Raw genomic sequence first — 55,577 nt, 5'->3', positions numbered from 1 at the left:
AGCGTGGCCGCGGCCCACGTCGTCGTCGTGGTGCCCGCGCTGCGGTCACGGCTGGCGTCCGGCAGGCCCTGCTCCCAGGCGAACACACCCTTGCCGAGCGTACGGGTGGAAAAACCGATTCCCGGCCGGTCGAACGCGGGCACCTCGTCGGCGTGCGCACGTGGTGCGACCAGCAGGGACAGGACAAGCAGCGCAAGGAGGGTCTTCATGCCGGCATGGTCCCTGCCCGGCCGGCGTGAGGGCGTGAACGCCCGTGGGCCCACGCCGCCACATGGACGCCCGCCGCCGGGCATGCCGGGCGGCAGGCGCCCGGTGCGGATCAGCGATGCGCCAGCGCGTAGTCCAGCGCGCCGACCACGGCTGCGACCTGCGCATCGTTGCACTGCTGCGGGGTTGCCTTCGGGCTGTCCGGGTAGACCTCGGTGGTGGTCGTGTAGCGCGCGCCACTGACGCTGGCGCACAGGCCCAGCGCCTTGAGCGGATATTCGATCACGCCATGCGCCACCACCGGCGAGCCGATGATCTGTCCGTGCGCGTCGGCCGGCGCGATATGGGTGACCTTCTCCACCTCGGCGATCACCGCCTGCTGGAATGCCGGCTGCCGGTTCTCGCTGTCGTCGACCAGATAGAAGCCATCGGGGATTTCGCCAGGTTCGAACGGCTTGCCGTCGCGCGCCGCCAGCGCCGGACGGAACTCGGACTCATCGGTGTCGGTGGTCTCGTGCAGGTCGATGTGCATCAGCACGCGTCCCTTCAGCGGTGCCACCAGCGCCATCAACGCCGCCGACTCCGGCGCCGGGCTGTTCGGCACGAACGAACGGTTCGGGTCCAGCGCCAGTGCGTTCCAGCGCTGGATGCGCTCGTAGCCCCAGGGGCTGACGCAGGGCACGACCAGCAGGTTGCACTTGTCGGCGTAGTCGGCGGCACGCTGGTCCAGGAACTGCAGCGCGCCCTGCACGCCACTGGTTTCATAGCCATGGATGCCGCCGGTCACCAGCATCACCGGCAAGGCGTCGTCCCAATCCGGACTGCGCACGGCCAGCAGCGGATAGCGCGCGCCGGGGTAATCCAGTTCGCCGTACTGCGAGACATCGAAGCGATCACGCAAGGCATCCACCTTGGCCACCACTTCCTCGGCATGGCTGCGCTGCACCTTCTGCCGCGCCAGCCACTGCGCGCGCTCGGCCGCGCCCCACGGCTGCCCGGGCGTACCCACCGGATAGAAAGCGGTATCAGTGCTCATGCGTGACCTCATCAAATGTTGCGGACAGGCGCGCACTGTACACCCGCCGCCGACCGGCGCAGGAACGCACGCAGCAAAAAGGCCCCCGCAGGGGCCTTGATGCTGGGCGGTCCGGGCTCAGCCGCGGCTCTCGAGCAGGCGGCTGATGTCGGCGTCCTTCTGTTCCCACAGACCATTCATCCACTGCTGGAATTGGGCGCGGAAGGTACGGTCATCCTGGTAGTTGCCGTTGATCAACTCGGCGGGAATCGGCAGTTTGCGCACCAATACCTTCACCTCCGGCAGACGGTTGGCCATCAGGTCGATCATCGACGGGATGCCCTTGGGATAGACGATGGTCACGTCCAGCAACGCATGCAGGCCCTTGCCCATCGCGTCGAGCACGAACGCCACGCCGCCGGACTTGGGCTTGAGCAGATGCCGGAACGGCGAGCCCTGGCTGTCATGCTTGGCCGGGGTGAAACGCGTGCCCTCGACGAAGTTCATCACCGCCACCGGGATGGCGTTGAACTTCTCGCAGGCCTTGCGCGTGACCTCCATGTCGCGCCGGCCGAGCTCCGGGTTCCTGGCGATCTGCTTGCGCGTGTAGCGGCCCATGAACGGGAAATCCAATGCCCACCACGCCAGGCCCAGCACCGGCACCCAGAACAGCGAGCGTTTCAGGAAGAAGCGCAGCAGCGGGATGCGCCGGTTGAACACCTTCTGCAGCACCAGGATGTCGACCCAGCTCTGGTGGTTGGCCAGCACCAGATAATGTCCATCGCGCTCCAGGTCGGCATCGCCGCTGACCTGGAAGCGGGTGCGGGTGAACAGGCCCATCATCGCGCTGTTGACCCCGATCCAGCTCTCGGCCAATCCGGTCAGCATCGGATTGCAGGCCAGGCGCACCTTCTTGAACGGCAGGATCGCCTTGACCAGCGCGACCACGAACAACGGCAGGCAATGCGCCAGCGTGTTGAGGGCCACCAGCAGCAGGATCGGAAAAACGCGTAACCACACCATGGGAGTACCGGGGCGCCCCTGAGCCATAAAGGCGGACAGGGTAGCAAACCCGATCATGGCTGGTTGGCGTCGAATGAACGGTTTCGTCAGCTTCCGTTGCCCCGCCTCCGGACGGTGGCGGCACGTGCCGGCCGTGCCCAAAAGGAAAGGCCGCCCCGAAGGACGGCCTTTCCCGGATGCTCAGGCGGTCAACCCGCTCAATGCATCATGTGGTGGTTCATGTTCCACATCACCCACAGCGTGCCGACCACGATGATGCCGATCACCACCAGGGTGAACAGGCCGGCATTGACGTTCCAGCGGGCGGCCGAGGAACGGTCCAGGTGCAGGAAGAACACCAGGTGCACCAGCAGCTGCAGGATGCCGGCGACCACGATCACCGCACCGGTGGCCAGGCCGGAGGACAGGCCGCCGCTCATCACCACCCAGAACGGGATGATGGTCAGCACCGCAGCCAGCACGAAACCGATCAGATAGGACTTCACGCTGCCGTGGCTTTCGCCGCCGGTACCGTGTGCATGATTGTCATGTGCGGACATTACATAGCTCCCGACAGGTAGACGACAGAGAACACGCCGATCCAGACCAGATCCAGGAAGTGCCAGAACAGGCTCAGGCACGCCATGCGGGTCTTGTTGCGCGGGGTCAGGCCATCGCGCTTGAGCTGGATGAACATCACCAGCAGCCACAGCAGGCCGGCGGTCACGTGCAGGCCGTGGGTGCCGACCAAGGCGAAGAACGCCGACAGGAAGGCACTGGAGTCCGGACCGTTGCCGTTATGGATCAGGTGGTTGAACTCCCAGAGTTCCATGCCCATGAAGCCGGCGCCCAGCAGCCAGGTGATGGCCAGCCAGAAGAACATCAGGCCCTGCCTGGACTGGTGCATGGCGATCATGCCCAGGCCGAAGGTCAGCGAGGACACCAGCAGCAGCGCGGTTTCCCAGGCCACGAACGGCAGCTCGAACAGCTCCTTCGGGCCCGGACCACCATTGGTGCCGCCGGACAGCACCACGTAGGTCACGAACAGCGAGGCGAAGATGAGCAGATCGCTCATCAGGTACACCCAGAAACCGAAGACGGTGTTCTCGCCCGAATCGTGGTGCTCGTGGTCATGGGCGGCTGCATCTGCAGCCGAACCGTGGTTCAACGTGTGGGCGTTCGTGCTCATGCCTTCACCTCGGTCTTCACCAGCCCCTGTGCTTCCAGGTGGCGGCGGTGTTCGTTCTCGATACGTTCCACTTCAGCGGCCGGCACCCAGTAGTCCACGTCCTTGTCGAAGGTACGGACGATGAAGGTACCAATCATGCCGACCAGGCCGATGATGGCCAGCCACCAGATGTGCCAGACCATCGCAAAGCCCAGCACCAGGCTGAACGCGCCGATCACCACGCCGGCACCGGTGTTGCGCGGCATGTGGATGTCGGTGTACTTGGCCGGCTTCGGCCAGGCTTCACCACGCTGCTTGCGCTGCCAGAAGTCGTCGTGCTCCTCGCCCTTGGGCAGGGTCGCGAAGTTGTAGAACTGCACCGGGGAAGCGGTTTCCCACTCCAAGGTACGGGCATCCCACGGGTCGCCGGTCAGGTCCATGTTCTTCTTGCGGTCGCGGATGGACACGTAGATCTGGATCACCTGGCACAGGATGCCCAGGGCGATGATCGCGGCGCCGACGGCGGCGACGACGAAGAACGGCTGGTACTCCATGTTCGGGTAGCTCTGCATGCGGCGGGTAGCGCCCATGAAGCCCAGGGCGTACAGCGGCATGAAGGCCACGTAGAAGCCGATGAACCAGCCCCAGAACGCACGCTTGCCCCAGGTCTCGTCCAGCTTGAAGCCGAACATCTTCGGCCACCAGTAGGTGATGCCGGCGAACATGCCGAACACCACGCCGCCGATGATGACGTTGTGGAAGTGGGCGATCAGGAACAGCGAGTTGTGCAGCACGAAGTCGATGGCCGGGATCGCCAGCATCACGCCGGTCATGCCGCCGATGGTGAAGGTGACCATGAAGCCGATCGTCCACAGCACCGGCGAGGTGAAGTGCACGCGACCGCGGTACATCGTGAACAGCCAGTTGAAGATCTTCACGCCGGTCGGGATCGAGATGATCATCGTCGTGATGCCGAAGAAGGCATTGACGTTGGCACCCGAGCCCATGGTGAAGAAGTGGTGCAGCCACACGATGAAGGACAGCACGCCGATGCAGGCCGTCGCGTACACCATGCCCTTGTAGCCGAACAGGGTCTTGCGCGAGAAGGTCGCGATCACTTCGGAGAACACACCGAATGCCGGCAGCACCAGGATGTAGACCTCCGGGTGGCCCCAGATCCAGATCAGGTTGATGTACAGCATGGCGTTGCCGCCACCGTCGTTGGTGAAGAAGTGCGTCCCCAGGTAGCGGTCCAGGGTCAGCAGCACCAGGGTGACGGTCAGCACCGGGAAGGCGGCGATGATCAGCACGTTGGTCACCAGCGCGGTCCAGCTGAAGACCGGCATGGTCATCAGCTTCATACCCGGGGTGCGCATCTTGAGGATGGTGATGAAGAAGTTGATGCCGCTCAGCGTGGTACCCAGGCCTGACACCTGCAGCGCCCAGATGTAGTAATCCATGCCCACGCTTGGACTGTATTCCAGCCCCGACAGCGGCGGGAACGCCAGCCAACCGGTCGCGGCGAACTCACCGATCCACAGCGAGATCATCATCAGGCCGCAGCCTGCGACGAACAGCCAGAAGCTCAGCGAGTTCAGGAACGGATAGGCAACGTCGCGCGCACCGATCTGCAGCGGCACCACCAGGTTCATCAGGCCGGTGATCAGCGGCATGGCCACGAAGAAGATCATGATCACGCCGTGGGCGGTGAAGATCTGGTCGTAGTGGTGCGGCGGCAGGTAGCCCTCGGCGCCGCCGGCAGCGACGGCCTGCTGGGCACGCATCATGATCGCGTCGGAGAAGCCGCGCAGCAGCATCACGAACGCCACGATCAGGTACATCGCGCCGATCTTCTTGTGGTCCACCGAGGTGAACCACTCCTTCCACAGGTAGCCCCACAGCTTGAACTTGGTGATGGCACCCACGACTGCCAGGCCACCGATGATCGCGCCGATCAGGGTGGTCAGCACGATCGGATCGTGCGGCAGTGAATCAAATGAGAGTTTTCCGAGCATCATCATTCTCCCGAGCCACCGTGGCCAGCGTGAGCGGCCCCGGCGTTCGCGTCTGCATTGTGACCGTCGTGGCCGTCAGCCTCGCCTGCGGCGGGGGCCGCTGCGGCGTCGTGACCTTCGTGGCCCATGGCTTCATGGTTCATCGCCTCGTGGCCCGCGCCCTCGTGCGACATCGCCTTGCCGTCATGCTTCATGCCGAAGTGGTGGTTGTCGCCCACGTGCTTGGCGATGATCCAGTCGAACAGGCCCTTCTCGGTGCTGCCGTAGTAGGTCACCGGGTGCCAGTCGTGGTTGCGCTCGGCGCTCAGCTCGGCGAAGGACGCCTGGTCCATCACCTTGGCATCGGCGCGCACCTTGGCCAACCAGGCCTGGTACTCGTCGTTGCTGACCGCGTGCGCGTCGAAATGCATCTTGCTGAAGCCCGCGCCGCTGTAGTGCGAGGAGCGGCCGTGGTAGGTACCGGCTTCGTCCGCGATCAGGTGCAGCTTGGTCTCCATGCCGGCCATCGAGTAGATCATGCTGCCCAGATGCGGAATGAAGAACGCGTTCATCACCGTGTCGGCGGTGATCTTCAGGTTCAGCGGGGTGTGCACCGGGAAGGTCAGTTCATTGACCACGGCGACGTTTTCTTCCGGATAGACGAACAGCCACTTCCAGTCCAGCGAGATGGCCTCGACCACGACCGGCTTGGCGTCCGATTCCAGCGGCTTGTACGGGTCCAGGGCGTGCGAGGAGCGCCAGGTCAGCACGGCCAGCACCAGCACGATCATGCAGGGGATCGACCAGACCACCACTTCGATGGCGGTGGAGTGATGCCAGGTCGGCTCGTAGCGGGCCTTGGTGTTGGAAGCGCGGTACTTCCACGCGAACACCAACGTCAGCACGATCACCGGGATGACGACCAGCAGCATCAGCACCGTGCAGGTGATCAGCAGCGTGAGTTCGTCCCGGGCGATCTGGCCCTTCGGGTCAAACAAGGCCCAGTCGCAGCCCGTCATCAAGACGGCCATCGCGACAATCAGGCCCGGACGCAACAAGCGTCCAAGAGATTTCAACGGAATCATCGGTCGATCCAATTGCGGTGGAGGTACTGGCCCCCACGCCCCATGCCACAAGCGCGAACAGCCGCCCGGGGATTGCCCGCCGGGACGACGCTGAACAGAGAACGTGAGTCAGTGCCGCAATTTTAGGCTTTCACGCAACACTTAGGATAGGCATTGACAATGATTTCACGCAGGAAACAGGCACCTGGACGTGCGACACGTTGTCGCACCAGCGGCGCACGCGCGCAGGCCGGAAAGCAAAAAAGCCGACTTGGCAAAGTCGGCTTTCTGCTTTGGTGCCGGAAACAGGAGTCGAACCTGCGACCTACGCATTACGAATGCGCCGCTCTACCAACTGAGCTATTCCGGCGTGGCCGCGAAGTTTAATGAATGCCGGCGGCGTGGTCAATCGACCAGGCGCAGCCGCAGTTCCTTCGGCAGCGCGAACACCATCGATTCCGGTTCACCATCCAGCTCGGCCACGCCGCTGGCGCCGAGCTCGCGCAGGCGGGCGATCACGCCATCCACCAGCACCTGCGGTGCCGAGGCACCGGCGGTCAGGCCGATGCGCTGCTTGCCGGCCACCCAGGCCGGATCGATCTCCTGTGCACCGTCGATCAGGTAGGACTCCACGCCTTCACGGCGGGCCAGCTCACTGAGGCGGTTGGAGTTGGAGCTGTTCGGCGAACCGACCACCAGCACCAGGTCACACTGCTTGGCCAGGTCACGCACCGCATCCTGGCGGTTCTGCGTGGCGTAGCAGATGTCGTCGTTCTTCGGGCCCTGGATGGCCGGGAAATGGGTGCGCAGGGCTTCGATCACCGCGCGGGTGTCATCCACCGACAGCGTGGTCTGGGTGGTGTAGGCGAAGTTCTCCGGCTGGCTGACCTGCAGCGCCTCAACGTCCTCCACGCTCTCCACCAGGTAGATGTGGCCCTTGCCCTTCTCGCGGTTCCACTGGCCCATGGTGCCTTCCACTTCCGGATGGCCTTCGTGGCCGATCAGCACTACGTCGCGGCCGGCGCGGCAGTGCCGCGCCACTTCCAGGTGGACCTTGGTCACCAGCGGACAGGTGGCGTCGAACACCTTCAGGCAGCGGCGCTCGGCTTCGCCGCGCACCGCCTGCGACACGCCATGCGCGCTGAAGATCACCGTGTTGCCGTCCGGCACCTCGTCCAGTTCCTCGACGAAGATCGCCCCGCGTGCCTTCAGGTCATCGACCACGAAGCGGTTGTGCACCACCTCGTGGCGCACGTAGATCGGCGCCCCCAGCGTCTCGATCGCACGCTTGACGATCTCGATGGCGCGGTCGACGCCGGCGCAGAAACCACGGGGATTGGCGAGCAGAACGTCCATCTTTCAGATACTCCGGCCGGCAATGGCCGGTTTCGGTGAAACAGGTGGGAATTATCCGGCTTTTTTTCCGGACTTGCCTTCAAACAGGCCCGACAGGGCGATGCCGACGGCACCGGCCACGATCGCCGAATCGGCGATGTTGAACGAGGGCCAGTAATGGTTGCCCACGTACCACTGGATGAAGTCCACCACGTGACCGTGGATCTGCCGGTCGATCACGTTGCCGATCGCGCCGCCGATCACCAGCGCATACGGCAATGCGCTGCGCCAGTTGGCACGCGGCGTGCGCGACAGCCAGAACGCCATCAGGCCGCTGATCGCCACCGCCAGGAAGGTGAAGAACCACAACTGCCAGCCACCGGCGTCACTGAGGAAGCTGAACGCCGCGCCGGTGTTGTAGGTGCGATACCAGTTCCAGAAACCGTCGATCACCGGCACCGGCGTGAACTCGGGCAGGCTCGACAGCACCCACGCCTTGCTCCACTGGTCCAGCCCGATCACCGCCACCGACAGCAGCAGCCAGATCAACGCATTGGGTTTAACCGCTTTCGACTGCATGTGTGCATCCGTAGAAATTCTTAAGGGAAGACGCGGGCGCCCGGCCATGGCCGTCGGCGCCCCCGCCCCTTCAACCGCCGCGGCTGGTCAGAACCAGCGGCGGTCCTCGCCCGCACCTTCGATGTTGCTGACGCAGCGGCCGCACAGCTCCGGGTGCGCGGCCACCGCGCCGACGTCGGCGCGGTAATGCCAGCAGCGCACGCACTTGGCCTTCTCGGTCGGCTGCGCGCTGACGAACACCTCGTCGGTGGTCGCCGGGCGCACGCTCACGTCGCCGCTGATGAACAGGAAACGCATTTCATCGGCCAGCGGCTGCCAGCGTGCGGCCTGCTCCTCGTTGGCGGCGACGGTGATCTCCGCTTCCAGCGCCGCGCCGATGGCACCGTTGGCGCGCATCGGCTCCAGCACCTTGGCCACCTGCTCGCGCAGCGCCAGCAACTGGTCGAAGTCGGCCGCCGACAGCTGTGCATCGGCCGGCAACGGGGCCAGGCCGTCGTACCAGGTGGTGAACAGCACGTTGCCGGCGCGTTCGCCCGGCAGGTAGCACCACAGCTCCTCGGCGGTGAAGGTCAGGATCGGCGCCACCCAGCGCACGAACGCCTCGGCGATGCGGTACATCGCGCTCTGCGCCGAACGGCGGCCGCGCGAATCCTCCTGCATCGTGTACAGGCGGTCCTTGGTCACGTCCAGGTACAACGAGCCCAGGTCCACGCTGCAGAAGTTCAGCAGCAACTGGACGATCTCGGCCATGTTGTAGCTGGCGTAGGCGAGCTTGATCTTCTCCTGCAGCTCGAACGCGCGGTGCACGATCCAGCGGTCCAGCGCGACCATGTCTTCCAGCGGGCGCAGGTCCCGGGCCGGGTCGAAGCCGTCCAGGTTGCCGAGCAGGAAGCGCGCGGTGTTGCGCAGGCGGCGATAGGCATCGGCGTTGCGCTTGAGGATCTCCTGCGACAGCGACATCTCGTTGCTGTAGTCGGCCGAGGCGATCCACAGGCGCAGGATGTCCGCGCCCAGCTTGTTCATGATGTCCTGCGGCTCGATGCCGTTGCCCAGCGACTTGGACATCTTGCGGCCGTGCTCGTCCACGGTGAAACCGTGGGTCAGGCACTGCCTGTACGGCGCCGCCTTGTCGATGGCCACGCCGGTCAGCAGCGAGGACTGGAACCAGCCGCGGTGCTGGTCCGAGCCTTCCAGGTACAGGTCGGCCGGCTTGCCGAAGCCACGCGCCAGCAGCACGCCTTCGTGGGTGACGCCCGAGTCGAACCAGACATCGAGGATATCGGTGACCTTCTCGTACTGCGCGGCCTCATCGCCGAGCAGTTCGCTGGCATCCAGCGAATACCACACGTCGATGCCCTCGACCTGCACGCGGTCGGCCACCTGCTGCATCAGCTCGACGGTGCGCGGGTGCGGCTCGCCGGTCTCGCGGTGCATGAACAGCGCGATCGGCACGCCCCAGGTACGCTGGCGCGAGATCGTCCAGTCCGGGCGACCCTCCACCATGCTGGCGATACGCGCCTTGCCCCAGGTCGGGAACCAGCCCACGGTGTCGATGGCCTTCATCGCATCGGCGCGCAGGCCAGCCTTGTCCATCGAGATGAACCACTGCGGGGTGGCGCGGAACACCAGCGGCGTCTTCTTGTGGCGCCAGCAATGCGGGTAGCTGTGCTGGATTTCGACGAACGCCAGCAGCGCGCCGCTCTGGCGCAGCACCTCGATGATCAGCGGCTGGGCCTTCCAGATGTGCAGCCCGGCCAGTTCCTGCGTGCCGGCCGGCGGCGTCGACGGCAGGTACACGCCCGCACCGTCGATCGGGTTGATCTGGCCGGCGTTGTAGTGCTCCAGCAGGCCATAGGCCTGGCTGACTACGTAGTCCTCCTGGCCGTGACCGGGCGCGGTGTGCACCGCACCGGTACCGTCGGCATCGGACACGTGCTCGCCGTTGAGCAACGGGATGTCGCGGTTGGCGTAGAACGGGTGCCCCAGCAGCTGGTTCTCCAGCGCCGCGCCCTTGGCATGGCCGTGCACCACCACCTCGGCCACGCCATAGCGGGCCAGCGAACGCTCGGCCAGCGCCGAGGCCAGCACCAGCCAACGCGGCTGGCCGTTGTGGGCCGGGCCCTCGACCAATGCATATTCGATGTCCGCGCCCAGCGACACCGCCAGCGAGGCCGGCAGCGTCCACGGGGTGGTGGTCCAGATCGGCACCGCCACTTCCACGCCCGCCGGCAGCGTGACGCCGAAGCTGGCGGCCAGCGCCTTGGCATCCCGCGCGGCGTAGGCCACGTCCACGGCCGGCGAGGTCTTGTCCTGGTATTCGATCTCGGCCTCGGCCAGCGCCGAGCCGCAGTCGAAGCACCAGTGCACCGGCTTGGCGCCGCGCACCAGGTGGCCGTTGGCGACGATCTTGGCCAGCGCGCGGATCTCGTTGGCCTCGAAGTCGAAGCTCAGCGTCTTGTATGGGTTGTCCCAATCACCGATCACGCCCAGGCGCTTGAAGTCGCGGCGCTGGATGTCGATCTGCTCCTCGGCGTACTCGCGGCACTTCTGGCGGAACTCGACCGCGTCCAGCTTGACGCCGACCTTGCCCCACTTCTTCTCGACCGCGATCTCGATCGGCAGGCCGTGGCAGTCCCAGCCTGGCACGTAGGGCGCATCGAAGCCGTCCAGGTAGCGCGACTTGACGATGATGTCCTTCAGGATCTTGTTGACCGCGTGGCCCAGGTGGATCTGGCCATTGGCGTACGGCGGGCCATCGTGCAGCACGAACAGCGGCCGGCCCTTGGCGTTCTCGCGCAGCTGCGCGTAGATGCCCTGCTCTTCCCAACGCGCCAGGATGCCCGGCTCGCGCTTGGGCAGGTCGCCGCGCATCGGAAACTCCGTTGCCGGCAGATGGAGGGTGGCTTTGTAATCCTGGCTCACGCGGTGGCTCGCAATCTGTGTTCGGAAAGGATGCGACGCGCCTGTTCGGCGTCGCGGTGCATCTGCTCGGTCAGCGCCGGCAGATCGTTGAACTTCTCTTCATCGCGCAGCTTGGCGACGAACTCCACTTCGATGTGGCGGCCGTACAGGTCGCCCTGGAAATCGAACAGGTGGGCTTCCAGCAGCGGCTCCACGCCCTCCACCGTCGGCCGCGTGCCGAAGCTCGAGACCGACGGCCACGGCTGTTCGAAGACACCGTGCACCCAGGTGGCGTAGATACCTGAAAGTGCGGGTGTTTTGGGGAAACGCAAGTTGGCCGTGGGGAAACCCAGCGTACGGCCCAGCTGCTGCCCGCGCACCACCCGGCCACCGATCGCGTACGGGCGGCCCAGCAGGTCGGCGGCGTGGCCGAAGTTGCCGGCCACCAGCAGCTCGCGGATGCGGGTGCTGGAGATGCGCTCGCCGTTCAGGTGCACCGGCTCGATCTCGCCGGCCACGAAGCCCAGCTCGGCGCCCATCGCCTGCAGCAGCGCGATATCGCCGCCACGGCGGTTGCCGAAGTGGAAGCGGGGGCCGATCCAGACCTCGCGCGCCCCCAGCCGGCGCACCAGCATCTCGCGCACGAAGTCCTCGGCGGTGATCGCCGCCATCCGGGCGTCGAAACGCAGCAGGCCGACCTGGTCGATGCCCAGCTCGCGCAGCGTGGCCACCTTGTCGCGGGCCAGCATCAGCCGCGGCGGCGGGTTGTCCTTGGCGAAGAACTCACGCGGCAGCGGCTCGAAGCCCAGCGCCACGGCGGGCACGCCCAGCGCGCGGGCACGGGCAACGGCGTGGCGCACCAACGCCCGATGGCCCAGGTGCAGGCCGTCGAAGGCACCGATGCAGACCACGCTTCCCTGCGGGGCAAGCACCCCGCCATCGACGTCTCTAAAAAGCCTGCTCATTCCATCCGGATCCGACCCTTTCCGGGCCGGTTCTGTCTCATGTAGCCCGGAAGTATAGCGGGCGCCTCAATGCCCGCGCAGGTCGCGCGGGCGGAAGCCCATGGCCACCATCGCCAGCAGGTAGGTCAACCCGCCACCGCCGACCAGCAGCGCCAGGCTGCCGATCCGATGCCACTTGTCCATCGGGGTGAACGCCGGCAACCAGTACAGCAGGGCCAGCAGTACCGCCACCATCGCCGCGCAGGACAGCAGCAGGCGCACCACGTACCCGCCCCAGCCCGGTCGCCGCTGGTAGACGCCGGTCTTGCCCAGCCAGTACCACAGCAATCCGAGGTTCAGGTAACTGGACAGCGCACTGGCGATGCCCAGCGCCAGGTGCAGGCCCGGCTGCTTGGCCAGCGCGGCCATCACCCCCTGCGCCTTCAACGCCTCCGGTACCATGATCTGGTAGACCACCGCCAGCAGGATGAAGTTGAACACCATGTTGGCCACCAGCGCGACCAGGCCGGCGCGCACCGGGGTCTTGGTGTCCTGCCGCGAGTAGAACGCCGGCAGCACCACCTTCAACAGCGCGAACGCCGGCAGGCCGAAGCTCAGGCCATAGACCGACAACGCCGTCATCCGGGTATCGAACGGGGTGAACTGGCGGTACTGGAACAGGGTCGCGATCAGCGGCTCGGCCAGCAGCAACAGGCCAAGCATGGCCGGTACGGCGATCAACAGGGTCATGCGCAGACCCCAGTCCAGCGCGTTGGAGAAGCCTTCCCCGTCGGTCTTGACGTGATGGCGGGCCAGCGCCGGCAGGATCACCGTGCCCAGTGCCACCCCGAACACGCCCAGCGGCAGCTCCAGGAAGCGGTCGGCCAGCGACAGCCAGGACTGCGAGCCATCGCTGAGCTTGGCCGCGATCACCGTGTCCAGCATCAGGTTGATCTGCGCCACCGAGGAGCCGAACAGGGTCGGTACCATCAGGGTCAGCACCCTGCGCACGTCCGGGTGGTTCCAGCCCCAGCGCGGCAACGTCAGCAGGTTGATGCCCTTCAGCGAGGGCAGCTGGAACAGCAACTGCAGCACGCCGGCCGCCAGCACCGACCAGCCCAGTGCCAGGATCGGCACCTCCAGCCGCGGCGCCAGCCACAGCGCGCCGGCGATCATGCACAGGTTGAGGATCACCGGCGTCAGCGCCGGCATGGCGAACTTCTGGAAGCTGTTCAGCGCCCCGCCGGCCAGCGCGGTCAGCGACACGAACAGCAGGAACGGGAAGGTCAGCCGCAGCAGGTCCACCAGCAGCCCGTACTTGACCGGGTCGGCGGCATCGGCGTCGGCGAACAGCCAGGCGATCTGTGGCGTGAAAATCAGCCCCAGCGCGGTCAGGACCAGTAGAATGCCCCCCAGGGTCCCGGACACCCGGGACATGAGCTCGCGCAGGTCAGCGTGCGGGCGGGTTTCCTTCACCTCGGTGAATACCGGTACGAACGCCGTGGCGAACGAGCCCTCGGCAAACAGCCGGCGCAGGAAATTGGGCACGCGGAAGGCCACCCAGAACGCATCGGTGGTCGCATTGGCACCGAAGGTGATGGATATTGCCTGATCGCGCACGAGCCCGAGGACCCGCGAAATCATCGTCATGCTGCTGAACGACAGCAGCCCCCGCAACATGCGCGGCGAACTCACTTACAGCCCCCTTGACAACTCGACTTGACGTTCATTTGGTCTGCCATCATACTTGTGAGCTTGCTGTTCCCACCACATCGATTTTCAGGAAACCACCACTGTGGCCAATATCAAGTCCGCCAAGAAGCGCGCCAAGCAGACCGTTGTGCGCAACGCGCGTAACACGGCTCAGCGTTCGATGCTGCGCACCGCCGTCAAGAAGGTGATCAAGGCTCTGGACGCCAACGACGCCGCCGGCGCCGAGGCTGCCTTTGCCGTCGCCCAGCCGATCCTCGACCGTTTCAGCGCCCGTGGCCTGATTCACAAGAACAAGGCTGCGCGTCATAAGAGCCGTCTGACCGCCCGCATCAAGGCCATCAAGGCCGCCTGATCCGGCGATCACCTGGAGCCGCAAGGCTCCCGGCATGAAAAGCCCGGCCCCGCGCCGGGTTTTTTGTTGCCCGCGATCCCCCGTAGAGCGGAGCCAAGCTCCACCGGGCTTTCCCGGGAAGACCCTTGCCGAGCCCGGCCCGGTACTGCCGGCATAAAAAACGCCGCCCTCCCCTTCGGAAGCGCGGCGCTTCTGCCTGCAGCGCAGGAAACTCAGCCGCCCTGCGCTTCGCGCTCTTCGGCTTCCAGCAGCTTCTGGTGGTCGAAGAAGGCCATGATGTCCTTCATGATCGGCCAGGTGCCCTCACGACCCAGCGCCGAGACCAGGTACCACGGACCGGTCCAGCCCAGCTCCTTGACCACCTGCTCGGCCGCGGCCTGCGCCTCGTCCTCGAACATCAGGTCGGCCTTGTTCAGCACCAGCCACCGCGGCTTCTCCAGCAGTTCCGGGTCGTGCTTGCCCAGCTCACGCTCGATCGCACGCACCTGCTCGACCGGCGAGATGCCTTCCACGCCCCCTTCCATCGGCGAGATGTCGACGAGGTGCAGCAGCAGGCGGGTGCGCTGCAGGTGGCGCAGGAACTGCGCACCCAGGCCGGCGCCGTCGGCAGCGCCTTCGATCAGGCCCGGGATGTCGGCGATCACGAAGCTGCGGTAGTTCTCCACCTTCACCACGCCCAGGTTCGGGTACAGCGTGGTGAACGGGTAGTCGGCCACCTTCGGCGTCGCCGCCGAGACCGCGCGGATCAGGGTGCTCTTGCCGGCATTCGGGAAGCCCAGCAGGCCGACGTCGGCCAACAGTTTCAGCTCCAGCTTGAGCAGGCGATCCTCGCCCTCCTCGCCCGGCAGCGCCTGGCGCGGGGCACGGTTGGTCGAGCTCTTGAAGTGCATGTTGCCCAGGCCGCCCTTGCCGCCCTTGGCCACCAGCAGGCGGTCGCCATGCTGGACCATGTCACCGATCACTTCGTCGGTGGCCACGTTGATCACCACGGTGCCGACCGGCACGGTGATGACCAGGTCCTCGCCACCCTTGCCGTAGGCCTGGCGGCCCATGCCGTTCTCGCCGCGCTGCGCCTTGAAGATGCGGTCATGGCGGAAGTCGACCAGGGTGTTCAGGTTCTCGTCGGCACGGATCCACACGCTGCCGCCGTCGCCGCCGTCACCACCATCGGGACCACCGAGCGGAATGAACTTCTCACGGCGAAAGCCCACGCAGCCGTTACCGCCGTTGCCAGCGATGACCTGGATCTCCGCTTCGTCTACAAGTTTCATGATTCTGGTTGCCCACTGATGGCGGGAGGCAGGACTGCCTGGCCGCTGATTCTATGCAATGCCCCGGCCTGGCCGGAACGACGGACCGCTGGCCCGCCAATATATCTGCCAACGAAAAACCCCGCCGAAGCGGGGCTTTCGTCAGCTGCCCACGCTGGACGTGGGCGCCTGCGCGTGCGGAATCAGACTTCCGCGACGACGCTGACGGTGCGACGCTTCTTGGCGCCCTTCACCGAGAACTCAACCTTGCCGTCGACCAGCGCGAACAGCGTGTGGTCGCGGCCCAGGCCGACGCCGGCGCCCGGGTGGAACTGGGTGCCGCGCTGACGCACGATGATGTTGCCTGCCTCGATGGCCTGGCCACCGAAGATCTTGACGCCCAGGTACTTCGGGTTGGAGTCGCGGCCGTTGCGCGAGGAGCCTACGCCCTTTTTATGTGCCATGACGGATTCTCCTTAGCTATTAGCCGGCGATGCCGGTGATTTGGATTTCGGTGTAGTACTGACGGTGACCCTGACGCTTCATGTGGTGCTTGCGGCGACGGAACTTGATGATCCGGACCTTGTCGGCGCGGCCGTGGGCCACGACCTTGGCGGTCACCGAAGCGCCCTTGAGCGCATCACCCAGCTTGATGCCGTCGGCATCGCCGAGCATCAGGATGTTGTCGAACTTGATCTCGCTGCCGGCTTCGACTTCGAGCTTCTCAACGCGCAGGGTTTCACCCTGAGCGACGCGGTACTGCTTACCGCCAGTTACCAGAACTGCATACATGACCAGACTTCCTCTGTAGTTATTGTGGTCGCCGTGCCCGCCATCGAGGGCGGACAGAAGCGGGATTTTACCGGCACAACCCAGCCCGGGTCAACCCACCCCCTGCTCGGGAAAACCGTGTCTGAACAATCACCTGCCTACCGCCCAGTCTCAGCTTTTCGGACTGGCAAATGCGGTAATTGCCCCAAAATCACAAGGCCGCTAGGCTGATCGACTGCCGTCAGCTACGCCCCCCACTTCTGCCGCCGGCCTGCCGGCGGCGGTCCAATACGGATCTCCCATGGCGATGGATTTCATCCGCATCCGCGGTGCGCGGACGCACAACCTCAAGAACATCGACCTCGACCTGCCCCGCGACAAGTTGATCGTGATCACCGGCCTGTCCGGCTCGGGCAAGTCCTCGCTGGCGTTCGACACCATCTATGCCGAAGGCCAGCGCCGCTACGTCGAGTCGCTGTCGGCCTACGCACGCCAGTTCCTGAGCGTGATGGAGAAGCCGGACCTGGACCACATCGAGGGCCTGTCCCCGGCCATCTCGATCGAGCAGAAGTCGACCTCGCACAACCCGCGCTCGACCGTGGGCACCATCACCGAGATCTACGACTACCTGCGCCTGCTCTACGCCCGCGTCGGCAGCCCGCGCTGCCCGGACCACGGCTACCCGCTGGAAGCGCAGACGGTCAGCCAGATGGTCGACCAGGTGCTGGCGCTGGACCCCGAGCAGCGCTACATGCTGCTGGCCCCGGTCATCCGGGACCGCAAGGGCGAGCACGTGCAGGTGTTCGACCAGCTGCGCGCGCAGGGCTTCGTGCGCGTGCGGGTGGACGGCGAGCTGTACGAGATCGACGCGGTGCCGCCACTGGCGCTGCGCCAGAAGCACACCATCGAGGCGGTGATCGACCGCTTCCGCCCGCGCGAGGACCTCAAGCAGCGCTTGGCCGAAAGCTTCGAGACCGCGCTCAAGCTGGGCGACGGCATGGCCTCGGTGCAGAGCCTGGACGACGCCAAGGCCACCCCGCAGCTGTTCTCCTCCAAGTACTCCTGCCCGGTCTGCGACTACGCGCTGCCGGAGCTGGAGCCGCGCCTGTTCTCGTTCAACGCGCCGATGGGCGCCTGTCCGGGCTGTGATGGCCTGGGCATGGCCGAGTACTTCGACCCGTCGCGGGTGGTGATCCACCCCGAGCTGTCGCTGGCCGCCGGCGCGGTGCGCGGCTGGGACCGCCGCAACGCCTACTACTTCCAGCTGATCGCCTCGCTGGCCAAGCACTACAAGTTCGACGTCGACGCGCCGTGGCAGTCGCTGCCGGAAAGCGTGAAACAGGCCGTGCTGTATGGCAGCGGCGAGGACCAGATCACCTTCACCTACTTCACCGAGGCCGGTGGCCGCAGCCAGCGCAAGCACCGCTTCGAGGGCATCATCCCCAACCTGGAACGCCGCTACCGCGAGACCGAATCGCCGGCGGTGCGCGAGGAGCTGGCCAAGTACATCAGCGAGCGGCCGTGCCCGGAGTGCAAGGGCGCGCGCCTGAACAAGGCCGCCCGCAACGTGTTCGTCGCCGACCGCCCGCTGCCCGAACTGGTGGTGATGCCGATCGACGAGGCCCTGACCTTCTTCAACCAGCTGACCCTGCCGGGCTGGCGCGGCGAGATCGCCACCAAGATCGTCAAGGAGATCGCCGAACGGCTGGGCTTCCTGGTCGACGTGGGCCTGGATTACCTCACCCTGGAGCGCAAGGCCGACACCCTGTCCGGCGGCGAGGCGCAGCGCATCCGCCTGGCCAGCCAGATCGGCGCCGGCCTGGTCGGCGTGATGTACGTGCTCGACGAGCCGTCCATCGGCCTGCACCAGCGCGACAACGAACGCCTGCTCGGCACCCTGACCCGCCTGCGTGACCTCGGCAACACGGTGATCGTGGTCGAACATGACGAAGACGCCATCCGCCTGGCCGACTACGTGCTGGACATCGGCCCCGGCGCGGGCGTGCACGGCGGCGAGATCGTCGGCCAGGGCTCGCTGCAGGACATCCTCGATGCGCCGCGCTCGCTGACCGGCCAGTACCTGTCGGGCAAGCGTGCCATCGAGATCCCGGCGCGCCGGCACAAGGCCAACCCGAAGATGACGCTGCACCTGCGCGGTGCCAGCGGCAACAACCTCAAGGGCGTGGACCTGGACATCCCGGCCGGCCTGCTCACCTGCATCACCGGCGTATCCGGCTCGGGCAAGTCGACGCTGATCAACGACACCCTGTTCTCGCTGGCCGCCAACGAGATCAACGGCGCCTCGCACCCGATCGCGCCGTACAAGGAAATCGATGGCCTGGACCTGTTCGACAAGGTGGTGGACATCGACCAGTCGCCGATCGGCCGCACCCCGCGCTCGAACCCGGCCACCTACACCGGCCTGTTCACGCCACTGCGCGAACTGTTCGCCCAGGTGCCCGAGGCACGTGCGCGCGGTTACTCGCCGGGCCGCTTCAGCTTCAACGTGCGTGGCGGCCGCTGCGAGGCCTGCCAGGGCGATGGCCTGATCAAGGTGGAGATGCACTTCCTGCCGGACGTGTACGTGCCCTGCGACGTCTGCCACGGCAAGCGCTACAACCGCGAGACGCTGGAGATCCTCTACAAGGGCTACAACATCAACGACGTGCTGGAGATGACCGTCGAGGATGCGTTGCGCCTGTTCGAACCGGTGCCGACCATCGCTCGCAAGCTGGAAACGCTGGTCGACGTGGGCCTGAGCTACGTCAAGCTGGGCCAGAGCGCGACCACGCTGTCCGGTGGTGAAGCGCAGCGCGTGAAACTGTCCAAGGAGCTCTCGCGCCGTGATACCGGGCGCACCCTGTACATCCTCGACGAGCCGACCACCGGCCTGCACTTCCACGACATCGAGGCCCTGCTCGGCGTGCTGCACAAGCTGCGCGACGAGGGCAACACGGTGGTGGTGATCGAGCACAACCTGGACGTGATCAAGACCGCCGACTGGATCGTCGACCTCGGGCCGGAAGGCGGCCATCGCGGCGGCACCATCCTGGTCACCGGTACCCCCGAAGACGTGGCCGCGCATCCGGACTCGTACACCGGCCAGTTCCTGGCGCGGATGCTGCCGTCCACGCAGGCGCGCCCGGAGCAGCCGGCCGCAGTGGCCAACAAGCCCGATGCGCGCCCGCCGCGCAAGGAAAAGGCCGCCAAGAAGACGGCCACCAAGAAAGCCGCCGCCCCCCGCAAGAAGAAGGCCTCGTGATGAGCAGCGAACACAAGCAACTGGCCCGCGTACCGATCAGCGTGCGCTGGCGCGACATGGACTCCATGGGCCACGTCAACAACGCCAAGTACGTCTCCTACCTGGAAGAGGCGCGCGTGCGCTGGATGCTGGGCGTGGAAGGCGTGTCGATGAGCGACCGCATCGCACCGGTGGTGGCCAACACCAACATCAACTACCGCCTGCCGATCGTGTGGCCCAACGACATCGTGGTGGAACTGTTCGTCGAGCGGCTGGGCAACAGCAGCGTGACCATCGGCCATCGCATCGTCGACCAGCAGGACAGCAGCAAGCTGTACTCCGACGGCAATGTGGTCGTCGTGTGGATGGATACGCAAACCGGCAAGAGCGCGCCGTTGCCGGAACCGGTGCGGAACGCTTCGAGCTGAGTTGCCGTATGCATTGCTGGAATGAGGAAAGCCGCCCTTGGGGGCGGCTTTCCTTTTTCCGGCTGAAGCGCAGCAGCGCCCCCGTTACTTCAACGCCACCTTCGGGAAATCCACCGGCACATCCAGCGCCACGTTGATGTAGTTGGTGAACAGGTTGAGCGCGACGTGGGCCAGGATCTCCACGATCTGCCCGTCATCGAATCCGGCCCCACGCAGGTGCGCGACATCCGTGTCGGTGAGCTGCGCACGCTGCTCCACCACCTTCAACGCAAACGCCAGCGCCGCCGCGGTACGGGCATCACGGGAGCGACCAAGCTGCGCCTCGGCCATGTCGGTGGCGGTCGCGCCGGCCTGCTGGCCGAGCACGGTATGGGCGGCCAGGCAGTACTCGCATCGGTTGCGGTTGGCGATGGCCACGGCGATCTGCTCACCCAGGCGCGCGCCGAGCGTGCCCTTGCCCAAGGCACCGAAAGCGGCCCACATGCTCTGCAGTGCGGCCGGGGAGTTGGCAACGGCCTTGAACATGTTCGGGGTGGCGCCGAAGGCCTGCTGGATCTGGGCGAGCAGCGGCTGGCTGGCGGCGGGAGCGGATTGGGACTGAAGGCTGACACGGGACATGGTGATCTCCTGATCGGTGGGGTGGGACGCATCGGGCGGGCTGCCCGTGGAGCCAGTCTCCGCGACCTGGATGGATCATTTGATACGATTCGTACGCCAAACAAACCAATTGATACAAATGAGCACCACTCCCCCGATGGATCGGCTGGCCGGCATCCTGGACAACTTCCGCTTCCGGGCGCAGCTGTACCACTCGGGCCCCCTGTGCGGACTCACCCATTTCGACGCCGGCCAAGGCCATGCCTTCCTGCACGTGCTGCGCCGCGGCCAGCTCGAGGTCAGCCACCCCGGCCGCCGCGACCTGCCGGAGCGGATGCATTTCGATGTCCCCAGCCTGCTGTTCTATCCCCGTCCGCTGACCCACCGGTTCCACAACCCGCCCCGCGACGGTGCCGACTTCACCTGTGCCCGGCTGGACTTCGATGGCGGCATGGCCCATCCGCTGGTCCGGGGGCTGCCGCCACTGGTCGCGCTGCCGCTGGACCGGGTACCCGGGCTGGCGCTGTCACTGGAGCTGCTGTTCTGCGAAACCGACCAGGCACGCTGTGGACAGCGCCTGCTGACCGACCGCCTGTTCGAGGTCGTGGTCATCCAGTTGCTGCGCTGGCTGCTTGATCACCCGGAGGAAGCGGGCATCCGTCCCGGCTTCATCACCGGCCTGTCCGAGCCGCGGCTGGCCCGTGCGCTGGTGGCGATGCATGACACGCCGGGCCATCCATGGACACTGGCACGCATGGCCGAACGCGCCGGCATGTCACGCACCGCCTTCGCCAACACCTTCCGCGCGTGGGTCGGGCAGACCCCGGCCGACTACCTGACCGATTGGCGCATCGCGCTGGCGCAACGCGACCTGCGGCGTGGCCGGCCGATCACCGCGCTGGCCGAAGAGCTGGGGTATGCCAATGCCTCGGCGCTGTCCCGCGCCTTCGCCGCGAAGGTGGGCACATCACCGCGTGACTGGATGAAGCAGGTGCGGCACGCCCACCAGATAGCTCCCGGCCCGGACGCGGATCCCGCTGCGTGGGACGGTCAGGGCTGCCCCGGCGCCTGACGCCGCACCTGCAAGGTGCCGTCCACCTTGGCCCCGTCCTCCAGGCTCAGCCGCAGGGGCACCCGCGTGCCCTCGGCCAGCGTCAGCGCAGGCTGCATCAACATCAGGTGCAGGCCACCGGGCTTGAGCTCCACCGTCGCCCCAGCCGGGATCGGCAGCCGCGCCACCTCGCGCATCCGGCTGACCCCCTGCACCTGCGTGGTTTCATGCAACGACACCTCGCCGAACGCGCGGCTGCCCGCGGCCACCACCACCACCTCGGCACGGCAGTCATTGCGGAGGCGCGCGTAGCCGGCCGTCATCGGCGTGGCGCCCGGTGGCAGCCGCGCCCAGCCATCGGTGATCGTCACGCAGGCCGGCGCGCGCGTTTGAGCCGCGGCCCCGAACGCACACAGGCCCAACAGTACGCACACGAATGGTTTGGTTATCATCGAAACCACGACTCCCTGCCGTACGAGAAACCGCAGCATGACCACGCTCATCGAAGTGATCAACCATGGCCCCATCCGCGAACTGCGCCTGGCCCGGCCGCCGGTCAACGCGCTGGACACCGAGCTTTGCCGGTCGCTGATCGCCGCGCTGAGCCAGGCCATGGCCGAGGACGTGCAGGGCATCGTGCTGTCCGGCAGCGAACGCATCTTCACCGGCGGCATGGACGTGCCGTACCTGCTGCGCCATGGCCAGGACAAGCACAAGCTGCTGGACAGCTGGCAGGCCTTCTTCGGCGCCGCCCGCACGCTGGCCGAAAGCCGCATCCCGGTGGCGGCGGCATTGACCGGCCACTCGCCGGCCGGCGGCTGCGTGCTGGCGCTGTGCTGCGATTACCGGGTGATGGCACGCAGCGTCGACCCGGCCAAGCCCTATGTGATCGGCCTGAACGAAGTACAGGTCGGCCTGGTCGCGCCGGAAGGCATCCAACACCTGATGCGGCGCGTGGTCGGCACCCACCGTGCCGGCGTGCTGCTGGCCGGCGGCCAGCTGGTCACCTCCGAGCGGGCGCTGGAGATCGGCCTGGTCGATGAACTGGCCAATGGTGCCGACGCGGTCGTCGCGCAGGCGGTTGCCTGGCTGCAGGCACAGCTCAAGCTGCCGCGCCAGCCGATGCTGCAGACCCGCGCCATCGCCCGCGCCGACCTGCACGACGCCATGCAACCGGAGCACATCCAGCTTGAGCGGTTCGTCGAGGCCTGGTACTCGGCCGACGCCCAGGGCGCGCTGCAGGCGCTGGCCGCACGCCTGGGCAAGAACTGAGCCCCGCCGGCGGGCGGCGCGCTGCCGCCCGCTATAATCGCGACCTGTCGAACCGAAGGCCGCCGTCTTGTCCGCCAATGCCGAACCCGTTGTCCCCGAACTGATTGACCTGTTGTCGCTGGAGCGGCTGGAGGACAACCTGTTCCGTGGCCAGAGCCGCGATATCGGCACCAAGTACGTGTTCGGCGGGCAGGTGCTGGGGCAGGCGCTGGCCGCCGCCCAGGCCACCATCGACAACGGCCGCCACGTGCATTCGCTGCATGCCTATTTCCTGCGTGCCGGCAACATCGACCACCCGATCATCTACGACGTGGACCGCACCCGCGACGGCGGCAGCTTCTCGGTGCGCCGCGTCACCGCGATCCAGCACGGCAAGGTGATCTTCTTCTGCGCGGCCTCCTTCCAGCAGGCCGAACGCGGCGCCGAGCACCAGCACAAGATGCCGGAGGTGCCGGCACCGGAAGACATCGAGCCCAACCGCCCGCTGCCGGCCGACGTGCTCGAGCGGCTGCCGGTGAAGGTGCAGCGCTGGCTTTCGCGCGGCGGCCCGTTCGAGTTCCGGCATGTCTATCCGCGCGACGAACTGCACCCGCCCAAGCGCCCGCCCTACCACCAGGTGTGGCTGCGATTGAACGAAAGGGTCGGCGATGCACCGGAGCTGCACCAGGCATTGCTGGCCTATGCCTCCGACTTCCACCTGCTCGGCACCGCCACGTTCCCGCACGGCATCAGCTACTACCAGCCGCACGTGCAGATGGCCTCGCTGGACCATGCCATCTGGTTCCATCGCCCGTTCCGGGTCGACGACTGGCTGCTGTACTCGCTGGACAGCCCGAGCGCACAGGACGCGCGCGGCCTGGCGCGGGGCCAGTTCTTCACCCGTGACGGCGTGCTGGTGGCCAGCACCGCGCAGGAAGGCTTGATCCGCGTCACGCCTTCCACCGGCGCCGACGGCGGCAAGGAGTAAGCCATGCGCAAGATCTTCAGCAGCCAGCGCGTGGAGAACGCCGAGGCGGTGGCGCAGATGCTGCGCGATGCCGACATCGAGGTCCGCGTCACCAACGGCCACTCGTACCACAGCAAGCGCCGCGGCCAGTTCAGTTACCTGGACAAGAGCGACGGGACCAACCATCCCGCGGTGTGGGTGGTGCATGCCAATGACCAGCCGCGTGCGCGCGAGATCCTGCGCGGCGCCAACCTGCTGCAGACCACCCGTACCGACCATCCCGTCGCCGAGTACGCCTTCCGCGAAATGCCGCAGCAGGAAAGCGGCGGCCGCGGCTGGGCATGGCGCATCCGCATCATCCTGCTGGCGGTGATCGCCGGCGTGGTGCTGCTGATGATGCTGCGCCGGCAGGCCGCGCCCACCCCGCCAGCACCGGCGCCCGCCCCGCAGGCCCAGCCCGCGGCGCCGCAGGCGCCGGAGGAGGTACGCGTGCGGATCCAGCCGACCACCGCGCCGGACGCCGGCAAGAAATAGCCCGGATCCGAAACGGGGAAGCGCCAGTGCCACCACCCTGCCCGGCCTTCTCCCTGTTTCCCCGTCCCCGGTCACATCCAGCGCTGGCCTGCGTCATGTATTGCGAACCCCGAGGGAAGCGCCCATGACCACCGCCACGCTGGACACCCTGCTGCAACAGGAACTGCCCGCCGCCCGCCGCGGCTGCACCCGCTCCTACGGGCGCATCGTGCTGGGTTGCCAGAACACGGTGACCGCCATCGCCCTGGCGATCACCCGCGACGTGCAGGCCAGCGAGGACATCGCCCAGGAGGCCTTCATCAAGGCCTGGCAGCAGCTCAACCAACTCAACAACGGCGCCAGCTTCCTGCCGTGGCTGCGCCAGATCACCCGCAACCTGGCCCGGGACTGGCTGCGAGCCAACCACAACCGCCCCCTCAGCGGCGAGGCGGCCGAGATCGCCATCGGCATGGCCGCCGACCCCGCACCGGATGCGGTCGAGGCAATGAGCCGCGTCGAAGAGGAACTGGCCGCCGAGGAAATCATCTCGGCCCTGCCCGAGGACAGCCGCGAGACCCTGCTGCTGTTCTACCGCGAAGGACAGAGCTCGCAGCAGGTCGCACGGCTGCTGGGCCTGAGCGATGCCGCCGTGCGCAAGCGCTTGTCGCGTGCCCGCGCCACCGTGCGCGACGAACTGCTCAAGCGCTTCGGCGAGTTCGCCCGCAGCACCGCGCCGGGCACAGCCTTTGCCGCGGCGGTCTGCTCGACGGTGATGCTAGCCGCGCCCGGCACCGCCAGCGCCATCGTGTTCGGCACCGCCGCCGGCGCCGGCAAGCTGGGGGCCAGTGGCCTGGGCACGACCACCCTCGGAGGCGGTGCCGCCGCCGGCACGCTCGGGGCGACGGTGAACACCCTGATGCCCAACTCCCACGACATCCTGCTGGTCATCGGCAGCATCGCGTTCGGCATGCTGTCGGCCTACCTGTCCAGCCTCTACCTGCTGCGCTATGCCGAGACCGCGCAGGAGCGCACGCAGTTGCGCCGTTTCCTGCGCCTGCATGTCACCACCGCCTTCCTGTTCTGCACCAGCACGATGGCGACGGTGCTGCTGCGGATGGGCCCCTTGCCCGGGGTGCTGGTCATCGCCGTGGGCATGACCGTGCTGAACTACCAGTACCTGGTCAGCCTGCCGCGGGTGATGGCGCCGATGCTGGCGCGCGACGCCGCGCGCCACGGCCGCCGTGGCCCGACCTGGGTCTATCGCAGCCTGTTCGGCCGCAGTGCGGTGGTTGGCGCGTCGCTGCTCGTGGTGGTCGCGGTGGCGTACGCCTTGATGGGCAACTGAGGCCGGACATGAAACACCCCGCTGTTGCCAGCGGGGGTGCTGTCGATCGGCGCCTCTCCGGAAGGGTTACTTCGCAGCCGGAGCCTGCGGCGGCATCGGACCGCGCGGGCCGCGCGACCGCTCCTTGCCGCGTGCTGCGTCCAGTTCGGCCTGGCTCAACTTGCCGTCCTTGTCGGTGTCGGCCTGGGTGAACCATTCGGTGCGGCGCTGCTCGGCGCGGGCCTGACGGTCGGCCTGGTCGATGAAACCGTCCTTGTTGACGTCGAGACGGTCGAAGTGGGCCCGGTACTCGGCAGCGCTGATCCGGCCGTCATTGTCGGTGTCCATGCCGCGCAGCATGAAGCCATCACGTCCGCCATGGCCCGCATGGCCATGGCCGCCCCGGCCATGCCGGTCGGCGAAACGCGGGGCCGGCAGCTCCTCGCGCGACAGCTTGCCATCCTTGTTCTTGTCCAGCTCGTCGAAGCGCTGGGCCAGGCGCGGATGCGAGGCGGCTTCCTGGCGATCGATCACGCCATCACCGTTGGCATCCATGCGAGGCGGCGTGGGTCGCTGGCCGGCGGGACTGGCAGCCAGTGCAACACCGGTGGCCGACGTGGCCAGCAGCAGGGCCAGCAGGAGGAAGGGCTTGCGTTGGGTCATGGTGCGACTCCGTTGGTGGAAGAACGGACGCGACAGTGCGTCCTCGCTACCGTCAACGCGCGGGGGAAACACCGGTTGACGTCTCCACCGGCGATATTCATCGGGCAGACAGACGCAGGTTCTGCGACGACGCGGGGCTATGCTTGCCCCATGGCAGTACATGACGAAACCAATCAGGAACTACGCCTGTTCCAGACCGGGGAACACCCCTGCGGCTACTGGCCGGAGCGGCAGGCACGCGATCTCGTGCTCGATCCCCAGGACGAGCGCCTGGGCACGCTGTACCCGATGGCCTTGAGCTGGGGCTTCCGCCGCTCCGGCGACCTGGTCTACCGCCCGCACTGCCAGAACTGCCGTGCCTGCGTGCCGGTGCGCATCCCGGTGGCGCGCTTCGCGCCGGACCGCAGCCAGCGCCGCTGCCTGGCCCGCAACGCCGACCTGGAATGCCGGGTGCTGCCGGCCGAACGCACGGACGAGCAGTTCGCGCTCTACCAGCGCTACCTGCAGCACCGCCATGCCCGTGGCGGCATGGATGACCATGGCCCACACGAGTTCGACCAGTTCCTGATCGGCAGCTGGTCGCACGGGCGCTTCATGGAGATCCGCAGCCCGACCGTGGACCACCAGCGCGGCCGGCTGCTGGGCGTGGCGGTGACCGATGTCACCGAACTTGGCCTATCGGCGGTGTACACCTTCTTCGACCCGGAGCAGGACAAGCGCAGCCTGGGCACCTTCGCGATCCTGCAGCAGATTGCCTGGGCCCAGCGCGGTGGCCTGCCCCACCTGTACCTGGGCTACTGGATCCACGGCCATCGCAAGATGGACTACAAGCGCCGCTACCATCCGCTGGAGTATTTCGATGGGCGGCACTGGCGGCAGGCCGATCCGGGGAACGAAGCGTTGCAGTCTTGATTTGAATTTAACCAAAGTTCACGCAAAGTTACGCCCGTCGCCGCGGACCTCGCGGCGGCCAAAAGGAAGAACCCCTGTCCAACTGGAGCTATGCGTGAAGATCAAGATCCTGGCTGTTGCCGCTTTTGCCGTCCTGTCCCTGGCCGCCTGCAAGAAGGCCGAGACGCCTGCCGACCCGGCAGCCCCCGCAGCTCCGGCCGCCTCCGCCCCGGCCGCCGTCACCCCGGCGCCGACCACCGACACCGTTGATGCCGGCACCGGCGTCCCGGAATGCGACCAGTACCTGGAGAAGGTCTACGCCTGCATCAGCGACAAGGTTCCCGAAGCCCAGCGCGACATGATGAAGCAGGGCATCGAGCAGTCGAAGAACGCCTGGAAGGGCATCTCCGACAAGACCGCCCTGGCCGCCCAGTGCAAGACCGCCATGGACCAGGCCAAGACCAGCTTCGGCGCCATGGGCTGCACGTTCTGATCCCACGCTCAGCCGGACCTCGGACGCCCCGCCCCCGCGGGGCGTTCGCATTTCTCGTACCGGTCATGAGGTCGTGAGAAAATGCCCGGATGCGCATTCCCACTTTCCTGCTCCCCATGACCCTGCTGCTGGCAGCCTGTTCCACCTCCGCGAACACCGCCAGCATGCCCTCCTCCGCCGACCACCTGCGGCTGGCCACGTACAACACCTCGCTGTACTCCGACGAGGAAGGTGGCCTGATCCGCGAACTGCAGGGCGACAGCGCCCATGCACGCAAGATCGCCGCGGTGCTGCAACAGGCGCGCCCGGACCTGGTGCTGCTCAACGAGTTCGACTTCGACCCGGCCCACCGGGCCGCCGAGCTGTTCCAGCAGCGCTACCTCGAAGTGGCCCAGCCCGGTGGCGGCGAACCGCTGCACTACCCCTACCGCTACCTGGCACCGGTCAACACCGGCGTGCCCAGCGGCCTGGACCTGGACAACAACGGCAGCGTCGGCGGCACCGGCCGCGAGCGTGGCAACGATGCGTGGGGCTACGGCCTGCACCCGGGCCAATACGGCATGCTGGTGCTGTCCCGCTACCCCATCGACGAGAAGCACGTACGCAGCTTCCAGCTGCTGAAGTGGAGCGCCATGCCCGGCGCGCTGCGCCCGATCGAGCCGGGCACCGGCAAATCGTTCTGGCCCGATGCGGTGTGGTCACAGCTGCGCCTGTCGTCCAAATCGCACTGGGACGTGCCGGTGGAAACCCCGCTGGGCACCGTGCACGTGCTGGCCTCCCACCCCACCCCGCCGGTGTTCGATGGCAAGGAGAAGCGCAACGCCGCGCGCAACCATGACGAGCTGCGGCTGTGGAAGGACTATCTCGATGGCGGCAACGACGCCTGGCTGTGCGACGACCAGGGCCGCTGCGGCGGGCTGGCCGCCGATGCGCGGTTCGTGATCGTCGGCGACATGAACAACGACCCGGTCGATGGCGACGGCCGCCACGACGCCATCCTCGAACTGCTCGAGCATCCGCGCGTGCTGCGCTACCCCACGCCGAGCAGCGAGGGCGCGCGCGAGACCAGCCTAGCCTATGCCGAAAAGGGCCTGGTCCGGCGCGGCGCACCGCAGCACGCCACCGGTGATTTCGGCCCGCGCTCGGGCACGATGCGCCTGGACTACGTGCTGCCATCCACGGGTTTCAGCTACATCGGTAGCGGCGTGTTCTGGCCGGCCAACGCCAGCCCCGAGGCGAAGATCGCCGACGGCAGCGACCACCATCTGGTCTGGGTGGACGTGCGCTGAGGGCTTACGGAAAACGCCGGCGGAAGCCGGCGTTTTTTGTTGCGGCAAGGCCAAGGGCTTACCCCTCCCCCGTCCTCCCCTTGGCGGTGCCATAGGGAGGCGGCGGTTCTGCGCGGCGCTTCAGGCTGCAACGAAGCCTGCTTTTGCCCCTCCCTTTGGCACCGCCAAGGGAAGGGTTGGGGAGAGGGGAGCTCCAAACGAACTCAGCGCAGCTCAATCCCGATCGCTGCCGCCGCATCGCGCGCGATCGCACGCGCCTGGTCCACGTCGGCCGCGCGCGCCAGGGTGACGCCGACGCGGCGCTGGCCCTGCACCATCGGCTTGCCGAACAGGCGCAGCGCCGAATCCGGGTGCAGCAGCGCTTCGGCCACGTTGCTGAAGAACGGCACGCCGTTGCCCTGCGCCAGCATCGCGCACGAGGCCGATGCGCCGTGGTGACGGATCACCGGGATCGGCAGGCCCAGGATCGCGCGGGCATGCAGCGCGAACTCACTCAGCTCCTGCGATACCAGCGTGACCAGGCCGGTGTCGTGCGGACGCGGCGAGACCTCGCTGAACCAGACATCGTCGCCCTTCACGAACAGCTCCACGCCGAACAGGCCCCAGCCACCGAGGTCGTCGGTGATGGCGCGGGCAATCTGCTGCGCGCGCTCCAGCGCCTTGGGCGACATCGCCTGCGGCTGCCAGCTTTCGCGGTAGTCACCGTCGCGCTGCAGGTGCCCAACCGGATCGCAGAACGACGTGCCGCCGGCATGGCGCACAGTCAGCAGGGTGATCTCGTACTCGAAGTCGATGAAGCCCTCGACGATGCAGCGCCCGGCACCGGCGCGGCCACCGGTCTGCGCGTAGTCCCACGCCGGGCCGATGTCGGCCTCGCTGCGCAACGTGCTCTGGCCCTTGCCCGAGGACGACATCACCGGCTTGACCACGCACGGCAGGCCGATCGCGGCCACCGCATCGCGGTATTCGGCCTCGGTATCGACGAAACGGTACGGCGAGGTCGGCAGGCCCAGCGTCTCGGCCGCCAGCCGGCGGATGCCCTCGCGGTCCATGGTCAGGCGCGCGGCGCGGGCGGTCGGGATCACCCGCAGGCCCTGTTCGGCTTCCAGCTGCACCAGGGTTTCGGTGTGGATGGCCTCGATCTCCGGCACGACCAGGTGCGGCTGCTCCTGGGCAATCACGGCCTTCAGCGCCGCCGGGTCGAGCATGTCCAGCACGTGGCTGCGGTGCGCCACCTGCATGGCCGGCGCATCGGCATACCGGTCGGCGGCAATCACTTCCACCCCGAAGCGCTGCAGCTCGATGGCGACTTCCTTGCCCAGTTCACCGGAGCCGAGCAGCAGGACACGGGTGGCGGAGGGCGACAGCGGGGTACCGAGCGTGGTCATCAGGCGATTCCGGGGGCAGGACCAAAAGGGATGCACATTCTAGGCAAGCCGGCCCCTGGGCGGGGGCCGCGCGCGCCGCACCGCCGGGCGGCGGGCGACATGGAGTTCCGACCACCAACACCCCGCTTCCGGGAGCCAACGCCGGCCGCCCGCGGGGCACTTGCGGATTGATATCAATTTGATATCTTCACGTTCAACCACCACGGAAGACGTGCCATGAAAGAGAAGCCTCTCAGTTCGCTGTCCGGTATCCCCACCCTGCTTGGCACCCTCGCCCTGATGCTGGCGGGCACGGTCGCCATCATCTTCGCCGTGGTCCTGACCAAATCCGGCCTGGGTGGCGGCGGGTTGATGGTGCTTGCCGGCATCGTGCTGGTGACCGTCGGCATCTTCCTCAGCTGCGGCCTGTACATGGTCCAGCCCAACCAGGCCGCGGTGCTCAGCCTGTTCGGCAAGTACGTCGGCACGGTCAAGGACAACGGCCTGCGCTGGAACAACCCCTTCCTGACCAAGCGCAAGGTCAGCCAGCGCGTGCGCAACTTCGAGAGCGGCAAGCTCAAGGTCAACGAGCTGGACGGCTCGCCCATCGAGATCGCCGCGGTCATCGTCTGGCAGGTGGTCGATGCCTCCGAAGCGGTCTACAACGTCGATGACTACGAGAGCTTCGTGCACATCCAGTCCGAGTCGGCGCTGCGCGCGATGGCCACCAGCTACCCCTACGACCAGCACACCGACGGGCAGCTGGCCCTGCGCAGCCATGCCAGCGAGATCTCCCAGCACCTGAAGGACGAGTTGGCCGAACGCCTGGCCGATGCCGGCGTGCAGGTGCTCGATGCCCGCATCAGCCACCTGGCCTACGCGCCGGAAATCGCCCAGGCCATGCTGCAGCGCCAGCAGGCCAGCGCGGTGATCGCCGCACGCACGCAGATCGTGGCCGGTGCCGTCGGCATGGTCGAGATGGCCCTGGTCGAACTGCAGAAGAACGCCGTGGTCGAGCTGGACGAGGAGCGCAAGGCGCACATGGTCAGCAACCTGCTCACCGTGTTGTGCTCGGACCGCGGCACCCAGCCGATCGTCAATGCCGGCTCGCTGTACTGAGGACCTCCCGTTGAATGCCCTTGCCCCCCTGATCATCGCCGCCACCGGCATCCCCGCCCTGTGCTTCGCCGCCTGGAGCGGCCGCCCCGGCACCGTGCATGCGCGCGGGCTGGGGCTGCGCTGGGCATTGATCGCGCTGTGCCTGTTCGTCGGCGCGGTTGGCGTATACCTGGCCGGCGACAACCGCAACATCGCCTACGGCGTGGTGATCGCGCTGGTGATCGCGGTCAACGCGCTGGGCATCTCGCTGGTGGTGCACCTGCGCCGCGAGCGCAACGGAGCCCCCCGCAAGTGAGTGAGAAGAAGGCCTACCCGCTGCGCATCAACGCCGACGTACTGGCGGCGGCCCAGCGCTGGGCCGACGACGAGCTGCGCAGCCTCAACGCGCAGATCGAGTACGTGATCCGCGACGCCCTGCGCAAGGCCGGGCGTCTTCCCAGACCCGACGCTGACACGAAACAGGAAGACCCATGAGCAAGCAATGGAAGTACCTCGTCGTTGAAGTGAAGACCGGCCTGATGGGCGGCTTCAGGCATGAAGCACTGCAGGAAGAACTGGACAAGCAGGGCCGGCTCGGCTGGGAACTGGTCAACGTCGTGCACGCCATGCCGACGATCTCCTCGCCCACGCTTGTGTTCAAGAAGGAGCAATGATGAACACCGTGACGGCCTGGATTGCCGCGGCGATGCTCACCCTGTCCGGCAGTGCGTTCGCGGCGGAGCCGGAGGCATTGGCCACGCGCCTGCTCGACCAGCTCGACGCCGGCCAGTACGCCCAGGCCGAGGCCATGTTCTCGGCGCAGATGAAGGCCGCGGTCCCGGCCGACAAGCTCCGTGCGGTCTGGGAGTCGCTGCCGGCGCAGATGGGAGCCGCCACCGGCCGGGGCGATGCACGCACCAGCGAAGCCGACGGCGTGCGCATCGTGGTCATCCCGTTGCAGTACGCCAACGGCGCACTGCAGGCACGGGTCGCCCTGGACAGCGATGACCGGATCACCGGCTTCCTGGTCCAGCCGGCCGGCCCGCCATCGGCCGCCGCGCCGGCCGCCGATGCGGCCTTCATCGAGCAGGACTTCCAGGTGCCTGCCAGTGCAGCGGGCAAGGCCGCCCTGCCCGGCACGCTGGCCCTGCCCAAGGGCAAGGGCCCGTTCCCGGCGCTGGTGCTGGTGCATGGCTCCGGCCCGCAGGACCGCGACGAAACCATCGGTTCCAATCGCCCGTTCCTGGACATCGCGCGCGGCCTGGCCGCACAGGGCATCGCGGTGCTGCGTTACGAGAAGCGCACCCATGCACGCCCCCAGGAGTTCCAGGGCGCCTTCACCGTCGATGACGAAACCACCGACGATGCCGCTGCCGCGGTGCAGGCCCTGGCGGCCACGCCCGGCATCGATCCGCAACAGGTCTACCTGCTCGGCCACAGCCAGGGCGGCCTGCTCGCCGGCCGGATCGCCAGGGCCACCGACGGCAAGCTGGCCGGGCTGATCCTGCTGGCCGCACCAGTGCGGCCGATCCTGGACATCCTGGCCGAGCAGAACCGCTACATGGCCAACCTCGACGGCAGCGTCAGCGCCGAAGAGCAGGCGCAGCTGGTCGCACTGGACGCCGCCATCGCCCAGGTCCGGCGCGATCCCGACGCCACGCTGATGAACCTGCCCGGACGCTTCTGGCAGCAGCTGGAACAGGTCGACCCGGTCGCCGATGTCCGCGCCAGCGGCCTGCCGGTGCTGCTGTTGCAGGGCGGGCAGGACTTCCAGGTGGTCGATGCCGAGTGGCAGCTGTGGCGCAAGGGCCTGCAGGGCGAACGCTACCGTTTCCATCACTACCCCGCGCTCAATCACCTGGCCATCCGCGCCAGCGGCAAGCCGGCCCTGCAGGACTACCAGCAGCCCGGTCACGTCGATGCTGTGCTGATCAACGACATCGCGCAGTGGATCCACACCCGATGATCCCCCCGGCCCATGCCGCCGCCCACCCGATCCCGCTGGCCGCAGCCGGCCGCGGCGCGCTGTGGTGGCTGTGGGGGCCGATCCTGCTGGCGATCAGCATCGAACCGCTGATCCGCCTGTTTGCCGGCAAATCCCCGGTCACCACCGCTTTCGCCTCATGGGGACCACTGGTGGTGCTGCCACTGCTGGCGCTTGCACTGAGCCTGCTCTACCGGCGTCGCTCGATCACGCTCGACGGCGGGCAGCTGGACATCGTCAGCACGCTGTACCGCAAGCGCGTGGCGCTGGGCGAGTTGCGCCTGGACCGTGCACGCGCGGTCCGCTTCGACGAGTACCCGGACTTCAAGCCTGCATCCAAGGCCAATGGCTTCCAGTTTCCCGGCTTCCGCTCGGGCCACTTCCGCATGCCCGATGGCGGCAAGGCGTTCTGCCTGATCACCGACAACCAACGCGTGCTGGTGTTGCCACTGCGCGATGGTTCGGTCGTGCTGGTCAGTCCCGAGCAGCCCCGGCAGCTGCTCGATGAACTCCGCCGGCTGGCCGAGCGGCGTGTGCGCCCCTAAGCTGGGCAGATGCGCAACGCCCCCCATCTCCTGATCAACACCCCGGATATCGAAATCTGGCCCGGCGGGTTGCTGCACGCACGCAGCAACCACGATGCACGCCTGCTGGCGCGGGCCAGCCATGTCCTGCGCCGCAAGCAAGACGGGCGCTACCTCGCCGCGCAGCTTGCCGGCGGGCTGATGCCCCTGCTCCCCCGCCTGGCCGATGCCGCCGGCATCAACGAAGCCCTGGCCGCGCTGGACACCCGCCTCACCCAACCGGCGCGCATCCCGCCGCCGCCGGGCACGCTTCCGCTGGACCGCCTGCAGCAGCGCCTGGACCAGCTCGGCCTGGATGAGGCCCGCTATGCCGAACGCACCGGTCTGGCACTGGTGGCCGAACCCGCACACCTGGCATTGGCCGGCTTCGACCGCTACCGCCGCCCCCTGTGGCTCACCCGTGCCGCGGCGCGCGCGTGGCAGCGCCTGCAGCAGGCCGCCGCGGTCGACGGCATCGCCCTGGAGGCGATTTCCGGGTACCGCAGCCATGCCTACCAGCTGGGCATCTTCGAGCGGAAGCAGGCGCGCGGGCTGTCGGTGGAACAGATCCTCACCGTCAATGCCGCACCAGGCTACAGCGAACACCACGGCGGCAACGCGCTGGACATCAGCAGCCCCGGCGAGCCGGCCGCCGAGGAATCCTTCGAGCACACGGCCGCGTTCGCATGGTTGCAGCTGCACGCCGCCACGTTCGGCTTCCACATGAGCTATCCCCGCGACAATCCGCACGGCATCGTCTACGAGCCGTGGCATTGGTGCCTTGCCAGCCGTGACGACGCACCGAACTGATCCGCGCCGCCGCGCGGTGCTGCAGGGCACGCTATCGGCAGGCCTGCTTGGCGGCTTGACGGCGTGCCGTCGCGACGCCGGGCAGCCGCAGGCGAGCGATGTGGCGCAACTGGACCAGACCCGGATCGCCGGCACGCTGCACCCCACCGGCAGCGCCGGCATTGCCGCGGCACTGCGCCGTTGGCCCGGGGTGGTCTGCATCGCAGGCGGCCGCTACAGCATGGGCGGGCAGACCCGCGAACCGGACGCGCTGCAGCTGGACATGACCACGATGAACCGCCTGGTCTGGCTGGACACCGCCCACCGGCGGGTGCGCGTGCAGGCCGGCATGCGCTGGCGAGAACTGCAGGCGTTGATCGACCCGCACGACCTGTCGGTCAAGGTCATGCAGAGCTACAGCAACTTCTCCATCGGCGGATCGGTCTCGGTCAACTGCCATGGCCGCTACATCGGCAATGGTGCGTTGGCTGGCACGGTGCGCGCCCTGCAACTGGTCACCGCGGCCGGTGAAACGCTGGAGCTCTCGCGCATGCAGCAGCCGGAGCTGTTCGCCGCGGTGATCGGCGGGTACGGCGGGCTCGGCGTGATCACCGAGGTCGAACTCGACCTGACCGACAATGAAGTGATCGCGCGCAAGGTCGAGCAGGTTGCACTGGCCGACTATCCGGACTGGTTCCAGGCGCAGGTGCTCGGCCGGAACGACGTGGTGCTGCACAACGCCGATCTGATCCCGCCGGACTTCGACAGGCCCCTGGCGATCAGCTGGCGCCGCAGCCATGCGCCGCTGACCGATCCGCTGCGGCTGATGCCCGGCCAATCCAGCTACCCCAAGCAGCAGAACATGATCTGGGCCGCCTCCGAGCTGCCGGGAGGCGACCAGCTGCGCGACGTCTACCAGACCCGGCAGTTGCTGACCCAGCCACGCGTGATCCGGCGCAACCTGGAGGCCAGCCTGGACGCGACCGCGCTGGAACCCCGCACGCGGCGCATGTCGTCCTATCTGCTGCAGGAGTACTTCGTCCCGATGTCGGCCTTCGCATCGTTCGCACGGGCGATGGCGCGCATCCTGCGCGAGGGCGAGGCCAATGCGCTGAACATCTCGGTCCGGCACGCACCGGCGGACACCACCTCGCTGATGCGCTGGGCGCGCGAGGACGTGTTCTGCTTCGTGCTGTACCACAAGCAGCGCAACTGGAATGCGGCCGAGCAGAACACCCGTCGCTGGACCCGGCAGCTGATCGCCGCCGCGCTGGCGCATGGCGGTTGTTACTACCTGCCCTATCGCCTGCATGCCACGCTGGCGCAGTTCCGCAGCGCTTACCCGCAGGCGCCCCGCTTCGCCGCGATCAAGCGCCAGGTGGATCCGGACAACCGCTTCCGCAACCTGCTATGGGACCGCTATCTGCCGCACGGCTGATCCCCGCGGGGGCGGCCGCCACGAACGACGGAACCGCACCGGGCGAGGCAACTGCCCGGCGGCAGCGAAGCGGCGCGAGTCACGCCGTGAATCCTGACCGGGACCGGGAGCCTGCCCACTTCGCGGCCGAAGCCGCCCCTACCGGCGGTGCTCAATCCTGAGAGCGGTTGGTGGCCGGCTTCGGATCAGCGCTGAAGTCCGCGATCCGCCACAGGTACAGGCTGGCGTAGGTGCGGTACGGCCCCCAGCGCTCGCCCCGTTCGGCCAGCGCCTTGGGCGTCGGCATCGCCCCGGCCTTGTCCACGCGCTGTGCACCCTTGCGGATGCCCAGGTCATCGATCGGCAGGATGTCCGGCCGGCCCAACCGGAACATCAGCATCATCTCCACCGTCCAGCGCCCGATGCCGCGCACCGGCACCAAGGCCCGGATGATGTCCTCATGGTCCATCGTCGACATCTGCCGCAACGTCGGCAGTTCGCCGGCGGCCTCGCGCCGGGCCAGGTCACGCAGCGCCAGCGACTTGTTGCCGGACACGCCGCACGCGCGCAGCCCGGCATCATCGATCAACGACAAGGTATCGGCATGCAGGCGCCGGCTGCCGATGGCCGCCTCCACCCGGCCCACGATCGTGGAGGCCGCCTTGCCGCTGAGCTGCTGGAACAGGATCGCGCGCGCCAGCGCATCGACCGGGTCGAACGATCGCTTCCAGCCATCCGGTGCCGGCAACGGCCCCAGCCGGCGGATCCAGCCGGCCAGCTTCCGATCACTGCGCTGCAGGTGCGCCAGCGCCTGATCGACATCGAAACCACGCGCATGACGCGGCATGGGGTCAGCGCTTCAGCGCACTGAGCGCCAGCAGCACCCAGCCCGCCATCAGGGTCGTGCCGCCGGCCGGTGCGAGCGTGGTCGGCCACTGCGCCAGCACGTTGCCGGCCAGGCTGCCGGAGAACAGCAGCGTCCCCAGCAGCAGCACATACAGCGCGACCCGCGCGAGACCGTTCAACGACGACCCGCCCAGCACCGCCAGCACCGCGCCATGGCCCAACGCATACAGCGCGGCGGTGTTCAGGTGTGACTGCGCCAACGGCTCGCTCACGCCGTGCGAGGCATAGGCCGACAGCCCGATCGCCACGGCCGCCAGCAAGCCGCCACAGAACGCCAGGAAAGAAGGTTTACGCGAACGTCGTTCCTGTCCAAGCATGTGCCTGCTCCCGTCTGCGGGCCGGCCGGGCCGGCCCAAAAAAAACGCGCCGCAGGGAGCGGCGCGTTTTCGTGTATCACTTCACCAGCAACATCCGGCCGCTTACTTGACGGCCCAGTAGATGTCGTAGGTGCCGTCGGTGGTGAACGCCTTGTCCACGCCACCCTTCCACGACTCGTACGGACGATCCACCACTTCGTTGCCCATGGTGGTTGCCCAGGCACGCAGCGCGTTGCGGGCGACATCCAGGCCAGCCATGTGGCCGGTGTAGGCAGCGGTGGCAGCACGGTGCGGCGTGGTGTGCACGTAGGTAACCGGGTTGCCGGACGGGATCTTGACGGTCAGTGCATCACCGGAAACGGCAACCGGAGCCGCCGGAGCGGCAGCTTCGCCGTCCTTCTTGTCCTTGTCGCCGGCGGCAGCCGGAGCAGCACTGCCCTTGCGGACCGGCAGGACCACGTCGAAGGCGTACTTCTCGGCACCGAAGTCGGTGGTCACGATGCGCACCGGACCGGCGGCGACCAGGCCGTTGGCATCCATCGCACGCTTGATCCACTCCATGTTGTCGTTGATCGACTGCTTGATGGAGTCGTTGTTGCGGTCGATGTTGCCGGCGTTGACGACCAGCAGGTTCTCGGCCGGCAGCTCGACGACCTTCAGGTCGGTCAGCGGCGCTTCGGCAGCGGCGTAGTCAACGTTCGGCACCGAGGCCAGCATGTTGGCCATGCGCGACAGGCCCAGCTTCAGGTCGTCGCCGACGTGGCGGCTGACGTACAGGCCGGCGTAACGGCCGAACAGGTCGAAGCCGTACTTGACCGAGTAGTCCTGGGTGATCTTGACGTTGCGGTCGTTCTTGCCGGTCGGCTCCAGGGTGAAGGTGGTCACCTTGTCCGTGCCGCGGGTCACGTCGTCAATGGCGATCACGACGCGCTTGTTCTTCTCGCTTTCCTTGATCTCCCAGCTGCCCTGGCCCAGGGCGTCATTCTTGGAGGAGTACTCCATGCGGGCACCGACGCCAGCATCCGGGCCGCTGTACTTCAGCTCGACCGCCTTGTCGCGCAGCACCAGCGGGTTCCAGTCCTTGAAGCGGCGCAGGCTGTTGACCGTGTCATACACGATCGTCATCTTGCGGTTGGTTTCGATGCTTTCGGAAATGTGGCGCTCACCCGGCAGACACACGCCGATGATGACAAACAAGCCAGCCACGATCCCCAAGGCAATCAGGAACTCGATAATACGGGTCATTCAGGAGTCTCCGGGGCCGATCCCACGGCCGGGTTGATTGAAGCGAAGCCCCCATCCTATCAGGCTTTTCGCACGATGTTGATTACAAATGGCGTACCGGTTTCCATCCCCGGATGGCGGCGTCAGATCGACAGACCGCAGGGTAGCGCATCAACCGCCAAGCAGATGTGCCTTCATGCATTCGTCAAGGCCATGTGATGACCCTGAGCCGCCCATTCTCACTCCAGTGGCACCGCCGGCACCAGTACCCCACGCGTATTCATCCAACTCTCCCACCGCTCAGACCAGCTGCAGCTCGAAGGCCTTGAGCACGGCACGGGTGCGGTCGCGCACGCCGAGCTTGGACAGGATGTTGGAAACGTGGTTCTTGATGGTGCCCTCGGCCACACCGAGCGAGTTGGCGATCTCCTTGTTGGAGAAGCCGCTGGCCATCAGCCGCAGGATCTCGGTCTCGCGGTCGGTCAGCGGGTCCGGGCGGTCCAGGCTGACGAACTCGTTGCGCATGTGCTCCAGCCCGGACAGCAGCCGCTGGGTCACCGCCGGCTGCACCAGCGAGCCGCCCTCGGACACGGTGCGGATCGCACCGACCAGCTGTTCCAGGGTGACGTCCTTGAGCAGGTAGCCCTTGGCCCCGGCCTTGAGCCCGGCCAGCACCAGCTGGTCGTCGTCGAAGGTGGTCAGGATGATCGACGGCGGCAGCTGGCCCAACCGGCTCAGGGTCTGCAACGCCTCCAGCCCGGACATCACCGGCATGCGCATGTCCATCAGCACCACGTCCGGCTTCACGGTCGGGATCATCTCCACCGCCTGCCGGCCGTCGGTGGCCTCGGCCACCACTTCGATGCCGTCGTCCAGCGCCAACAACGAACGGATGCCCTGCCGTACCAGGGTTTGGTCGTCCACCAGGCAGACACGGATCATCAGTTCACTCCTTGTGGCCCCGAGGCCAACATCATATGGGTAGTCACCGGCAGGCTGGCGCGAAGGCGGAAGCCCTCCCCCTTGCGTGCCGACACATCGAGGCTGCCCTGGTACTGGGCCAGCCGCTCACGCATGCCGCGCAGGCCATTTCCCGGCAGGATCTCGTCAACTTCACCGCCAATGCCGTCATCATGGGCATCAATGACGATCTCACCCCCTTCCCGCACGACCTGGATCCAAAGGTTGCGTGCGCCGGCATGACGCACCGCATTGGTGATGATTTCCTGGGTGCAGCGCAGCAGCACATGGGCGCGCTCGGGGTCCTCGACGTTCAGCGGGTCGTCCATCTGCAGATGGATGTCCAGCGACGGCACCCGCTCGGTCAGCGGCCGCAGCGCCGCGGCCAGGTCGATGGCCCCGCTCTCGCGCAGCTGGCTGACTGCCTCGCGCACGTCGGTGAGCAGCAGCTTGGCCAGCGTGTGCGCCTGCCGGACATGCTCCTGGGCCTGGCCCTCGGTGATGTGGCCGGCCACTTCCAGGTTCAGGCTCAACGCCGTCAGGTGGTGCCCGAGCAGGTCATGCAGCTCGCGGGAAATGCGGGTGCGCTCGTTGACCCGGGCGCTTTCGGCCAGCAGCAGGCGCGTGGCGCGCAGTTCGGCGTTGAGCCGGCGCTGCTCCTCGCGGGCCAGCGTCTGCTGGCGGGCGACCAGGCTGGTGACGAACACGAACATCGAGAAACCGCCGTACAGCAGCGACTGCAGCAGCGCCTCGAACAGCGGCAGGCCGATGATCAGGCTGTAGACCGGCAGCACCGCCAGCTGGCTGACCACCAGCCACAGCACGCCCACCCATTTGCTCAGCAGCCACGGGATCACCCCCGCCGCCACCATCATCAGGATGCTGCCCAGCCCGGTGCCGGAGATGTAGCTGACCACCAGCGCCGAAATGGTCAGCAGCAGCAGGGCCAGCCGGTCGTACCAGCCGGTATGCCCGGCGGCATTCAGCCCCCGGGTCAGCCAGAAGTAGCAGCCACCGAAGGACAGGTAGGCGATGAACAGCCAGGCGGCCTCGTTGGCGCCCGGCTGCATCATCCCTTCTTCGGGCGCGTACTGCGTATAGATCAGCGGCAGGCTGACCAGGGCCCAGGTGAACAGGCCGGCCAGGCGGAGGACGCGGGTATGGCTGAGGTATCCCAACATGCGTGCATGGTAAGGATTGCAGGGCCCGCGCGCTCTCCCACGGAAGTCATGCCCGCCAACGGCATGGGGCCGCTCGCCGCCTCCGCGCCAGCCATGCGATAATCGCGGCAAAGCCCGCAGGGCCGACGACCGTTTCACCCCCACGGAGTCACAATGTCGATTGTCATCCGCGACGTGCGCGAGCACGAGCTTGATTCCGTTCTGGCACTGAACAATAACGCTGGCTTGGCGATCCTCCCGCTGGATGCGGCCAAGGTCCGTCGCTTCTACGAGACGGCCGAGTATTTCCGCATCGCCGAGCGCGACGGCAACATGGCCGGCTTCCTGGTCGGCTATGGCAGCCACGCCGAGCACGACAGCTGCAACTTCGCCTGGTTCCAGAAGCGTTACCCCAGCTTCTTCTACATTGACCGCATCGTGGTGGCCAGCCGCCGCCGCGGTGGTGGCGTGGGCCGGGCGTTCTACGCCGACGCCCAGAGCTACGCCGAGCTGCGCTATCCGCAGATGGCCTGCGAGGTGTTCCTCGACCATGGCGCCGATGCCGCGCTGCTGTTCCACGGCAGCTTCGGCTTCCGCGAGGTCGGCCAGAACACCATGCCGGACGTGGACGTGCGGGCCAGCATGCTGCTCAAGGACCTGTGCAGCTACGAATGGGTGAAGGAAACCTATGGCGACAACCTGCCCGACGTTCCTTGGGTGGGCAACACACGCCGGCCGCTGCAGCAGCGTCCGACGGGAACCTGAACATGGCAGTGAATTTGGATTACGAACAGGCAGGTGAACTGAAAATCGGGCAGGTCGGCATCGCCAACCTGCGTATCCGCACCCTTGATGTGGCGCGACTGACCCAGGAAATGCACGAGCGCGTGGCGCGTGCGCCGAAGCTGTTCGGCCGTGCCGCGGTGATCCTGGACTTCGGCGGGCTGATCCAGCTCCCCGACCTGGCCACGGCCCAGGCACTGCTCGCCGGCCTGCGCGAGGCCGGCGTACTGCCGGTCGCCCTCGCCTACGGCACCCAGGAAACCGAGCGTCTGGCCGAGCAGCTGGGCCTGCCGCTGCTGGCCAAGTTCCGCGCCCAGTACGAACGGGCCGATGCCGAACCGGCAGCGCGCCCGCGCGCACCGGAACCGGCACCCGCCCCGGCACCGGCGCCCCCCGCGCCTCCGGCCGCTTCGCCGCAGCCGGGCCGCATGCAATTGACCAACGTCCGCTCCGGCCAACAGCTGTACGCGGAGAACTGCGACCTGACCGTACTCTCAACGGTGGGTGCCGGCGCCGAGGTCATTGCCGATGGCAGCATCCATATCTACGGTACCCTGCGTGGCCGTGCCCTGGCTGGCGCGCAAGGCAATGAAGCGGCTCGCATCTTCTGCCGCGACTTCCATGCTGAACTCGTTGCCATTGCAGGACGCTACAAGGTGCTGGACGATATTCCGGACAATCTGCGTGGCAAGTCCGTGCAGGTTTGGCTGGAACAGGACCAGATCATGATCGCTGCGCTGGATTGACGCAGCCCACCCCGAATATTCAGGAGAAATCCTTTGGCTGAAATCATCGTTGTCACTTCCGGCAAAGGCGGCGTGGGCAAGACCACTTCCAGCGCCAGCATCGCGTCTGGCCTTGCACGCCGCGGCAAGAAGGTTGCCGTCATCGACTTCGACGTCGGCCTGCGCAACCTGGACCTGATCATGGGCTGCGAGCGCCGGGTGGTTTACGACTTCGTCAACGTCGTCCATGGCGAGGCCACGCTCAAGCAGGCCCTGATCAAGGACAAGCGTTTCGAGAACCTGTACGTGCTGGCTGCCTCGCAGACCCGCGACAAGGACGCGCTGAACAAGGAAGGCGTGGAGAAGGTCCTCAAGGACCTGGCCGCCGACGGCTTCGACTACATCATCTGCGACTCCCCGGCCGGCATCGAGAAGGGCGCGTTCCTGGCAATGTACTTCGCCGACCGCGCCGTGGTGGTGGTGAACCCGGAAGTGTCCTCGGTGCGTGACTCGGACCGCATCATCGGCCTGCTCGACTCCAAGACCGCCAAGGCCGAGACCGGCAACGGCGGCGTGCCGGCCTTCCTGCTGCTGACCCGCTACAGCCCGGTCCGCGTGGAAAGCGGCGAGATGCTCAGCATCACCGACGTGGAGGAAGTGCTGGGGCTGAAGGCCATCGGCGTGATCCCCGAATCCGGTGACGTGCTCAACGCCTCCAACAAGGGCGAACCGGTCATCCTGGACGCCGAATCGCCGGCCGGCCAGGCCTATGAAGACGCGGTGGGCCGCATCCTCGGCGAGGAGCGCCCGATGCGCTTCACGACGGTCGAGAAGAAGGGCTTCTTCAGCAAGCTGTTCGGAGGATAAGCATGGGACTGCTCGATTTCCTGAGGCAGAAAAAGAACACCGCCGAAACCGCGAAGAACCGCCTGCAGATCATCATCGCGCAGGAGCGCAGCACCCGCGGCGGCCCGGACTACCTGCCGCTGCTGCAGCGCGAGCTGCTGGAAGTGATCAAGAAGTACGTCAACATCGATGCCGACGCGGTCAAGGTGGACCTGGTCAAGGACGGCGCCAACGACGTGCTCGACATCTCCGTCGCCCTGCCCGACGACAAGTAATGCCCACCCGGCGGCCACGGCCGCCGGGCACCCCGTACCCGTGAACGAAACCCTTTCCCCCGAACCGACCGCCACGGTGATGTGCGTCGGCGACATCCAGTGGGATGACGCCGTCGCCCTGCTCGCCCGTCACGGGCTGCGCCTGAACCACGTCGCCGCCGGCGAGACCATCCCCGGCAGCTACTGGGGCGAGCCGGAGGCCGGCATCATCGCCAACGATGTGTACGTGCGCGATGACACGCCGATCCATTCGATGCTGCACGAGTCCTGCCACCTGATCGTGCTGCCGCCCGAACGCCGCGCGCAGGTACATACCGACGCCACCGATTCGGTGCCCGAGGAAGACGCCACCTGCTACCTGCAGATCGTGCTGGCCGGGCAGTTGCCCGGCGTGGGCAGCGCGCGGCTGATGGCCGACATGGACGCCTGGGGCTACACCTACCGACTGGGATCGACGCAGGCCTGGTTCGAGCAGGATGCCGACGACGCCCGGCGCTGGCTGGTTGAACGCGCGCTGCTGCCGTCGTTGGAGGCGGCCGCGCCGTAGCAGCGCCCTCAGGCGCGAAGCCGCCGGCCGTCTGCCCGCCCCTTCGCCGCAATCGCCACCGGCCGCATTGACGCGGGCACGCCCCGCGCCCTGCCGCGCCTTCCCGGTTTCGCGGCCGAAGCTGCGCCTACGCCGAGTCCGGCGGCAACGAACTGCCCATGTCCAGGGTGACGCGGGTGCCGCGCTCGGGTTGCGACTGGATGGTCAGCTCCCAGCCCAGGTGGTCGCACAGGCGTGCGATCAGGTCCATGCCGATGCCCGAGCCCGGGTTGCGCTCGCCCTTGGCCAGCCGCGCGTAGAGCTGGGCGACCTCCTCCGGGCTCATGCCGTGACCGGGGTCCTCGATGGTCACCACCGCCTGCGCCGAAGCGCTTATCCGGATCGTGCCGCGGTCGCTGTTCTCGATCGCATTGCGCAGCAGGTTGCCGATCGCCGCCTGCACCACGCCCATCGGCGCGATGATCCGGCAGGGCTCCGCGTGCAGCTGCATGTCCAGCTCCTTGCCGTAGGCCAGATGCCGGTGGTCCTCGATGATTTCCGGCAGCAGCTGCTCCACCGCCAGCAACTCGCTCATCGCCGACAACCGCGCCGGGTCCCGCGCCAGCACCAGCAGCAACTGGATCAGCTGCTCCACGCCCTGCGCGGTACCACGCACCCGCTCCAGCTGCTGGCGCGCGCGCGGCGGCAGCTCCGGCTGTTCCAGCGCCAGTTCGGCCGCGCCGCTGATCACGGCCACCGGCGTGCGCAGCTCATGGCTGGCCGCGCTGATGAAGGCGCGCTCGCGCTCGACGAAGTGCTCGTTGCGCTGCAGGTAGTCGTTCAACGCACCGGCGATGACCTCCATCTCGGCCGAACCGCGCCGGTCCACCGCCACCCGCTGCCCGCGCTGTTCGGGCCGCAGCGCGGCGATGTCGCTTGCGAGCGCGGACAGGGGGCGCACCAGCCGTGCCACGCCCAGCCATGCCATCAACAGGGTCACGATGACCAACGCCACGCCAGCCAGCAGCGACCAGCGGGTGATGAAGTGCTCCAGCTCACCGAAGTCGGTGATGTCCAGCGCCAGGATCACCCGTCCGTAATCGGAGGTATCGCGCACCATCACCGCGGTCTGCTTGCCCAGGAACAGCGCACCGTCATGCAGGCCGGGATGCAGCGCGGCCATGCTTTCCGGGATGGGCTCGCCACCCCGCTCGATGAACAGGTGCAGGGTGTCCGAATCCTGCCAGTGGTAATCCCGGTCCATGCGCATGTGCGCCAGCACGCTGTCCAGTTCGGTGTTCAGCAGGGAGCGCCAGACCGCATGCTCGGCGTGCTCGTGCACGTAGTTGGCGGCGCTGAACACCACCAGCGTGATCAACGCCAGGTAGATCCCCAACCAACCCAGCAGCTTGCGCCGCAGCGTGGCGCGCCGGCTCATCCAGTGGTTCCGGGCGACGGCGCCGACAACCGGTAGCCGACCCGCGGCAGGGTATGCAGCAGCTTCTGGGCGAACGGGCCATCCACCGCACGCCGCAGCTCATAGATATGGGAGCGCAGCATGTCGCCATCCGGCGGTTCCTCGCCCCACAGGGCGTACTCGAGCTGGTCACGGGTGACCGCCGCCGGGCTGGCGCGCATCAGCACCTCCAGCAGCTTGCGGCAGGCCGGGTACAGGTGCAGCACCTGCCCGTCGCGCCGGGCCTCCAGCGAACCCAGGTCCAGCTGCAGGTCGTGGACCTCCAGCACCTTGCGCGGGTTGCGTCCCTTGATCCGCGCCAGCACCGCATCCAGCCGCACTTCCAGTTCGGGCAGGGCGAACGGCTTGGTCAGGTAGTCGTCCGCCCCGGCACGGAAGCCTGCGATCTTGTCCGGCAGCTCGTCGCGGGCGGTGAGCATGATCACCGGCACTTCGGAGCGGTGTTCCTCGCGCAGGCGGCGCAGCACTTCCGGCCCCTCCATGCGCGGCAGCATCCAGTCCAGCAGGATCGCGTCGTAGTCCTGGGTCGCGGCCAGGTGCAGGCCGGTCACCCCGTCCGGCGCCACGTCGAGCACGTGCCCGCGCGCCTCGAAGTAGTCGAACAGGTTGGCGATCAGGTTGCGATTGTCTTCCACGACCAGCAGCCGCATTGCGTTGGACCTCTCCGGTCCCGGCCAGGCCCGGGATCAATTCGGCGATCATCCTAGCGCCCCGGCCGTCGGAATGCCGTCGAAACGCGCGACAATTTCGACGCGCTTCCTACGTCGGGAGCGCCATCATCCATGCCGACCCCTCTGTGAGCCGCACGTGCGCCCGCCCAACCACCGCTCATCCTCCACCCGACTCTGGTTCGCCATCCTCATCGCGCTGGTGGTCGCCAGCCTGCTGGCCGGCCTGGGCATGCGCTCGCCGACCCCGCCGGATGAACCCCGCTTCGTGCTGGCGGCCCGGCACATGGTCGAGACCGGGCAATGGCTGCTGCCCCATCGCGGCAGCGAGCTGTATGCCGAGAAGCCGCCGACCTTCATGTGGATCCAGGCCGGCACCTACAAGCTGCTGGGCAGCTGGAACCTGTCCTTCCTGCTGCCGTCCCTGCTGGCGGCGCTGCTGACGCTGTGGCTCACCTGGGACATGGCACGTCGCCTGTGGAATCCCCGGGTAGCGCGCTACGCGGTGCTGGCGCTGTTCGTCACCCTGCAGTTTGGTCTGATGGCCAAGCGCGCGCAGATCGACATGGTGCTGGTCGGCATGACCACGCTGGCGCTGTGGGGGCTGGTCCGGCACCTGCTGCTGGGGCCGAGCTGGGGCGCGCTGGCGCTGGCGGCATTTGCCGCCGGGGTCGGCACCGTGACCAAGGGCGTGGGCTTCCTGCCGCTGTTGATGCTGGTCCCGTGGGTGATCTGGCGCTGGCGGCACCCGCAGGCGGCCGGCCCCGGCCGCAGCTGGAAGTGGTGGCTGCTGCTGCCGGCCTTCCTGGCAGGTACCGCCGTGTGGCTGGCGCCGCTGGGCATCGCGCTGCTGCAGAACCCCGACCCGGCCCTGCAGTCCTACGCGAAGGAACTGCTGTTCAAGCAGACCGGCACCCGCTATGCCAACGCCTGGCACCACCATCAGCCGTTCTGGTACTACCTGCAGGTGATGTTCACCCTGTGGGTGCCGGGCAGTCTGTTGTTCCCGTGGCTGGTGCCGGCGTGGTGGCGCCGCTGCCGCCGCGCCGACCCGCGCTACCTCCTGCTGCTGGGCTGGGCGCTGCTGGTGCTGGTGTTCTTCAGCGCCAGCCCTGGCAAGCGCGAGGTCTACATCCTGCCGATGCTGCCGGCGCTGGCGGTGGCCGCGGCCCCGCTGCTGCCCGGCCTGCTGCGTCGCACCGGCGTGCGCTGGGTGCTGATGCTGTACGCGCTGCTGCTGTCCCTGGCCACGCTGGTGGTCGGTTACGGTGCCGTGCATGGCGATGGCTGGGCGCAGCGCAATGCGGTCAAGCGGGCGATCGACCCGTGGGTGCTGCCGCAGGTGGGGTGGTGGCTGATCGGCTTTGCCGTGGCCACCCTGCTGGTCATCGCGGTACTGCGCCTGCGCCGGGCCGGGCTGGCCGTGGTCCTGACCACGGTGCTGCTGTGGTGCATGTATGGCCTGGGCGCGATGCCGGCGCTGGACCCGTACAGTTCCGCGTCGCGGGTGATGGACCAGGTACGTGAGCGGATCGGCCCCGATGCCGAACTGGGCATGGTGGCCTGGCGCGAGCAGAACCTGCTGCAGACCTGGCCGCAGGCCACCGACTTCGGCTTCAAGCGTCCGGTCGCCGGCCAATGGGAAGATGCAGCCCGCTGGGTGGCACAGGCACCGGAGCGCCGCTGGCTGTTCGTGCTGGACAAGGTGATGAGCCCCTGTGCCGACCGCAGCCAGGTGATCGACATCGGCAGCGCCAACCGCAACAACTGGCAATTGCTGCCCGGCACCGCGCTGCAGGCCGACTGCGTGGCGCGCACGCACGGCGTGGTCGACGATGCCGACGCGGCACTCCAGGACGACGGCGACTGAGCCGCCGTGGGCAACGCGCCGGGCCCGTGGACCGGCGCTGAACCTCCCACATATTTACGACATTGCTCCGACCCGTCTCCGACAGAACGGGGCACAGCATGCGCCCATCGACCCCTGATGGTGCGCCTGTTCCATGCCCCCCTTCGCTTCTGCCCGCCCGTGGCGCCCGGCGCTGCCGGGAGCCCGCCTGGAGTTCGCCACCCGGGCCCTGTTGATCCCCGCCGCGGTGCTGCTGCTTGCCAGCGTCGTGTTGATGGCCGGCAGCGGCGACCAATGGCTGGCTGACCAGCTGTATCGCTGGCAGGGCAGCCGCTGGGCACTGAAGGACGCCTGGTGGAGCAGCCACCTGGTCCACAAGGGTGGCCGCAACCTGAGCTTCCTTGCCGCCGCACTGGTCATGCTGGCCCTGCTGCGCACCTGGTTCAACGCGTCATGGCGGCCACTGCGTCGCCCGCTGTCCTACCTGCTGATGGCGGTGGCCCTGTCCAGTGGACTGGTGTCACTGCTCAAGAGCTGGACCCACATGGACTGCCCCTGGGACCTGGAACGCTACGGCGGACTGCGCCCCTTCATCGGCCTGTTCGAGTCGCGCCCGGTCGCACTGGGCCATGCGGCCTGTTTCCCGGCCGGTCACGCCAGCGCCGGCTACGCGTGGCTGGCGATCTACTTCTTCATGCTGCAGGTCCGCCCGCAATGGCGCTGGCCGGCAACCCTCTCCGTGCTGGTGATCGGCCTGGTGTTCGGCATCACCCAACAGCTGCGCGGCGCGCACTTCCTGTCCCATGACCTGTGGTCGCTGGCGATCAGCTGGACCGTGGCCGTCGGCCTGTACCTGGTCATGTTCGAGCCCTCCCCGTCCACCGCAACCGCAACCGCAACCCTGCCAAAGGCACCGGGAGAGCACGCATGAGCACCACCCTGCCCCGCCCCGGTGCTTCTTCCCGCCTGTCCTGGAGCGCGCTGCGCGACTGGCGGCCGGAGATCAGCAGCGAAGCCTTGATTCTACTGTCCAGCATCTTCTTCGCCGTGCTGTGCAATGGCCTGTTCTGGCGCAACGCCATGGCCACCAACCCGGGCAACGGCCTGTTCGCGTTGTCCCTGTTCACCCTGCTGGTCGGCGTGCACGCATTGCTGTTCGGGCTGCTGGTGTGGCGCTGGAACGCCAAGGTGCTGCTGAGCGTGCTGTTCATCACCACCGCGTTCGCGGTGCACTACATGAGCAGCTTCAACGTCTACCTGGACGCGGACATGCTGCGCAACGTGCTTGCCACCGACCACAAGGAGTCCGGCGAGCTGATGACCGCGGCATTGATCCTGCCCTTGCTCGGCTATGGCGTGCTGCCCACCGCTCTGCTGTGGCGGCTGCGCATCCGCAGGCGCAGCCTCGGCCGCACCTTCCTGTGGCGTGGCGTGTTCCTGCTGGGCGTGGTGCTGGTCACCGCCGCCGGTGCGATGGCGTCCTTCCAGAACATCTCCTCGCTGATGCGCAACCACCGCGAAGTGCGCTACCTGGCCACGCCGGTGAACTACCTGATCGCGCTGAAGCAGAACCTGTCCAGTGCCAGCCCGATCAAGCACCAACCGAAGCAACCGATCGGCACCGATGCCCAGGCCACGCCGCGCGCGGCGGGCAGCAAGCCCCGCCTGCTGGTACTGGTGGTCGGTGAAACCGTGCGTGCCCAGAACTGGGGCCTGAACGGCTACGCCCGCCAGACCACGCCGGAACTGGCGCAGACCGGCGCGATCAACTTCCCCGACATGCATGCCTGCGGCAGCAGCACCGAAGTCTCGCTGCCCTGCATGTTCTCGCCCTACGGCCGCCACGACTACGACGAGAAGGCCATCCGCAACCACCAGTCGTTGCTGCACGTACTCGAGCATGCCGGCATCAGCACCCTGTGGCGCGACAACCAGTCCGGCTGCAAGGGCGTATGCGATGGCCTGCAGATCGAACGGCTGGACGATGCCACCCTGCCCGGCCTGTGCGCCAACGGCCGCTGCATGGACGAGATCCTGATCAACGACCTGGCCGCGCAGGTCCGCGCCAAGCCGGGCGACCGCGTGGTGGTGCTGCACCAGCTGGGCAACCACGGCCCCAGCTACTTCGAGCGCTATCCGGCGCAGTTCCGCCAGTTCGCCCCAACCTGCGACACGGCCGACCTGGGCAAGTGCAGCCGCGAACAGATCGTCAACAGCTATGACAACGCGATCCGCTACACCGACCATTTCCTGAGCCGCACCATCGCCAGCCTGCGCGAGATGGGCGACTACGACACCGCCATGATCTACCTCTCCGACCATGGCGAATCCCTCGGCGAGAAAGGCCTGTACCTGCACGGCATGCCCTATGCCATCGCGCCGGAGGAGCAGACCCGGGTGCCGTTGCTGATGTGGTTCTCGCCCGGCTTCGCCGCCGACCGCGGGCTGGACCTGCAGTGCCTGCGCCAACGCACCCAGCAGCGCGCCGACCAGGACAACCTGTTCCCCTCGGTGCTGGGGCTGATGCAGGTGCGGACCTCGGTGTACGACCGCAGCCGCGACCTGTTCGCCGATTGCACGACTCAGTCGTAGGAGCGCCTTCCGGCGCGGGGCCGATGACCCCGCGCCCTGCCAAAGCCAGGAGGCTGCCGGAATCCCGGCTTCGCGGCCGAGACCACTCCTGCCGCGCCCCCTCCCTGACCTGGTCCACTTGCAGGGCCCGCCCCGCCCCACTAGCCTTCGCCGGTATTCGCAACCATTACCGGGGATTTCCGTGAAACATCGTCTTCTGTTGCTGGCCGCCGCCGTGGGCGTGGCCGTGCTCTCGCTGGCTGCCTGCAAGAAGGAAGGCACGCCGGAGGCCGCCAAGCCGGCCACCAGCGCCGCCGCACCGGCCGAAAGCGCCGACCAGTTCATCGCCCGCGTCAACGCCGAGTACAAGGCGATGTACCCGGAGATGACCTCGGCGCAGTGGCTATCGTCCACCTACATCAACGACGACTCCGCGCGCGTGGCCGCCAAGGCCAATGAGCGCTGGCTGACCACCCTCAACGGCTGGATCGAGCAGGCCGGCAAGTACGAGGGCCAGCCGATGAGCGCCGACACCGCCCGCGCGATCAGCCTGCTCAAGCTGATGACCTCGATGCCCGCCCCGCGTGACCCGCAGAAGCTGGCCGAGCTGGCGGCCATCGCCACCAAGCTGGAAGGCGACTACGGCGCCGGCACCTACTGCGTGGGCGAAGGCGACAGCCGCAACTGCCGCCAGCTGGGTGATCTGGAGAAGGTACTGGCCACCTCGCGCGACTACGACAAGCAGCTCGATGCCTGGCAGGGCTGGCAGTCCACCGCCGTGCCGTCGCGCGCCAACTACCAGCGCTTCGTCGAACTGGTCAACGAAGGCGCCCGCGAACTGGGCTATACCGATGCCGGCCAGATGTGGCGCAGCGGCTACGACATGCCGGCCGACCAGGTTGGCCCGGAAACCGATCGCCTGTGGGAGCAGGTCAAGCCGCTGTACGAGCAGGTGCATTGCTATACCCGCGCCAAGCTGGACAAGGAATACGGCAAGGACAAGGCGGAAGTTGGCGGCGGCATGATCGCCGCGCACCTGACCGGCAACATGTGGCAGCAGGATTGGAGCAACCTGTGGGACATGACCGCGCCGTACCCGAACGCGGGCAGCCTGGACATCACCGCCGCGCTGGAAAAGCAGTACCAGACCAACCTCAGCGCCGCCCTGGCCAAGGCCGGTGGCAGCGACCCGGCGAGCCGCTTCAAGGCACAGCGTGACGCGGAGCTGGCCACCGCCCGGCAGATGACCGAGCGCGCGCAGGACTTCTACGTGTCGCTGGGCATGCCCAAGCTGCCGGAGAGCTATTGGCAGAACACCCAGTTCATCAAGCCGATGGACCGCAACGTGGTCTGCCACGCCAGCGCCTGGGACATGAACATGGGCGGTGACGGCAAGGATGTCGGCCCGGACGTGCGCACCAAGATGTGCATCACCCCGACCGAGGAAAACTTCACCACCATCTACCACGAGCTGGGCCATATCTATTACGACCTGGCCTACAACCCGCTGCCGCCGCTGTTCCAGGGCGGTGCCAACGACGGCTTCCACGAGGCCATCGGTGACACCATCGTGCTGGCGATGACGCCGAAGTACCTGAACTCGATCGGCCTGGTCGGTGCGCAGCAGGAAAGCCGCGAGGCCACCATCAACGCGCAGATGCGCATGGCAATGTCCGGCGTGTCGTTCCTGCCATTCGGCCTGATGATCGACCGCTGGCGCTGGGGCGTGTTCGACGGTTCGATCAAGCCGGACCAGTACAACCAGAAGTGGTGGGAGCTGAAGGCCCAGTACCAGGGCGTGGCCCCGGCCAGCGCACGCGGCGAGGAGTTCTTCGACGCCGGCGCCAAGTACCACGTGCCGGGCAACACCCCGTACCTGCGCTACTTCCTGGCGCGCATCCTGCAGTACCAGTTCTACAAGGGCCTGTGCGATGCGTCCGGTTACACCGGCCCGCTCAACGAGTGCAGCTTCTATGGCAACAAGGAAGCCGGCCAGAAGTTCTGGGCGATGCTGAGCAAGGGCTCCAGCCAGCCGTGGCAGGCCACGCTCAAGGAGCTGACCGGCAACGACAAGCTCGACGCCGGCCCGATGCTGGAATACTTCGCCCCGCTGCAGGAATGGCTGAAGCAGCAGAACGAAGGCCAGATGTGCGGCTGGACGGCCGCGCCGCCGGCGGCCGTCGCGGCACCGACGACCACGCCGTAAACACGACGGACCAGGTTGACCACGAAGGGCGCCGTTTCGGCGCCCTTCGTTCATCCACGGTCAGGCGCATGACGGAGATCATGCGGATGCGGGACAGGCTCCACCGGCCCGACATTGACAGCCCGCATTGGCATGAACATCTTGCCCGCCTACTCCTGGAGACCCGAATGCCCCCTGCAGCACGCACCGTGCTTTTCCTCCTGCTCGCCACGCACACTGCGGCCGGATGGGCGGCACAACACACCGAGCCCCTCCGCGTCGGCTACACCGAACGCGATCGCGCCTTCGGCTTCACGTTCACACCGCCGGCGGGCAAGGACTGGAAACAGGACAAGTGGGGCAGCGCAAACCTCAGCGTCGACTGGAACGCGGGCTCGACCACCGACAGCAGGAAGATCGAGGCCTACATGACCCGGCCCGATGTCCCGACCAGCCCCTTTCCGGCTACATCGAGAACATCCGGCGCAAGCTGGAGCAGGACTTCTCCAACAGTCCCGTCGCCACCATCAACCACCTGCAGGTAAGGGAATACCCGGCGGACAAGCGCTGCGCCAGCATCCACCTGCGGCTTGAGCTGCGGCAACCCGCCGCCGATGGACAACGGCAATGGGCCGAGCAATACACCTTGTCCTGCGGTTCGCCGCGCTACGCCGATGTTGGCTACGAGCTGCGCTACTACCACCGCTACACCGACGCTCACCGCGACCCGAACCTGCAGGCCAAGGCCGAGCAGGTGCTGGGCAGCATGCGGATCGAAGAGGACTGATTACCGGGCCAGGCGGCTGGATGGAAGGCCGCTCCTGCGGATCCCTGGCAACCGGGTCGGCGTGCCGTCGGGGCCCATGGCGTCATCGTTGCCGCTTTTCCCGGCATCGTTGCCACTTCCCGCGGCATCGCTGGCACATCCCTCCCGATGCGTGCCATCCGAAGCGGCATGACTGACGCTTTTTTCGACATCCGTGCCGCTTCAACGGGCAATGCCGGCGCCCCATGCGAGATCACCGGCACAGGGGCGACATCGCTGCACCTTGAAGGGATGGGCCTGCCGCTCCAGGTGACACGCCTGCCGCAGAAACAACAAAGGCGCCCTCGGCGCCTTCGCTGATCCGGCAACTTCCCCGCAGACGCTCAATGCGTGCCAGCGGCGCGCTTCGCGCCCACGCCCAGCTCACCGGCCAGGTTGCGCTTGTAGGTGTCGAAATCGATGCCCTGCTCGGCCACCTCCGCGTGCGCGGCGTCCTTCAGTGCGTCGGAATACATCAGGCGCACCGGGGTGTTGTTGTTCTCGTGCCATTCGGCGGCCTGCATGATCAGCGCCAGCACGCGTGCGGCGCTGGTGGTCTCGCCGGCGATCTTGCCGTCCATGCCCAGCACCCACTCGCCGTCGCGGCGGACGATGCCCGCCAGCAGGCTGCGCTGCTGGTCACGCAGTTCGGCGTGCGGCTCGACCTTGGCCTTCGGTGCCGGGTTGGCCTCGGCCTGGTTGCGGGCGCGCTCGGCCAGCTTCTTCTTCGCCTCGCGGCGGCCCTTGGATTGAATCGACATCGTGGTGTGCTCTTTGCCGTCGCCGCTGATGGCGGCAGGGATAGTGTCCCCGATCGGGGGTGAAGATGGATCAGGCCGCCGGGGTGTTGCGTTGGGCACGCTGGCTGATGCGCTCCCACTTCCACATCAGCCCGCTGCCCAGCGCGAACAACGCCGCGCCGATGGCCAGGCTCAGGCCACTGCGGCTGAGCAGCGGCGACAACACCCCGGCGATGACCGCATTGGTCACCAGCGTGCTGAAGGCCTGCATCGAGGAGGCCGTGCCGCGCTGGCGCGGGTACATGTCCAGGATCGCCAGGCTCAGGATCGGGAAGATCAGCGCCACGCCGAACGAATTGAGGGTCAGCGCCAGCACCGCCCACGGCACGCTCATCTGCGGGGCCAGCGCGTTGTAGGCAATGTTGTAGACCGCCGCCACCGCCATGAACGCATAGCCGATCCGCACCGCGCGCGCGCCGGCGATGCGCCCGGCCGCGCGGCCGGAGGCATAGGCGCCCAGCGCCATGCCGCCGATGGTCGGGATGAACAACCAGGCGAACTGCTGCTCGTTCAGGTGCAGCAGGTCCAGGATGAAGGCCGGTGCCGAGGCGATGTACAGGAACAGCCCGCCAAAGCCCAGCGAGCCGGCCAGGGCCAGGCGCAGGAAGCGCGGGTTGACCGCGATGCTCCAGTAATCCTGGGCCAGCCGTGCCGGGCGCAGGCTCAGCCGGGCCTGCGGCGGGTGGGTTTCCGGCAGCCACAGGCAGGTAACCACCAGCAGCAGCGTGGAGAACGCCACCAGGAACCAGAAGATGCCCTGCCAATGGCTCCAGCCCAGCAGCCAGCCACCGATGATCGGGGCGATGGCCGGGGCGATGGAGAAGATCATCGACACCTGGCTCATCAGCCGCTGGGCGTCGTCGCCGTCGTACAGGTCACGGATGACCGCCCGGCCGATGATGTAGCCCACGCCGGCGGACAGGCCCTGCAGGCCGCGGAACAGCAGCAGCGAGCCCATGTCGCGCGACAGCGCGCAGCCGATCGAGGCCAGGATGAACACCACCAGCCCGCCGATGATCACCCGCTTGCGGCCCAGCGCATCGGACAGCGCGCCGTGGACCAGGCTCATCAGCGCATAGGTGAGCAGGTAGACGCTGATGACCTGCTGCATGGCCAGTTTGTCGGCGCCCATCTGCGCGCCGATCTGCGGGAACGCGGGGAACACCGCGTCGATGGCGAACGGGCCGAACATCGACAACCCGGCCACCAGCGCGGCGATCCGTCGCAGCGAAACCTGCTTGCTTGCTTTCATGGCTTCCTGTGGAACAACGTGCATCGG

57 protein-coding genes and 1 tRNA gene (1 of these 58 cut by a window edge) are annotated in these 55,577 nt (G+C 67.3%); 29 read left to right on the top strand and 29 right to left on the bottom strand.

Annotated features, from left to right (window positions below; all coding sequences use genetic code 11):
* The 13 genes from VA603_RS02385 to murJ all read right to left on the bottom strand — a co-directional run.
* Positions 1-209 carry the beginning of a transporter gene (locus VA603_RS02385; RefSeq protein WP_323437828.1) on the bottom strand. Its footprint begins 544 nt before the window's first position, so 209 of the gene's 753 nt are visible here — the first part of the coding sequence; its start codon is at positions 207-209; its stop codon lies beyond the left edge, outside the window.
* 110 nt (positions 210-319) lie between these two features.
* Positions 320-1,243: a M14 family metallopeptidase gene (locus VA603_RS02380; protein ID WP_132864503.1), complete on the bottom strand. Its 924-nt coding sequence runs from the start codon at positions 1,241-1,243 to the stop codon at positions 320-322.
* 117 nt (positions 1,244-1,360) lie between these two features.
* Entirely contained in the window at positions 1,361-2,245 is an 885-nt protein-coding gene (locus VA603_RS02375; protein WP_323437827.1) for a 1-acylglycerol-3-phosphate O-acyltransferase, YihG family, read from the bottom strand.
* A 197-nt stretch (positions 2,246-2,442) separates the two neighbouring features.
* Complete coding sequence (gene cyoD, locus VA603_RS02370) at positions 2,443-2,784, bottom strand: cytochrome o ubiquinol oxidase subunit IV (RefSeq protein WP_132864505.1); 342 nt, start codon at positions 2,782-2,784, stop codon at positions 2,443-2,445.
* On the bottom strand, positions 2,784-3,413 hold the full coding sequence (cyoC, locus tag VA603_RS02365) for a cytochrome o ubiquinol oxidase subunit III (RefSeq protein ID WP_323437826.1): 630 nt from the start codon (positions 3,411-3,413) through the stop codon (positions 2,784-2,786). The genes cyoD and cyoC overlap by 1 nt, the downstream gene beginning before the upstream one ends.
* Entirely contained in the window at positions 3,410-5,407 is a 1,998-nt protein-coding gene (gene cyoB, locus VA603_RS02360) for a cytochrome o ubiquinol oxidase subunit I (RefSeq protein WP_132864507.1), read from the bottom strand. The genes cyoC and cyoB overlap by 4 nt, the downstream gene beginning before the upstream one ends.
* A 2-nt stretch (positions 5,408-5,409) precedes the next feature.
* The gene (gene cyoA, locus VA603_RS02355; RefSeq protein WP_192286312.1) at positions 5,410-6,471 is read right to left on the bottom strand and encodes a ubiquinol oxidase subunit II; all 1,062 of its coding nucleotides are present in this window, start codon (positions 6,469-6,471) and stop codon (positions 5,410-5,412) included.
* Between the two features lie 273 nt (positions 6,472-6,744).
* Positions 6,745-6,820: transfer RNA gene (locus tag VA603_RS02350), tRNA-Thr, on the bottom strand.
* Positions 6,821-6,855: 35 nt separating this feature from the next.
* Complete coding sequence (gene ispH, locus VA603_RS02345) at positions 6,856-7,806, bottom strand: 4-hydroxy-3-methylbut-2-enyl diphosphate reductase (RefSeq protein ID WP_323437825.1); 951 nt, start codon at positions 7,804-7,806, stop codon at positions 6,856-6,858.
* 51 nt (positions 7,807-7,857) lie between these two features.
* The gene (lspA, locus tag VA603_RS02340) at positions 7,858-8,364 is read right to left on the bottom strand and encodes a signal peptidase II (protein WP_313255547.1); all 507 of its coding nucleotides are present in this window, start codon (positions 8,362-8,364) and stop codon (positions 7,858-7,860) included.
* An 87-nt stretch (positions 8,365-8,451) separates the two neighbouring features.
* Positions 8,452-11,286 carry an isoleucine--tRNA ligase gene (gene ileS / locus VA603_RS02335; RefSeq protein WP_323437824.1) on the bottom strand — a complete coding sequence of 945 codons (2,835 nt, stop codon included), beginning with the start codon at positions 11,284-11,286 and terminating at the stop codon, positions 8,452-8,454.
* Positions 11,283-12,230: a bifunctional riboflavin kinase/FAD synthetase gene (locus VA603_RS02330; protein WP_323437823.1), complete on the bottom strand. Its 948-nt coding sequence runs from the start codon at positions 12,228-12,230 to the stop codon at positions 11,283-11,285. The genes ileS and VA603_RS02330 overlap by 4 nt, the downstream gene beginning before the upstream one ends.
* Positions 12,231-12,296: 66 nt before the next feature.
* Entirely contained in the window at positions 12,297-13,889 is a 1,593-nt protein-coding gene (gene murJ / locus VA603_RS02325) for a murein biosynthesis integral membrane protein MurJ (RefSeq protein WP_323437822.1), read from the bottom strand.
* A gap of 115 nt (positions 13,890-14,004) precedes the next feature.
* On the opposite strand from murJ, the gene rpsT reads away from it, so the two are divergent.
* Positions 14,005-14,274 (top strand): 30S ribosomal protein S20, encoded by a 270-nt coding sequence (gene rpsT / locus VA603_RS02320; protein ID WP_057629708.1) that lies wholly within the window; start codon positions 14,005-14,007, stop codon positions 14,272-14,274.
* 212 nt (positions 14,275-14,486) lie between these two features.
* Here rpsT and obgE read toward each other — a convergent pair whose 3' ends face one another.
* The 3 genes from obgE to rplU form a co-directional block, all read right to left on the bottom strand.
* A complete protein-coding gene (gene obgE, locus VA603_RS02315) occupies positions 14,487-15,545 on the bottom strand; it encodes a GTPase ObgE (RefSeq protein WP_132864514.1) in 1,059 nt (352 codons plus the stop codon).
* 182 nt (positions 15,546-15,727) lie between these two features.
* Positions 15,728-15,988: a 50S ribosomal protein L27 gene (gene rpmA / locus VA603_RS02310; protein ID WP_132864515.1), complete on the bottom strand. Its 261-nt coding sequence runs from the start codon at positions 15,986-15,988 to the stop codon at positions 15,728-15,730.
* Between the two features lie 19 nt (positions 15,989-16,007).
* Complete coding sequence (gene rplU / locus VA603_RS02305) at positions 16,008-16,316, bottom strand: 50S ribosomal protein L21 (protein ID WP_132864516.1); 309 nt, start codon at positions 16,314-16,316, stop codon at positions 16,008-16,010.
* A gap of 280 nt (positions 16,317-16,596) precedes the next feature.
* Here rplU and uvrA point away from each other — a divergent pair, with 280 nt between their 5' ends.
* Entirely contained in the window at positions 16,597-19,557 is a 2,961-nt protein-coding gene (uvrA, locus tag VA603_RS02300) for an excinuclease ABC subunit UvrA (protein WP_132864517.1), read from the top strand.
* Positions 19,557-19,964, top strand: a complete 408-nt coding sequence (locus tag VA603_RS02295) for an acyl-CoA thioesterase (protein ID WP_132864518.1) — start codon at positions 19,557-19,559, stop codon at positions 19,962-19,964. The genes uvrA and VA603_RS02295 overlap by 1 nt, the downstream gene beginning before the upstream one ends.
* A gap of 84 nt (positions 19,965-20,048) precedes the next feature.
* On the opposite strand, the gene VA603_RS02290 is transcribed toward VA603_RS02295, so the two are convergent.
* Positions 20,049-20,582: a carboxymuconolactone decarboxylase family protein gene (locus VA603_RS02290; protein ID WP_132864519.1), complete on the bottom strand. Its 534-nt coding sequence runs from the start codon at positions 20,580-20,582 to the stop codon at positions 20,049-20,051.
* Positions 20,583-20,700: 118 nt separating this feature from the next.
* Here VA603_RS02290 and VA603_RS02285 point away from each other — a divergent pair, with 118 nt between their 5' ends.
* Positions 20,701-21,633, top strand: coding sequence for an AraC family transcriptional regulator (locus VA603_RS02285; protein WP_323437821.1), 933 nt, complete (start codon positions 20,701-20,703; stop codon positions 21,631-21,633).
* Here the strand turns inward: VA603_RS02285 and VA603_RS02280 are convergent.
* Positions 21,612-22,064, bottom strand: a complete 453-nt coding sequence (locus VA603_RS02280; protein ID WP_323437820.1) for a copper chaperone PCu(A)C — start codon at positions 22,062-22,064, stop codon at positions 21,612-21,614. The genes VA603_RS02285 and VA603_RS02280 overlap by 22 nt on opposite strands.
* Before the next feature lie 37 nt (positions 22,065-22,101).
* Between VA603_RS02280 and VA603_RS02275 the strand changes: the two genes are divergently transcribed.
* From VA603_RS02275 to VA603_RS02260, 4 genes are all read left to right on the top strand, one after another.
* Complete coding sequence (locus VA603_RS02275; protein WP_323437819.1) at positions 22,102-22,884, top strand: enoyl-CoA hydratase/isomerase family protein; 783 nt, start codon at positions 22,102-22,104, stop codon at positions 22,882-22,884.
* Positions 22,885-22,951: 67 nt separating this feature from the next.
* Positions 22,952-23,851, top strand: coding sequence for an acyl-CoA thioesterase II (tesB, locus tag VA603_RS02270; RefSeq protein WP_323437818.1), 900 nt, complete (start codon positions 22,952-22,954; stop codon positions 23,849-23,851).
* 3 nt (positions 23,852-23,854) lie between these two features.
* Positions 23,855-24,364 carry a putative signal transducing protein gene (locus VA603_RS02265; protein WP_132864524.1) on the top strand — a complete coding sequence of 170 codons (510 nt, stop codon included), beginning with the start codon at positions 23,855-23,857 and terminating at the stop codon, positions 24,362-24,364.
* 124 nt (positions 24,365-24,488) lie between these two features.
* Complete coding sequence (locus VA603_RS02260; RefSeq protein ID WP_323437817.1) at positions 24,489-25,688, top strand: RNA polymerase sigma factor; 1,200 nt, start codon at positions 24,489-24,491, stop codon at positions 25,686-25,688.
* A gap of 66 nt (positions 25,689-25,754) precedes the next feature.
* Here VA603_RS02260 and VA603_RS02255 read toward each other — a convergent pair whose 3' ends face one another.
* Positions 25,755-26,330, bottom strand: coding sequence for an EF-hand domain-containing protein (locus VA603_RS02255; protein WP_132864526.1), 576 nt, complete (start codon positions 26,328-26,330; stop codon positions 25,755-25,757).
* Positions 26,331-26,480: 150 nt separating this feature from the next.
* Here VA603_RS02255 and VA603_RS02250 point away from each other — a divergent pair, with 150 nt between their 5' ends.
* The 3 genes from VA603_RS02250 (at position 26,481) to VA603_RS02240 (ending at position 29,003) form a co-directional block, all read left to right on the top strand.
* Positions 26,481-27,242 (top strand): arginyltransferase, encoded by a 762-nt coding sequence (locus VA603_RS02250; RefSeq protein WP_132864527.1) that lies wholly within the window; start codon positions 26,481-26,483, stop codon positions 27,240-27,242.
* 94 nt (positions 27,243-27,336) lie between these two features.
* Entirely contained in the window at positions 27,337-27,714 is a 378-nt protein-coding gene (locus VA603_RS02245; RefSeq protein ID WP_165931079.1) for a hypothetical protein, read from the top strand.
* Between the two features lie 116 nt (positions 27,715-27,830).
* Positions 27,831-29,003 (top strand): endonuclease/exonuclease/phosphatase family protein, encoded by a 1,173-nt coding sequence (locus VA603_RS02240; protein WP_323438067.1) that lies wholly within the window; start codon positions 27,831-27,833, stop codon positions 29,001-29,003.
* A gap of 203 nt (positions 29,004-29,206) precedes the next feature.
* On the opposite strand, the gene purT is transcribed toward VA603_RS02240, so the two are convergent.
* Positions 29,207-30,391 carry a formate-dependent phosphoribosylglycinamide formyltransferase gene (gene purT, locus VA603_RS02235; protein WP_132864530.1) on the bottom strand — a complete coding sequence of 395 codons (1,185 nt, stop codon included), beginning with the start codon at positions 30,389-30,391 and terminating at the stop codon, positions 29,207-29,209.
* 216 nt (positions 30,392-30,607) lie between these two features.
* Between purT and VA603_RS02230 the strand changes: the two genes are divergently transcribed.
* From VA603_RS02230 to VA603_RS02195, 8 genes are read left to right on the top strand one after another with little or no spacing between them, the layout of a single operon-like run.
* Positions 30,608-31,489, top strand: a complete 882-nt coding sequence (locus tag VA603_RS02230) for an SPFH domain-containing protein (protein ID WP_132864531.1) — start codon at positions 30,608-30,610, stop codon at positions 31,487-31,489.
* A gap of 10 nt (positions 31,490-31,499) precedes the next feature.
* Positions 31,500-31,784 (top strand): hypothetical protein, encoded by a 285-nt coding sequence (locus VA603_RS02225; RefSeq protein ID WP_323437816.1) that lies wholly within the window; start codon positions 31,500-31,502, stop codon positions 31,782-31,784.
* A complete protein-coding gene (locus VA603_RS02220) occupies positions 31,781-31,963 on the top strand; it encodes a type II toxin-antitoxin system antitoxin (RefSeq protein WP_132864533.1) in 183 nt (60 codons plus the stop codon). The genes VA603_RS02225 and VA603_RS02220 overlap by 4 nt, the downstream gene beginning before the upstream one ends.
* Positions 31,960-32,142, top strand: a complete 183-nt coding sequence (locus tag VA603_RS02215) for a DUF4177 domain-containing protein (protein ID WP_323437815.1) — start codon at positions 31,960-31,962, stop codon at positions 32,140-32,142. Before VA603_RS02220 ends, VA603_RS02215 begins: the two co-directional genes overlap by 4 nt.
* Positions 32,142-33,434, top strand: a complete 1,293-nt coding sequence (locus VA603_RS02210) for an alpha/beta hydrolase (RefSeq protein WP_323437814.1) — start codon at positions 32,142-32,144, stop codon at positions 33,432-33,434. The genes VA603_RS02215 and VA603_RS02210 overlap by 1 nt, the downstream gene beginning before the upstream one ends.
* Positions 33,431-33,997 (top strand): PH domain-containing protein, encoded by a 567-nt coding sequence (locus tag VA603_RS02205; protein ID WP_323437813.1) that lies wholly within the window; start codon positions 33,431-33,433, stop codon positions 33,995-33,997. The genes VA603_RS02210 and VA603_RS02205 overlap by 4 nt, the downstream gene beginning before the upstream one ends.
* A 9-nt stretch (positions 33,998-34,006) precedes the next feature.
* Entirely contained in the window at positions 34,007-34,825 is an 819-nt protein-coding gene (locus VA603_RS02200; RefSeq protein ID WP_323437812.1) for a M15 family metallopeptidase, read from the top strand.
* Positions 34,806-36,242, top strand: coding sequence for an FAD-binding oxidoreductase (locus VA603_RS02195; protein WP_323437811.1), 1,437 nt, complete (start codon positions 34,806-34,808; stop codon positions 36,240-36,242). Before VA603_RS02200 ends, VA603_RS02195 begins: the two co-directional genes overlap by 20 nt.
* A gap of 151 nt (positions 36,243-36,393) precedes the next feature.
* Here the strand turns inward: VA603_RS02195 and VA603_RS02190 are convergent, their stop codons facing one another.
* The 5 genes from VA603_RS02190 to VA603_RS02170 all read right to left on the bottom strand — a co-directional run bounded on the left by VA603_RS02190 (position 36,394) and on the right by VA603_RS02170 (position 40,809).
* Positions 36,394-37,068: a DNA-3-methyladenine glycosylase family protein gene (locus VA603_RS02190; RefSeq protein WP_323437810.1), complete on the bottom strand. Its 675-nt coding sequence runs from the start codon at positions 37,066-37,068 to the stop codon at positions 36,394-36,396.
* 4 nt (positions 37,069-37,072) lie between these two features.
* Entirely contained in the window at positions 37,073-37,444 is a 372-nt protein-coding gene (locus tag VA603_RS02185; protein WP_323437809.1) for a DUF423 domain-containing protein, read from the bottom strand.
* A gap of 102 nt (positions 37,445-37,546) precedes the next feature.
* Positions 37,547-38,689 carry a polyketide cyclase gene (locus VA603_RS02180; protein WP_132864539.1) on the bottom strand — a complete coding sequence of 381 codons (1,143 nt, stop codon included), beginning with the start codon at positions 38,687-38,689 and terminating at the stop codon, positions 37,547-37,549.
* Positions 38,690-38,968: 279 nt separating this feature from the next.
* A complete protein-coding gene (locus tag VA603_RS02175) occupies positions 38,969-39,610 on the bottom strand; it encodes a response regulator (RefSeq protein WP_132864540.1) in 642 nt (213 codons plus the stop codon).
* Positions 39,610-40,809 carry a sensor histidine kinase gene (locus VA603_RS02170; protein WP_323437808.1) on the bottom strand — a complete coding sequence of 400 codons (1,200 nt, stop codon included), beginning with the start codon at positions 40,807-40,809 and terminating at the stop codon, positions 39,610-39,612. Before VA603_RS02170 ends, VA603_RS02175 begins: the two co-directional genes overlap by 1 nt.
* Before the next feature lie 153 nt (positions 40,810-40,962).
* On the opposite strand from VA603_RS02170, the gene VA603_RS02165 reads away from it, so the two are divergent.
* From VA603_RS02165 to VA603_RS02145, 5 genes are all read left to right on the top strand, one after another.
* Positions 40,963-41,553, top strand: a complete 591-nt coding sequence (locus VA603_RS02165; protein WP_132864542.1) for a GNAT family N-acetyltransferase — start codon at positions 40,963-40,965, stop codon at positions 41,551-41,553.
* A 2-nt stretch (positions 41,554-41,555) separates the two neighbouring features.
* Positions 41,556-42,317: a septum site-determining protein MinC gene (gene minC, locus VA603_RS02160; RefSeq protein ID WP_313255508.1), complete on the top strand. Its 762-nt coding sequence runs from the start codon at positions 41,556-41,558 to the stop codon at positions 42,315-42,317.
* A gap of 33 nt (positions 42,318-42,350) precedes the next feature.
* Positions 42,351-43,163 (top strand): septum site-determining protein MinD, encoded by an 813-nt coding sequence (minD, locus tag VA603_RS02155; RefSeq protein WP_132864544.1) that lies wholly within the window; start codon positions 42,351-42,353, stop codon positions 43,161-43,163.
* A 2-nt stretch (positions 43,164-43,165) separates the two neighbouring features.
* Positions 43,166-43,417: a cell division topological specificity factor MinE gene (minE, locus tag VA603_RS02150; protein ID WP_132864545.1), complete on the top strand. Its 252-nt coding sequence runs from the start codon at positions 43,166-43,168 to the stop codon at positions 43,415-43,417.
* Positions 43,418-43,496: 79 nt separating this feature from the next.
* Positions 43,497-43,964 (top strand): hypothetical protein, encoded by a 468-nt coding sequence (locus VA603_RS02145; RefSeq protein ID WP_132866139.1) that lies wholly within the window; start codon positions 43,497-43,499, stop codon positions 43,962-43,964.
* 127 nt (positions 43,965-44,091) lie between these two features.
* On the opposite strand, the gene VA603_RS02140 is transcribed toward VA603_RS02145, so the two are convergent.
* Entirely contained in the window at positions 44,092-45,381 is a 1,290-nt protein-coding gene (locus VA603_RS02140) for a sensor histidine kinase (RefSeq protein WP_323437807.1), read from the bottom strand.
* A complete protein-coding gene (locus tag VA603_RS02135; RefSeq protein ID WP_323437806.1) occupies positions 45,378-46,070 on the bottom strand; it encodes a response regulator transcription factor in 693 nt (230 codons plus the stop codon). Before VA603_RS02135 ends, VA603_RS02140 begins: the two co-directional genes overlap by 4 nt.
* Positions 46,071-46,320: 250 nt before the next feature.
* Here VA603_RS02135 and VA603_RS02130 point away from each other — a divergent pair, with 250 nt between their 5' ends.
* The 5 genes from VA603_RS02130 (at position 46,321) to VA603_RS02110 (ending at position 53,480) form a co-directional block, all read left to right on the top strand.
* Positions 46,321-47,958, top strand: a complete 1,638-nt coding sequence (locus VA603_RS02130; protein ID WP_243694094.1) for an ArnT family glycosyltransferase — start codon at positions 46,321-46,323, stop codon at positions 47,956-47,958.
* 133 nt (positions 47,959-48,091) lie between these two features.
* Entirely contained in the window at positions 48,092-48,868 is a 777-nt protein-coding gene (locus VA603_RS02125) for a phosphatase PAP2 family protein (RefSeq protein WP_323437805.1), read from the top strand.
* Complete coding sequence (locus VA603_RS02120) at positions 48,865-50,529, top strand: phosphoethanolamine transferase (RefSeq protein WP_323437804.1); 1,665 nt, start codon at positions 48,865-48,867, stop codon at positions 50,527-50,529. Before VA603_RS02125 ends, VA603_RS02120 begins: the two co-directional genes overlap by 4 nt.
* A 181-nt stretch (positions 50,530-50,710) precedes the next feature.
* Positions 50,711-52,714 (top strand): M2 family metallopeptidase, encoded by a 2,004-nt coding sequence (locus tag VA603_RS02115; RefSeq protein WP_323437803.1) that lies wholly within the window; start codon positions 50,711-50,713, stop codon positions 52,712-52,714.
* A gap of 334 nt (positions 52,715-53,048) precedes the next feature.
* Positions 53,049-53,480, top strand: coding sequence for a hypothetical protein (locus tag VA603_RS02110; protein ID WP_323437802.1), 432 nt, complete (start codon positions 53,049-53,051; stop codon positions 53,478-53,480).
* A 362-nt stretch (positions 53,481-53,842) separates the two neighbouring features.
* Here VA603_RS02110 and VA603_RS02105 read toward each other — a convergent pair whose 3' ends face one another.
* Both VA603_RS02105 and VA603_RS02100 read right to left on the bottom strand, forming a co-directional pair.
* Positions 53,843-54,259 carry a hypothetical protein gene (locus VA603_RS02105; RefSeq protein WP_132864553.1) on the bottom strand — a complete coding sequence of 139 codons (417 nt, stop codon included), beginning with the start codon at positions 54,257-54,259 and terminating at the stop codon, positions 53,843-53,845.
* Positions 54,260-54,329: 70 nt separating this feature from the next.
* Complete coding sequence (locus VA603_RS02100) at positions 54,330-55,550, bottom strand: multidrug effflux MFS transporter (protein ID WP_313255496.1); 1,221 nt, start codon at positions 55,548-55,550, stop codon at positions 54,330-54,332.
* Positions 55,551-55,577: the final 27 nt, after the last annotated feature.

The organism is Stenotrophomonas capsici (assembly GCF_034961085.1).
GTDB classification, from domain to species: Bacteria; Pseudomonadota; Gammaproteobacteria; order Xanthomonadales; family Xanthomonadaceae; genus Stenotrophomonas; species Stenotrophomonas capsici.
The sequence above is the reverse complement of the archived record's forward strand: the minus strand, read 5'-3'. Positions and strand labels throughout refer to the sequence as shown.

What these genes read in the sequence shown, in the direction of transcription:
- VA603_RS02380 (WP_132864503.1), bottom strand. Translation starts at nt 1,243, where the DNA reads ATGAGCACTGATACCGCTTTCTATCCGGTGGGTACGCCCGGGCAGCCG.
- VA603_RS02375 (WP_323437827.1), bottom strand. Translation starts at nt 2,245, where the DNA reads ATGGTGTGGTTACGCGTTTTTCCGATCCTGCTGCTGGTGGCCCTCAAC.
- cyoD (WP_132864505.1), bottom strand. Translation starts at nt 2,784, where the DNA reads ATGTCCGCACATGACAATCATGCACACGGTACCGGCGGCGAAAGCCAC.
- cyoC (WP_323437826.1), bottom strand. Translation starts at nt 3,413, where the DNA reads ATGAGCACGAACGCCCACACGTTGAACCACGGTTCGGCTGCAGATGCA.
- cyoB (WP_132864507.1), bottom strand. Translation starts at nt 5,407, where the DNA reads ATGCTCGGAAAACTCTCATTTGATTCACTGCCGCACGATCCGATCGTG.
- cyoA (WP_192286312.1), bottom strand. Translation starts at nt 6,471, where the DNA reads ATGATTCCGTTGAAATCTCTTGGACGCTTGTTGCGTCCGGGCCTGATT.
- ispH (WP_323437825.1), bottom strand. Translation starts at nt 7,806, where the DNA reads ATGGACGTTCTGCTCGCCAATCCCCGTGGTTTCTGCGCCGGCGTCGAC.
- lspA (WP_313255547.1), bottom strand. Translation starts at nt 8,364, where the DNA reads ATGCAGTCGAAAGCGGTTAAACCCAATGCGTTGATCTGGCTGCTGCTG.
- VA603_RS02330 (WP_323437823.1), bottom strand. Translation starts at nt 12,230, where the DNA reads ATGAGCAGGCTTTTTAGAGACGTCGATGGCGGGGTGCTTGCCCCGCAG.
- murJ (WP_323437822.1), bottom strand. Translation starts at nt 13,889, where the DNA reads ATGTTGCGGGGGCTGCTGTCGTTCAGCAGCATGACGATGATTTCGCGG.
- obgE (WP_132864514.1), bottom strand. Translation starts at nt 15,545, where the DNA reads ATGAAACTTGTAGACGAAGCGGAGATCCAGGTCATCGCTGGCAACGGC.
- rpmA (WP_132864515.1), bottom strand. Translation starts at nt 15,988, where the DNA reads ATGGCACATAAAAAGGGCGTAGGCTCCTCGCGCAACGGCCGCGACTCC.
- rplU (WP_132864516.1), bottom strand. Translation starts at nt 16,316, where the DNA reads ATGTATGCAGTTCTGGTAACTGGCGGTAAGCAGTACCGCGTCGCTCAG.
- uvrA (WP_132864517.1), top strand. Translation starts at nt 16,597, where the DNA reads ATGGCGATGGATTTCATCCGCATCCGCGGTGCGCGGACGCACAACCTC.
- VA603_RS02295 (WP_132864518.1), top strand. Translation starts at nt 19,557, where the DNA reads ATGAGCAGCGAACACAAGCAACTGGCCCGCGTACCGATCAGCGTGCGC.
- VA603_RS02290 (WP_132864519.1), bottom strand. Translation starts at nt 20,582, where the DNA reads ATGTCCCGTGTCAGCCTTCAGTCCCAATCCGCTCCCGCCGCCAGCCAG.
- VA603_RS02285 (WP_323437821.1), top strand. Translation starts at nt 20,701, where the DNA reads ATGAGCACCACTCCCCCGATGGATCGGCTGGCCGGCATCCTGGACAAC.
- VA603_RS02280 (WP_323437820.1), bottom strand. Translation starts at nt 22,064, where the DNA reads ATGATAACCAAACCATTCGTGTGCGTACTGTTGGGCCTGTGTGCGTTC.
- VA603_RS02275 (WP_323437819.1), top strand. Translation starts at nt 22,102, where the DNA reads ATGACCACGCTCATCGAAGTGATCAACCATGGCCCCATCCGCGAACTG.
- VA603_RS02265 (WP_132864524.1), top strand. Translation starts at nt 23,855, where the DNA reads ATGCGCAAGATCTTCAGCAGCCAGCGCGTGGAGAACGCCGAGGCGGTG.
- VA603_RS02260 (WP_323437817.1), top strand. Translation starts at nt 24,489, where the DNA reads ATGACCACCGCCACGCTGGACACCCTGCTGCAACAGGAACTGCCCGCC.
- VA603_RS02255 (WP_132864526.1), bottom strand. Translation starts at nt 26,330, where the DNA reads ATGACCCAACGCAAGCCCTTCCTCCTGCTGGCCCTGCTGCTGGCCACG.
- VA603_RS02250 (WP_132864527.1), top strand. Translation starts at nt 26,481, where the DNA reads ATGGCAGTACATGACGAAACCAATCAGGAACTACGCCTGTTCCAGACC.
- VA603_RS02240 (WP_323438067.1), top strand. Translation starts at nt 27,831, where the DNA reads ATGACCCTGCTGCTGGCAGCCTGTTCCACCTCCGCGAACACCGCCAGC.
- purT (WP_132864530.1), bottom strand. Translation starts at nt 30,391, where the DNA reads ATGACCACGCTCGGTACCCCGCTGTCGCCCTCCGCCACCCGTGTCCTG.
- VA603_RS02230 (WP_132864531.1), top strand. Translation starts at nt 30,608, where the DNA reads ATGAAAGAGAAGCCTCTCAGTTCGCTGTCCGGTATCCCCACCCTGCTT.
- VA603_RS02215 (WP_323437815.1), top strand. Translation starts at nt 31,960, where the DNA reads ATGAGCAAGCAATGGAAGTACCTCGTCGTTGAAGTGAAGACCGGCCTG.
- VA603_RS02210 (WP_323437814.1), top strand. Translation starts at nt 32,142, where the DNA reads ATGAACACCGTGACGGCCTGGATTGCCGCGGCGATGCTCACCCTGTCC.
- VA603_RS02205 (WP_323437813.1), top strand. Translation starts at nt 33,431, where the DNA reads ATGATCCCCCCGGCCCATGCCGCCGCCCACCCGATCCCGCTGGCCGCA.
- VA603_RS02200 (WP_323437812.1), top strand. Translation starts at nt 34,007, where the DNA reads ATGCGCAACGCCCCCCATCTCCTGATCAACACCCCGGATATCGAAATC.
- VA603_RS02190 (WP_323437810.1), bottom strand. Translation starts at nt 37,068, where the DNA reads ATGCCGCGTCATGCGCGTGGTTTCGATGTCGATCAGGCGCTGGCGCAC.
- VA603_RS02185 (WP_323437809.1), bottom strand. Translation starts at nt 37,444, where the DNA reads ATGCTTGGACAGGAACGACGTTCGCGTAAACCTTCTTTCCTGGCGTTC.
- VA603_RS02180 (WP_132864539.1), bottom strand. Translation starts at nt 38,689, where the DNA reads ATGACCCGTATTATCGAGTTCCTGATTGCCTTGGGGATCGTGGCTGGC.
- VA603_RS02175 (WP_132864540.1), bottom strand. Translation starts at nt 39,610, where the DNA reads ATGATCCGTGTCTGCCTGGTGGACGACCAAACCCTGGTACGGCAGGGC.
- VA603_RS02170 (WP_323437808.1), bottom strand. Translation starts at nt 40,809, where the DNA reads ATGTTGGGATACCTCAGCCATACCCGCGTCCTCCGCCTGGCCGGCCTG.
- VA603_RS02165 (WP_132864542.1), top strand. Translation starts at nt 40,963, where the DNA reads ATGTCGATTGTCATCCGCGACGTGCGCGAGCACGAGCTTGATTCCGTT.
- minC (WP_313255508.1), top strand. Translation starts at nt 41,556, where the DNA reads ATGGCAGTGAATTTGGATTACGAACAGGCAGGTGAACTGAAAATCGGG.
- minE (WP_132864545.1), top strand. Translation starts at nt 43,166, where the DNA reads ATGGGACTGCTCGATTTCCTGAGGCAGAAAAAGAACACCGCCGAAACC.
- VA603_RS02145 (WP_132866139.1), top strand. Translation starts at nt 43,497, where the DNA reads ATGTGCGTCGGCGACATCCAGTGGGATGACGCCGTCGCCCTGCTCGCC.
- VA603_RS02140 (WP_323437807.1), bottom strand. Translation starts at nt 45,381, where the DNA reads ATGAGCCGGCGCGCCACGCTGCGGCGCAAGCTGCTGGGTTGGTTGGGG.
- VA603_RS02135 (WP_323437806.1), bottom strand. Translation starts at nt 46,070, where the DNA reads ATGCGGCTGCTGGTCGTGGAAGACAATCGCAACCTGATCGCCAACCTG.
- VA603_RS02130 (WP_243694094.1), top strand. Translation starts at nt 46,321, where the DNA reads ATGCGCTCGCCGACCCCGCCGGATGAACCCCGCTTCGTGCTGGCGGCC.
- VA603_RS02125 (WP_323437805.1), top strand. Translation starts at nt 48,092, where the DNA reads ATGCCCCCCTTCGCTTCTGCCCGCCCGTGGCGCCCGGCGCTGCCGGGA.
- VA603_RS02120 (WP_323437804.1), top strand. Translation starts at nt 48,865, where the DNA reads ATGAGCACCACCCTGCCCCGCCCCGGTGCTTCTTCCCGCCTGTCCTGG.
- VA603_RS02105 (WP_132864553.1), bottom strand. Translation starts at nt 54,259, where the DNA reads ATGTCGATTCAATCCAAGGGCCGCCGCGAGGCGAAGAAGAAGCTGGCC.
- VA603_RS02100 (WP_313255496.1), bottom strand. Translation starts at nt 55,550, where the DNA reads ATGAAAGCAAGCAAGCAGGTTTCGCTGCGACGGATCGCCGCGCTGGTG.